We start from the raw sequence: 44484 nt of genomic DNA on the forward strand, positions 1-44484 counted from the left end.
TTACGAACTCGGCGAACCGGGTGCGGAGCCGCGGCTCGCGTCGGTCGGCCGGTCCGACGCGGCGCTGCTGCCCGGCGCCGCCCCGCTGCCGTTCGACACGTTCGCGCGCCGCGCGCTCACCGAGAAGTTCGATCTGTGCCAGTTCGAATTCGAGTCGCAGCCGTGGCGCTTCGACCGCGCGACGGTGAAGCGGCTGCGCGTGCCGCTCGCGCTCCTCGCGGCGACGCTCGGCGTCGCGGTGATCGGCATGAACCTGCACTGGTGGAAGCTGTCGCGCGAGCGCGATGCGCTGTCCGCGCAGATCACCGAAACGCTGCTGTCCGCGTTCCCGAAGACGACGACGGTGCTCGATCCGCCCGCGCAGATGCAGCGCCAGCTCGACCAGCTTCGCCTGGCGGCCGGCGAGCTGTCGCCGAACGATTTCCTCGCGCTGGCGAGCGGGCTGTCGCGTTCGATGGGCGCGCTGCCGCTGAACGGCATCGCGTCGCTCGACTATCACGACCGGCGGCTCGACGTCGGCTTCAAGCCTGAGGTCAAGGTCGATCCCGATTTCACGCAGCGCCTCGCGCGCAACGGACTGTCCGGCGAAGTCGACAGCAACACGGGCAAATGGACGATCCGGAGCCGCTCATGAAAACCGAACAACTGAACCAGACGCTGGCCCAGTTCTGGGGTGAGCGCTCGCCGCGCGAGAAGATGCTGCTCGGCTGGGGCGGCGCCGTGCTGGCCGTTGCGATCGCGTATTCGGTGCTGTGGTCGCCCGCGCAGGAAGGCCGCGCACGAATCCAGCGGGAGCTGCCGGCGATGCGTCACGAACTCGCGCAGATGACCGCGCAGGCGAACGAGGCGAAGTCGCTGGCGGCCGCCGCGCAGGGCGTCGCGCCGACCGGCCTCGCGCTGAAGGACGCGCTGACCGCGTCGTTGTCCGATCACGGGCTGCAGGGGGCGCAGGTGCAGATCGTCGGTAACGGCGTGCAGGTGCAGATGAAGAACGTGTCGTTCCCGGCGTGGACGCAGTGGCTCGACGATGCGCGCCGGCAGTTCAAGGTGCAGGTCGGCGAGGCGCACGCGACCGCGCTGAAGGACGACGGCCAGGTCGACCTGACGGCCGTGATGCAACCTTCCGTACAGAAATAAATGACGCAGTGGATGACGCAAGCGGCGGTCGGCCGATGAGGCCGGGGATCAGACGGCTCGCCGCCGTATTGCCGTGGGCACTGGCGGGCGGGTTGGCGACGGCGGTGACGCTCGTCGCGCTCGCGCCGGCGGCATGGATCGCGCCGCAGTTCGCGCGCGCGACCGGCGGACACGTGAATCTCGTCGACCCGGACGGGTCGCTGTGGCACGGCTCGGGCACGCTGATGCTCGCGCCGGGCGCCGACCAGAGCGCGGCGACGCTGCTGCCGGGCCGGGTCGAATGGACCACGCGCTTCTGGCCGCTGCTGACGGGGCGCGTGCAGATGCGCATGCGGCAGACCGAGGCGATGCCCGATGCCGTGACGCTCGATGCGACATGGCGCGGCGCGGTGCTGTCGGCGGGCACGATGGCCGTGCCCGCATCGCTGCTCGCGGGGCTCGGCACGCCGTTCAACACGCTCGACCTGCAGGGCGACGTGCGGATCGGCTGGAGCGACTGGCGCCTGTTCGGCAGCAACGCGTTCGGCCAGCTGACGGTGACGATCGACTCGATGAGTTCGCGCGTGTCGCGCGTGAAGCCGCTCGGTTCGTACCGCGCGGTGCTGCAGGCGAAGGGCGCGGGCGCCGATCTCGACCTGTCGACGACGCAGGGCCCGCTGTTTCTCGACGGCCACGGCAGCTTCGGCCCCGGCCAGGGATCGTTCCGCGGCACCGCGCATGCGGCGCCCGAGCAGCAGGCGAACCTCGCCGGGCTGCTGAACCTGCTCGGCCACCCGATCGGCAACAACGCGGTGTCGCTGATCTTCGGCGACGCGCAGCGCTGACGCGCGCGTCGCCCGCTGCCCTTACTTCTGCGCGAGCGGCGTCGCGGCCGCGCCGGATGCCGGCAGGGGGGCCGGCGCCGCCATGCCGCCGTTCTCGCGCGCGAGGTCCGACACGTCCCAACCGCCGCCGAGCGCCTTCACGAGCCCGACCGACGACACCATCCGCTGGCCGGCGATCGTCGCGAGCTTCTGCTGCGCGGTGAACGCGGTGGTCTGCGCGGTCAGCACGTTCAGGTACGCGACCGTGCCGGCCTTGTACTGGTTCGTGACGATCGCGAGCGAGTGTTCGGCGCTGTCGACGGCCTGCCGCTGCACGTCGATTTCCTGCGCGAGGATGCGCTGCGACGCGAGGTTGTCCTCGACGTCCTGGAAGGCGGTGAGCACCGCGAGGCGATACGCGGCGACATCCTGGTCGTAGGTCGCGCGCGCGGCATCGGTCTGCGCGGCGCGCAGCCCGGCATCGAACAGCGTGGCCGCGAGCTGCGGGCCGACCGTCCAGAAACGCGCCGGCAGCGTGAACAGCTGCGACCACACCGAGCTCTGGAAGCCGCCGGTGGCCGACAGCGTGAGCGTGGGGAAGAACGCCGCGATCGCGACGCCGATCTGCTCGTTCGCGGCCGCCGCGCGGCGTTCGGCCGCCGCGATGTCCGGCCGGCGTTCGAGGATCGTGGACGGCACGTCGACCGGCGTGATCGGCGGTTCGGCCGCGAGCGGGTTCGGCGGCAGCGAGAAGGTCGACGCCGGTTCGCCGATCAGCGTCGCGATCGCGTGCTCGTACTGCGCGCGCGCGACGCCATTGTCGATCTGCGCGGCCTGCGCGCTCTGCAGCTGCGTCTGCGCCTGGATCACGTCGGCGCGCGCGGCGACGCCCTGCGCGTACTGGTTCTGCGTGAGCTTCAGCGACTGTTCGTACGACTTCACGGTGTCGTCGAGCAGCTTTTGCAGCGCGTCGGACGTGCGCAGCTGGAAATAGGTCTGCGCGAGCAGCGCCTGCTGCGACAGCCGCGCGTTCGCGAGATCGGCCGCCGCCGCCGCTTCGCCGGCGCGCTGCGCGCTGACGGTGCGGCTCACCTTGCCCCACAGGTCGGGCTCCCAGCTCGCATCGAGGCCGACGCTGTAGCTGTTGTTGATCGACCCGGACGACCCGCTGCCGAAACTCGACGAGCCCGAGGACACCGACGTGCGCGGCGTGCGGGCGCGCGAGCCCGACGCGGTCAGCCCGACCGTCGGGAAATACGCGGCGCGGGCTTCGGTGACGAGCGCGCGTGCCTGCCGGTAGGCGGCCGCCGATTGCGCGATGGTCTGGTTCGAGGCGTTGAGCTTGCCGATCAGCGCGTCGAGCTGCGGATCGTTGTAGACCGTCCACCACGGGCCGCGGTCGGTGCGGTCGGCCGGTTGCGCGACCTTCCAGCCGGCCGGCGCTTCCTTGAAGGCTGCGGGAATCGACGTGTCGGGCCGGTGGTAGTCGGGCCCGACGGCGCAGCCGGCGAGCAGCACGGCCGTCGCGACGGCGACGGCGGCGCTCAGCGGGCGAAGGGCGCGCGGGAGGGAGGCGTACGGCATGGTGGTTTTCCTGTCTGGGCGTGACGGCCGGCGAGCGGCGTCGCGCGATGCGGTCGTCATGCCGCTGGCGGACAAATGGTAACTGACGGCGGGGAAGCCGCGCAGCCCTAAGGGTACGGTGCGCGCGGGCCGGATTGTGTTACCGGCGCGGCCGGCCGGTTTACCGGCCATTACGGATCGCTTGCGGGAAGACGGGCGTGCGGCGCCGGCCACGCGTGGCGCGGCGGGCGCCCGGCCGGATCAGACGGGAAAACGGGGGCGGGGCGACGTCAGTGGCAGCGCGCCGGCACCGGGATGGGCTCAGCGGCGGCGCGCCATGTCGACGGCTCCGTGGCGGCCGGCTGGCTCGTGCGGCGGGCGCCGCCCTTCGCGTTGCGCTGCCGGCGATGATCGAACCAGGCGAACCCGAGCGCCGCGAGCGAGCCGCCCGGCACGACCAGCATCGTCACGTACAGCGCGATCTTCCAGCCGCGGTGCGGCCCGGAAAACACATGATGAGCGGTATCGGTCAGGTTGCGGCGCAGCGCGCCGGCGGCATTTTTCAGGAACAGCATCGCGAACATCCTCGGGTGCCCGGCAGCGCGGGCGCATCGGTCAGAACATAGTCTCCGGCAGTGCAACATGCACGTCGTAACTGGTTGCCTCAAATAATATTGACTAAGCAATCATTTTTCAAGATACTGGGCGCGTTTTAACCTGAAACGCACTATTGCTGCGCGCGCAATCGTATGACCGGCGGCCTCTACGATCCCGAGAACATCGCGCTGGAAACGAGCCTCGGCTATTACCTGTCGAAGGCGAAGCAGGCGCTCGTCGAGCGGATGGATCGCGCGCTCGAGCCGCTCGACCTCACCGCGCAGCAGATCGGCGTGATCCTGCTGCTGTCGCGCGGTTATGCGCGCACGCCGTTCGAGCTGTCGCGCAAGATGTCGTACGACAGCGGCTCGATGACGCGCATGCTCGACCGGCTCGAACGCAAGGGGCTGATCGCCCGCTCGCGCAGCGAGCAGGATCGCCGGATGATCGAGCTGACGCTGACCGAGCGCGGCGCCGACGCGGCCCGCGCGCTGCCGTCGCTGGTCGCGACCGTGCTCAACGCACAGCTCGACGGCTTCTCGGCCGACGAACTCGCGACGCTCACCGGCCTGCTGCAGCGCTTCATCGCCAACGGGCCCGGCTCGACCGGCTGCCCGAAACCCGACGAAGACGCCTGACGCGCGCGGAGGCCCCATGTCTAGGTTAAGCATTCGCTTATTTCTCTGTCTGGGCAGAAGATGACAGGACACGCGCTGCGCTTTTCCCCTTTTTCGTTCCACCCGGCCGGGTTGCGCTGCGTCGCACGCCCGTGCGTTGTGCCGGCGCGTCGTGCGCGCCACCTCTAGGAGATTCCGATGTCCGCCACCACGGCATCCGCCGCCTCCCCCGCCGCCGAACCCGCGCCGCTGTCCGGCGGGACGCTCGCGCTGCTCACCATCGGGCTCGCGCTCGGCACCTTCATGGAAGTGCTCGACACGTCGATCGCGAACGTCGCGGTGCCGACCATCTCGGGCAGCCTCGGTGTCGCGACCAGCGAAGGCACGTGGGTGATCTCGTCGTATTCGGTCGCGTCCGCGATCGCGGTGCCGCTCACCGGCTGGCTCGCGCGGCGGGTCGGCGAGGTGCGGCTGTTCACGCTGTCGGTGCTCGCGTTCACGATCGCGTCGGCGCTGTGCGGCTTCGCGACCAACTTCGAGACGCTGATCGCGTTCCGGCTGCTGCAAGGCCTCGTGTCGGGGCCGATGGTGCCGCTGTCGCAGACGATCCTGATGCGCAGCTACCCGCCCGCGAAGCGCGGGCTCGCGCTCGGGCTATGGGCGATGACGGTGATCGTCGCGCCGATCTTCGGCCCGTTGCTGGGCGGCTGGATCAGCGACAACTACACGTGGCCGTGGATCTTCTACATCAACCTGCCGATCGGCGTCTTCTCCGCGGCCTGCGCGTATTTCCTGCTGCGCGGCCGCGAGACGAAGACGTCAAAGCAGCGGATCGACGCGATCGGCCTCGCGCTGCTCGTGATCGGCGTGTCGTGCCTGCAGATGATGCTCGACCTCGGCAAGGACCGCGACTGGTTCAACTCGTCGTTCATCGTCGCGCTCGCGCTGATCGCGGTCGTGTCGCTCGCGTTCATGCTCGTGTGGGAGGCGACCGAGAAGGAGCCGGTGGTCGACCTGTCGCTCTTCAAGGACCGCAACTTCGCGCTCGGTGCGCTGATCATCTCGTTCGGCTTCATGGCGTTCTTCGGCTCGGTCGTGATCTTCCCGCTGTGGCTGCAGACCGTGATGGGCTACACGGCCGGCAAGGCCGGCCTCGCGACCGCGCCCGTCGGGCTGCTCGCGCTCGTGCTGTCGCCGCTGATCGGCCGCAACATGCACCGGCTCGACCTGCGGATGGTCGCGAGCTTCGCGTTCATCGTGTTCGCGGGCGTGTCGCTGTGGAACGCGACGTTCACGCTCGACGTGCCGTTCAACCACGTGATCCTGCCGCGGCTCGTGCAGGGGATCGGCGTCGCGTGCTTCTTCGTGCCGATGACGACGATCACGCTGTCGAGCATCTCCGACGAGCGGCTCGCGAGCGCGTCGGGGCTGTCGAACTTCCTGCGCACGCTGTCCGGCGCAATCGGCACCGCGGCCAGCTCGACGTTCTGGGAGAACGACGCGATCTACCATCATGCGCGGCTGTCGGAATCGGTGAGCATCTACGCGCAGAACACGACCGACTACCAGGGCGCGCTCGCGCAGCTCGGCATCGTCGGGCAGACGGCCAACGCGCAGCTCAACCAGCTCGTCACGCAGCAGGGCTTCATGATGGCCACCAACGACTTCTTCCACCTGTCGGCGGTGATGTTCATCGCGCTGGCGGCGCTCGTGTGGATCACGAAACCGAGGAAGGGCGCGGGGCCGGCGATGGGGCACTGAGGGCGGCATCGCGACCCGTTCGACCGGCTGCTGGTTGCCCAGGCGGCTTCGGAAGGCATCACGCGACTCACGCACGACCCCACGGTGGCCCGGTATCCGGGCCCGATTCGACACGTCCGATCGCGCCGCACGCAGGGCCGGCCGTCACTCCCGCGCCCGCAGCCCGCCGAACGCCAGATCGTCGCCGGGCGCGATCGGCAGCGTCGCCCGAGCGACGTCGAGCCACGCACGCGCCGCGTGCGACAGGTAGCCCTTCTTCAGCCAGCCGAGCGCGATCGCCCACGTGATTTCCGGCTCGACGATCGGCCGGCACGTGAACTGGCCCACGTCGAGCCGCCGGCAATACGGCTCGGGCAGCAGCGCGATGCCGACGCCCGCATGCACGAGCGCGGCCATGAAATCCCAGTGGCCGCTGCGGCTCACGATCGACGGCGTGAAGCCCGCCTGCCGGCACGCATCGAGCACCGCGTCGTGCAGCGCGAGGCTCTCCGCATAGAACACGAACGACTCGCGCGCCAGGTCGGCGAGCGGCACGGCCGCGTGGTCCTCCCAGCGCGACTCGCGCGGCGCGACGAGCCACAGCGGCGCGCGCACCATCGGCAGCCGCTCGAACGTGCCGGGATCGACCGGTTCCAGCAACCCACCGAGCTCCAGCTCGCCCGACGTGAGCGCGGCCTCGATCATCCGTGCGCCCTGTTCGAACAGCTTCAGCTCGATGTTCGGATAGCGCTGCTTGTATGCGGCGATGATCGGCGTGAACAGCGAGCCGCCGAGCGGCGGGATGCCGATCGTCAGCTCGCCGCGGCCGAGCGTGCCGAGATCGTTCAGCTCCGACTGCAGCTGCGCCTGCGCGGCGAGCACGTCCTGGCCGCGCTGGAACACGATCCGCCCCGCATCGGTCAGCACCATCTGGCGGCCGTCGCGCAGCAGCAGCGGCGAACCGATCTCGTCCTCGAGCGCCTTCACCATCTTGCTGATGGTCGGCTGCGTGACGAACAGCTTGTCGGCCGCCGCCGTGAAGCTCTGCTGGCGAACCACCTCGACGAAGTACCGCAGCGCGCGCAATTCCATCGACATCTCCCCAAATTGGTGCGGAAAGCCCAAACCGAATTCCGAATTGGAATGATAAGGATAGAGACAAGTCATTTTATTTATGGTTAGGGGAAACCCTATACTCACACCATCGACGCACTATTCCGTATGGAGCCCGCCATGACCAAGCCGACCGCCGCTGCCGCTTCCGGCAGCCTTGCGCATACGGGCCGGATCGCGCTGCAGGCCGCCGCGCTCGGCGCGCTGTGGATGGCCGTCGACTGGGCCGTGCGCAAGGTCGGCCTGCCGATTCCGTCCGGCGTGATCGGCCTCGCGGTGCTCCTCGTGCTGCTGTTCTCGGGCCGCGTCGCGCCCGCGTGGGTGAAGGACGGCGCGAACTGGCTGCTGTCCGACATGCTGCTGTTCTTCGTGCCGGCCGCCGTCGCGGCCGTGCAGTACGGCGGGCTGTTCCGCGAGGACGGCTGGCGCATCGCGCTGGTGATGCTCGCCGGCACCGCGTTCGTGATGGTGGCGGTGGCCGTCGCGGTCGATCTCGCCGCAAAGCTCGAACGCCGGTTCGCCGCGCAGCGCGTGTTCGCCGAACGCCGCCGCGCGCGCCTGAGCGCCGTGTCCGCGCACTGAGCCGGAGCCGACCATGCTCGCCGCGCTATCGAACCTGCCCGCCGACCGCGTGAACACCGCGATCTCCCTCGGCTGCTTCGTGCTGACGGTCGTGCTGTACTTCGTGTCGAAGCGGCTCTATGCGTACAAGAAGACGCTGCTGTTCTCGCCGCTCGTGTTCGTGCCGGGCGTGCTGGTGCTGCTGGTGCTGCTGACCGGCATCCCTTATTCGGTCTACTTCCGCGATACGCGCTGGCTGATGTGGCTGCTCGGGCCGGCGACGATCGCGTTCGCGGTGCCGATCTATGAATATCGCGACCTGATCCGCCGCCACTGGCTGTCGCTGTCGGTCGGCGTCGCGGTCGGGATCACCGCGGGCGTATGCGGGTCGCTGCTGCTCGCGAAGCTGCTGCACCTGTCGCCCGAGCTGCAGCGCTCGCTGATGACGCGCTCGGTGTCGACGCCGTTCGCGCTCGCCGTGTCGGACAAGATCCACGCGCCGAAGGACCTCACGGCCCTCTTCGTGATCGCGACCGGCCTCTGCGGGATGCTGCTCGGCGAGCTCGTGCTCGCACTCGTGCCGATGCGCACCCGGCTCGCGCGCGGCGCGCTGTTCGGCGCGGCCGCCCACGGCGTGGGCACCGCGAAGGCGCGCGAGATCGGCAGCGAGGAAGGCGTCGTGTCGAGCCTGACGATGATGATCGCGGGCGTCGCGATGGTGCTGATCGCGCCGCTGCTCACGCTGCTGCCGATCTGACACCCCCGCGCCGGCCGGCCGGCCGACGCCCGCCCGGCGCGCCGTCCCGCCGCGCTCCGCCGGCCCCGCTGCCCAGCATCCGGCCGACACCCGGCCGACAATCGGCTGAGATAGCCGCAAATCCCCCCTCTTTTCCGCCCATCGGGCTCGGCCCGGATGCCGAACAATGCATGCTACGAGACATCACGCACGCATTCACATGGCCTCCACGACTGCAAACCCGACCGCCGACAAGCCGGCTTCGTCCGGCAAGTTCAAGCGCATCGCGCTCATCGCCGTCATCGCGCTGGGCGCGGCCGCCGCCGCCGCCGGCGGCATGTACGTGTTCCTGAGCAAGGCGGGCGTCGGCCATGCGAGCGCGCCGGCCGAGCCGCCGCCGCTGGCCGCGCCGGTGTTCTTCCCGCTCGACCCGCTGACCGTGAACCTGCAGTCCGACGACGGCATGCAGCACTACCTGCGCGTCGGCCTGTCGCTGAAGCTCACCGATCCGAAGGCGCAGGAGCAACTGACCGCGCGGATGCCGGAGATCCGCAGCCGGATCCTGCTCGCGCTGTCGAACAAGCATCCCGAGGAACTCGCGACGCCGGACGGCAAACGCTCGCTCGCGAAGGAACTGCGGGACCTGATCGAGCAGCCGACGCAGCCGGGCAACCAGCGCGCGAAGGTCGACGACGTGCTGTTCACCGAATTCGTCGTCCAGTAACGCGGCCGCCAAAGGAGCGCGTATGGGTCACCAGGAGTTCATGTCCCAGGAGGAGGTCGATGCCCTCCTCAAGGGCGTCACGGGCGAAGCCGATTCGGTCGACGAGCAGCGCGACACATCGGGCGTCCGCCCCTACAACATCGCGACGCAGGAGCGGATCGTCCGCGGCCGGATGCCCGGCCTCGAGATCATCAACGACCGCTTCGCGCGCCTGCTGCGGATCGGCATCTTCAACTTCATGCGGCGCACGGCGGAAATCTCCGTCAGCCAGGTGAAGGTGCAGAAGTACAGCGAGTTCACCCGCAACCTGCCGATCCCGACGAACCTGAACCTGGTGCACGTGAAGCCGCTGCGCGGCACGTCGCTGTTCGTGTTCGACCCGAACCTCGTGTTCTTCGTCGTCGACAACCTGTTCGGCGGCGACGGGCGCTTCCACACGCGCGTCGAGGGCCGCGACTTCACGGCCACCGAGCAGCGGATCATCGGCAAGCTGCTGAACCTCGTGTTCGAGCACTACACGACCGCATGGAAGAGCGTGCGGCCGCTGCAGTTCGAATTCGTGCGCTCGGAAATGCACACGCAGTTCGCGAACGTCGCGACGCCGAACGAGATCGTGATCGTCACGCAGTTCTCGATCGAGTTCGGGCCGACGGGCGGCACGCTGCACATCTGCATGCCGTATTCGATGGTCGAGCCGATCCGCGACGTGCTCGCGTCGCCGATCCAGGGCGAGGCGCTCGAAGTCGACCGCCGCTGGGTGCGCGTGCTGTCGCAGCAGGTGCAGGCCGCCGAGGTCGAGCTGACCGCGAATCTCGCCGAGATCTCGTCGACCTTCGAGAAGATCCTGAACCTGCGCGCGGGCGACGTGCTGCCGCTGGAGATCGAGGACACGATCACCGCGAAGGTCGACGGCGTGCCGGTGATGGAATGCGGCTACGGAATTTTCAATGGTCAATACGCATTGCGCGTGCAGAAGATGATCAGCGCGGGCGATACGATGAAGGAAGGTGGATATGAGTGAGCTGAACCAGACGCCCGACGACGACATCCAGGCGATGGCCGACGCGGCCCTCGCGGCTTCGGCCGGCGACGCGCAGGCGGCCCCGGCCGCGGCGGAGGAAGATCCCGGCCTGGACGACTGGGCGGCCGCACTCGCCGAGCAGAACCAGCAGCCGGTGCAGGCGGGCGCGACGGGCGCCGGCGTGTTCCAGCCGCTGTCGAAGGCCGCCGCGAGCTCGACGCACAACGACATCGAGATGATCCTCGACATCCCGGTCAAGATGACCGTGGAGCTCGGCCGCACGAAGATCGCGATCCGCAACCTGTTGCAGCTCGCGCAGGGTTCCGTCGTCGAGCTCGACGGCCTCGCCGGCGAGCCGATGGACGTGCTCGTGAACGGCTGCCTGATCGCGCAGGGCGAGGTCGTGGTCGTCAACGACAAGTTCGGCATCCGCCTGACCGACATCATCACGCCGGCCGAACGCATCCGGAAGCTGAATCGATGACCGTCGTGAAGCCCGGCCGCCGCGTGCGCAACGCGATTGCAGCGGCGGCGCCTGCCGTCGCCGCATCGCTCGCGTGCACGCCGGCCGGGGCCGCCGACATGAACGCGGTGAACCATGCCGGCTCGATCGCATCGAGCGTGATGGTCGGCTCGGCCGCGCCGTCGCTCGGCATCGGCGCGGTGCTGCAGACGCTCGTCGGGCTCGCGGTCGTGATCGGCCTCGTGTTCGCATGCGCATGGCTCGCGCGCCGCTTCGGCTTCCAGCCCGCGCGGCGCGGCGGCCCACTGAAAGTCGTGTCGAGCGTCGCGGTCGGCGCGAAGGAAAACGCGACGATCGTCGAGATCGGCGACACCTGGCTCGTGCTCGGCGTCGCGCCGGGCAACGTGCGCCTGCTGCATTCGCTGCCGGCCGGCTCGGCTTCGGCCACTGCAACGGCGCCGGCTTCGGCCGACGCGCCCGCCGGCGGCAACCCGTCCGACGGCGGCCTGCCCGGCACGTTCGGCTCGCGGTTCCGCGACGCGCTCGCGGGCGAAGCCGTGAAGCGCCTCGGTCGCGGCAAGGACCGCTGACATGGCGCCGCGCCCTCTTTCCGTCTCCGCATTCCGATGAAACACGCATTCCTGCGTCGCGCGGCGCGCGTCGCGCCCGTGCTGATCCTCTGCCTCGCCCCGGCGCTCGCCTGCGCGCAGGCGAACGGCCTGCCCGCGTTCAACGCGAGCCCGGGCCCGCACGGCGGCACCACCTATTCGCTGAGCGTGCAGACGATGCTGCTGCTCACGATGCTGTCGTTCCTGCCGGCGATGCTGCTGATGATGACGAGCTTCACGCGCATCATCATCGTGCTGTCGCTGCTGCGCCAGGCGCTCGGCACCGCGACGACGCCGCCGAACCAGGTGCTCGTCGGCCTCGCGATGTTCCTCACCTTCTTCGTGATGTCGCCGGTGCTCGACCGTGCGTACAACGACGGCTACAAGCCGTTCTCCGACGGCTCGATGCCGATGGAGCAGGCCGTGCAGCGCGGCGTCGCGCCGTTCAAGACCTTCATGCTGAAGCAGACCCGCGAGACCGACCTCGCGCTGTTCGCGAAGATCTCGAAGGCCGCGCCGATGCAGGGCCCCGAGGACGTGCCGCTGTCGCTGCTGGTGCCCGCGTTCGTCACGAGCGAACTGAAGACCGGCTTCCAGATCGGCTTCACGGTCTTCATCCCGTTCCTGATCATCGACATGGTCGTCGCGAGCGTGCTGATGTCGATGGGGATGATGATGGTGTCGCCGTCCACCGTGTCGCTGCCGTTCAAGCTGATGCTGTTCGTGCTGGTCGACGGCTGGCAGTTGCTGATCGGCTCGCTCGCGCAGAGCTTCACCTAAGCGGCGGAGGATTCGCGCGATGACGCCCGAACAAGTGATGACCCTCGCGCACCAGGCGATGATGATCGGCCTGCTGCTCGCGGCCCCGCTGCTGCTGGTCGCGCTCGTGGTCGGCCTCGTCGTGAGCCTGTTCCAGGCCGCGACGCAGATCAACGAATCGACGCTGTCGTTCATCCCGAAGCTGCTCGCGGTCGCCGCGACGCTCGTGATCGCCGGCCCGTGGATGCTGACGACGATGCTCGACTACCTGCGCCAGACGCTGCTGCACGTCGCGACGCTCGGCGCCGGCTGAGCCGCGCGCACCGCCCGGCGGCCATGTTCTCGGTTACCTACGCGCAGCTCAACGGCTGGCTCACCGCCTTCCTGTGGCCGTTCGTGCGGATGCTCGCGCTCGTCGCGACGGCGCCCGTCGTCGGCCACGCGTCGGTGCCCGTGCGCGTGAAGATCGGCATTGCCGCGTTCATGGCGCTGGTCGTCGCGCCGACGCTCGGCGCGATGCCGGACGTCACCGTGTTCTCCGCGCAGGGCATCTGGATCGTCGTCACGCAGTTCCTGATCGGCATCGCGATGGGCTTCACGATGCAGCTCGTGTTCGCGGCCGTCGAGGCGGCCGGCGACTTCATCGGGCTGTCGATGGGGCTCGGTTTCGCGACTTTCTTCGATCCGCATTCGAACGGGGCGACACCGGTGCTGGGCCGCTTCCTGAACGCGATCGCGATGCTCGCGTTCCTCGCGGTGGACGGCCACCTGCAGGTGTTCGCGGCGCTCGCCGCATCGTTCCAGTCGCTGCCGGTGTCGGCCGACCTGCTGCACGCGCCCGGCTGGCGCACGCTCGCCGCGTTCGGCGCGACCGTGTTCGAGATGGGGCTGCTGCTCGCGCTGCCGGTCGTCACCGCGCTGCTGATCGCGAACCTCGCGCTCGGCATCCTGAACCGCGCGGCGCCGCAGATCGGCGTATTCCAGGTCGGCTTCCCCGTCACGATGCTCGTCGGGCTGTTGCTCGTGCAACTGATGATCCCGAACCTCGTGCCGTTCGTGTCGCACCTGTTCGACATGGGGCTCGATGCGATGGGGCGGACGCTGACCGGCTGGCGCTAGCCGCATCCGGCTCCCGTTGCTGGAAAACCCCTAAAGGAATCGCCGGCCCGCGAAAGGTAGCGGAAGGTTTCGCGTCCCTATACTCGTCGTGACGATGCAGCACGCATCGCGCCAGACGAATACAACGAACGGAGACGACCCGATGCGACCCATCCTGCGCACCCTCGCCGTGGCAGCCAGCCTGAGCTGCGCGCTTGCCGCTCACCCCGCTTTCGCCGACGACGGCGGCAAGATCACGATCATGGTCGGCGGGATCGCGAAGCTGATCTACCTGCCCGCGCGGCTCACGCAGGAGCTCGGCTACTTCAAGGCCGAAGGGCTCGATGTCGAGCTGCTGTCGCAGCCGGCCGGCGTCGACGCCGAGAACGAGCTGCTGGCGGGCGCCGTACAGGGCGTCGTCGGCTTCTACGACCACACGATCGACCTGCAGAGCAAGGGCAAGGACGTGAAGGCGATCGCCGTGTTCGGCCAGGTGCCGGGCGAAGTCGAGATGGTGTCGACCAAGGCCGCGCCGACGTTCAAGTCGATGGCCGACGCGAAGGGCAAGACGCTCGGCGTGACGGGCCTCGGCTCGTCGACGAGCTTCCTCACGCAATACCTTGCACTGCAGCACGGCGTGCCGTCGACGCAGTACACGATGCTGCCGGTCGGCGCCGACGCGAGCTTCATCGCCGCGATCAAGCAGGGCCGCATCGATGCCGGCATGACGACCGAGCCGACGGTGTCCGCGCTCGAGAAGATGGGCGACGCGAAGGTGCTGGTCGACCTGCGCACGCTGGAAGGCACGCGCGCCGCGCTCGGCGGCACCTACCCGGCCGCGAGCCTGTACGTGCAGTCCGCGTGGGCCGATGCGCACAAGGCGGAAGCGACCAAGCTCGCGCACGCGTTCGCGAAGACGATGCAGTTCATCCACACGCACAGCGCCGAGGACATCGCCGCGAAGATGCCGGCCGACTACCAGAAGGACAAGGCGCTGTACGTGTCCGCGCTGAAGGCGTCGCTGCCGATGTATACGGCCGACGGCAGGATGCCGGCCGACGGCCCCGCGACCGTGCTGAAGGTGCTGTCCGCGTTCAACCCGTCGGTGAAGGGCAAGCACATCGACCTCGCGCGCACCTTCACGAACGATTTCGTGAACGCGAAGTAACGCGCGGCGCCGGCGGCGGCGATCCCGCCGCCGTGCGCTCCCCCGTTCCGGTCCGGCTGGCCGGCCCGGCGTCGCCACGCTGCGACGCCCTCTTCACCCGCAGGACGAATGCGATGAACCAGGCAGTCTCCCCGAGCACACCGGCGATCGAGTTTCGCAACGTGTCGTGCCGCTTCATTTCGCCGGAAGGCAAGGCCACCGTCGCGCTGCGCGACTTCAGCATGAGCGTCGCGCGCGGCGAGTTCATCGCGATCGTCGGGCCGACCGGCTGCGGCAAGTCCACGACGCTGAACCTGATCACCGGGCTGCTCAAGCCCGTGTCGGGCGAAGTGCGCGTGATGGGCCGTCCGGTCGACGGGATCGACCCGCGCATCGGCTTCGTGTTCCAGGCCGACGCGGTGTTCCCGTGGCGCAACGTGATCGACAACGTCGCGGCGGGCCCGCTGTTTCGCGGCCGCTCGAAGGACGTCGCGTATGCGCAGGCCGAGGAATGGATCCGCAAGGTCGGCCTCGACAAGTTCACGAAGCACTACCCGCACCAGTTGTCCGGCGGGATGAGGAAGCGCGTCGCGCTCGCGCAGACCTTCATCAACCAGCCGGAAATCCTGCTGATGGACGAGCCGTTCTCCGCGCTCGACATGCAGACGCGCACGCTGATGCAGGACGAGCTGCTGCAGCTCTGGTCCGCGAACAAGGGCTCGGTCGTGTTCGTCACGCACGATCTCGAAGAGGCGATCGCGCTCGCCGACCGCGTGTTCGTGCTGACCGCGCGCCCCGCGACGCTCAAGCGCGTATACGAGATCGACCTGCCGCGCCCGCGCGTCACGTCGGAGATCCGCTACGACACGCGCTTCATCGAAATTTCCAAGGACATCTGGCACGACCTGCGCGAAGAAGTGCAGATCGGCTGACGCATACGCCGCACGGCAAGGACAGCAAGGACAGCAAGGACAGGAGCATGACCGACATGACGCTTCCCCCCACCGCCATTCCGGCGACGACGCTCGAGGACGACGAGCGCGCCGCGCAACGCCGGCTGCGACGCCGGCGCAACCTGATCGTCACGCTGCGGATCGCCGTGCTGGTCGTCGTGCTGGGCGGGTGGGAACTCGCCGCGCGGCTCAAGTGGATCGATCCGTTCTTCTTCTCGATGCCGTCGCTGATCTTCGAGCAGATCCGCGACTGGTTCGTGAACGGCACGTCGCAGGGCCCGCTGCTCACGCAGGTATGGGTCACCCTCGAGGAAACCGGGATCGGCTTCGTGATCGGCTCGGTCGCCGGCGTGATCTGCGGGATCGTGCTCGGCCGCAACAAGCTGATGGCCGACGTGTTCGGCCTGTACATCCAGATCGCGAACTCGATCCCGCGCGTCGTGCTCGGCTCGATCTTCGTGATCGCGCTCGGCCTCGGGATGGCGTCGAAGATCGCGCTGGCCGTCGTGATGGTGTTCTTCGTCGTGTTCGGCAACGCGTTCCAGGGCGTGCGCGAAGCCGACCGCTACCTGATCGCGAATGCGCAGATCCTCGGTGCGTCGCGCCGGCAGATCACCACGGCCGTCGTGATCCCGTCCGCGCTGAGCTGGATTCTCGCGAGCCTGCACGTGAGTTTCGGCTTCGCGCTGGTCGGCGCGGTGGTCGGCGAATTCCTGGGTTCCAAGCAGGGCATCGGGCTGCTAATCTCCACCGCCCAGGGCGCGTTCAACGCGAGCGGCGTGTTCGCGGCGATGATCGTGCTGGCCGTGGTCGCGCTGGCCGCCGACTACCTGCTGACCTGGCTCGAGAAGCGGCTGTTGAAGTGGCGGCCCGCGGCGTTCTGAACGCCGTCGGTGCACGCCTGACATGACACTTCCGACCGCGCCGGCGACCCCGGCGCGGTTCGGCATTGCGGAGAAGGAGCACAACGGGATGGCGCACAGCCTGCGCGGGCGGCTGCTGTGGTGGCTGCTGCTGCCGCTCGCGGTGTTCGTGCTGATCGCGGGCGCGATGTCGTACGACACCGCGCGGACCACGGCCGGGCTCGTGCAGGACAGCGCGCTCGTCGCATCGGCGCGCACGATCGGCGAGGACGTCGAATGGCGCAACGGACGGCCGATGGCCGACGTGCCGCCGGCCGCGCTGGAGATCTTCGAGTCGCCGTCGGGCGATTCGGTGTTCTACAAGGTGATCGACGGCCACGAGCGCCTGCTCGCCGGCAACCCGGCGCTCGAGCTGCCCGCGCGGCACGGCGTCGAGCCGACGCTGTACGACACGTCGCTCGACGGCGTGCCGCTGCGCGCGGTGGCCTACGATCGCCAGCTGTACGACGAGGGACAGGTCGAGACGGTCACGGTGGTCGTCGCGAAGACGACGCGCTCGCACGGCGCGATGGTCGCGACGATCTGGCGGCCGCAGCTCGTGCGGCTGTCGCTGATGCTGGTGCTCGCGGTGGTGCTCGTGACTCTCGGCCTCACGTTCGAGCTGCGTCCGCTGATGAAGCTGAAGGACGACGTGGCCGACCGCGGGCCGATGGAGCTGGAGCCGATCCGCCCCGAGCGGCTGCAGCACGAACTGCGGCCGATCGTCGACGCGATCAACCAGTGCATCGCGCGGCTCAACATGCACACCGCCACGCAGCGCCGCTTCATCGCGGATGCGGCGCACCAGCTGCGCACGCCGATCGCGGTGCTCGATACGCAGATCCAGTATGCGCAGCAGCGCGGGCACGACGATCCTGAGCTGGCGGCGGTGCTCGACAGCATGCAGCGCAGCAGCCGCAAGATGGCCGACGTGACCGACAAGCTGCTGCTGCTCGCGCATGCGGAAGCGACGCCGTCGACGCTCCTGACCCATCGCATCGATCTCGCGGCCGTGGTGTCGAGCGTGCTGGAGGAGACGATCGTGCTTGCGCAGCGGCGCGACATCGACCTCGGCGCCGATCTCGGCGAGCGGCTCGACGTCGCCGGCAGCGACAGCCTGCTGACCGCGCTGGTGATGAACCTCGTCGACAACGCGGTGCGCTACACGCAGCCGGGCGGCTGCGTGACCGTCTGCGCGCGGCGCGACGGCGACGCGGTCGTGCTCGACGTGGTCGACAACGGCCCCGGCATCCCGGCCGAAGCGCGGCCGCACGTGTTCAAGCGGTTCTACCGCGTGTCGGCCGACACCGAGGGCTCGGGCCTCGGGCTCGCGATCGTGCGCGAGATCGCGCAAGCGCACGGCGGCAGCGCGTCGCTTGCGCCGGGGCCCGGCAATCGCGGTATCGTCGTGACCGTACGGCTGCCCGCCTACGATTGAAGAGAAAGCCGTCATGAAACTCCTGCTGGTCGAAGACAACGCCGAACTCGCGCACTGGATCGTGAACCTGCTGCGCGGCGAGGATTTCGCGGTCGACTGCGTCGGCGACGGCGAACGCGCGGACACCGTGCTGAAGACCGAACGCTACGACGCCGTGCTGCTCGACATGCGGCTGCCCGGCATCAGCGGCAAGGAGGTGCTCGCGCGGCTGCGGCGCCGCAACGACAACGTGCCGGTGCTGATGCTGACCGCGCACGGTTCGGTCGACGACAAGGTCGACTGCTTCGGCGCGGGCGCCGACGATTACGTCGTGAAGCCGTTCGAGTCGCGCGAACTCGTCGCGAGAATCCGCGCGCTGATCCGCCGGCAGGCCGGCGTCGGCACGACGCAGCTCGTGTGCGGCGACCTCGTCTACGCATTCGGCACGCGCGAATTCCGCTGCGGCGAAACGGTGCTGGCGCTGCGCCGCCGCGAGCATGCGATCCTCGAAACGCTGATGCTGCAGCAGAACAAGACGGTGTCGAAGGCGCGGCTGATGGACAGCGTGTTCGCGCTCGACGACGAGCCGAGCGCCGACGCGATCGACATCTACATCCACCGGCTGCGCAAGCATCTCGCGGGCAGCACGGCCGAAATCATCACGTTGCGCGGGCTCGGTTACATCCTGCGCATGAAGAGCACGCAGGACTGACGGGCGCGCTCCCGTCGCACGAAACGTCGATTCGTAGCACGAAAGGTTGACCAGGCCAGCCGGATGCCCGGCAGGCCCGCTTGCGCGCGCCCGCCCGATCCGTGATGGTCGCGCGTTCGGTGTTTTCACCGATCCGATTGTTGCATCCGGGAAAGCGTCGTGAAGGATTGCACGCTCTACGATGCTACGCGTCGGCCCTCTCGCTGTGGCCGGCAAGAGTCGGCATAGGCATACATTACGTACTGCCAACGACCAGATTTCAATGCGGCAGCTCGGAGGAGACGATCTTGAAACGAAAAACCCTTGCCCTTTCCCTCGCGGCGGCCGGCCTGTGCGCCGGCACCCAGGCGCATGCGCAGTCGAGCGTGCAGCTCTACGGGCTGATGGACCTGAGCTTTCCGACCTACCGGACCCACGCCGACGCGAACGGCAATCACGTGATCGGGATGGGCAACGAAGGCGAGCCTTGGTTCAGCGGCAGCCGCTGGGGCCTGCGCGGCGCCGAAGACATCGGCGGCGGCACCAAGGTCATCTTCCGCCTCGAAAGCGAATTCGTGGTCGCGAACGGCCAGATGGAAGACGAAGGCCAGATTTTCGACCGCGACGCATGGGTGGGTGTCGAGGACGAGCGCTTCGGCAAGCTGACGGCCGGCTTCCAGAACACGATCGCGCGCGATTCGGCCGCGATCTACGGCGACCCGTACGGTTCCGCGAAGCTGTCGACCGAGGAAGGCGGCTGGACCAACTCGAACAACTTCAAGCAGATGATCTTCTACGCGGCCGGCCCGACCGGCACGCGCTACAACAACGGCATCGCGTGGAAGAAGCTGTTCAGCAACGGCATCTTCGCGAGCGCCGGCTACCAGTTCAGCAACTCGACCTCGTTCGCGACCGGCTCCGCGTACCAGGCCGCGCTCGGCTACAACGGCGGGCCGTTCAACGTGTCGGGCTTCTACAACCACGTGAACCACAACGGCTTCCGGAACCAGACGTTCTCGGTCGGCGGCAACTACACGTTCAGCATCGTGCGCCTGAATGCCGGCTACTTCCGCTACAACGGCGACCAGGGCTCGCTCGGCCAGCGCCACGACGATTCGTGGACGGTGTCGGTGAAGGTGGCGCCGCCGGGCGCGCTCGACTACGAGCTCGGCTACCAGCAGATGCGCGTCAAGAATGCCGCGAACAACGCGGACGGCTTCACGCCGAACGCGAACCTCGGCGCGTTCAGCCTGACCAACGGCGTCGCCAACGGCTTCAAGGAGACGATCTACGGGTCGGTGTTCTATCACCTGAGCAAGCGCACCGAGGTGTACCTGGCCGGCGACTACATGAAGCTGCACGGCGGCTACACGGTGTCGTCGACGTTCGGCGCGAAGAACCAGCTCGAACTGACGTCGGGCATCCGCACGCGCTTCTGATCTGAGCGCCGGCCATCCGGGCGGGGCCTGCCGGGCCCCGCCGCACCCTCCATCCGGGATTCTCCATGCGGGCACGCCGGCGCCAGACGCCAACCGTGCCCTTTTTTTCGTGCTTTCCAGCGCGCCGCTGAACGCCCGCGGCACGGCCGCCGGCCGCTGCGTGCGACAACCGGCCCGAATCCGCTGGCGGCCCGTCCGGCGGGCGATCGCGGCCGATGCCCGCACGCTCGGCCCACATCGGCGCTTGACCTGCGCCGACCGACTCGCTAGCGTTTCGGGTTTGCCCGGGTGGCCATTGCCGCCGGTGCCGTGAGCGCGCCCGACGTCCTGGCGCGCGCGGCCGGGCTCCGATGGAAAAGACGATGCAGAAACTCGATGCGGCCAGCCCGCAGGCGATGTCGACGGATTTCACCGCCGACAACGTCGCGCGCCTGAAGGCGCTGTTCCCCGAACTCGTGACCGAAGGGCCGGACGGCGCGTCGGTCGACGTCGACGTGCTCAAGGCGCTGGTCGGCGAACGCACGGTCGGCGACGCCGACGAGCGCTACGGCTTCCACTGGCACGGCAAGCGCAGCGCGCGCCAGGCCGCGCTCACGCCGTCGACTGGCACGCTGCGGCCCTGCCCCGACGACAGCGTCGCGTGGGACGACACGCGCCACCTCGTGATCGAGGGCGACAACCTCGACGTGATGAAGCTGCTGCACAAGAGTTATGCCGGCAAGGTGAAGCTCGTCTACATCGACCCGCCGTACAACACCGGCAGCGATTTCGTCTATCCGGACGACTTCAGCGACAGCATCCGCCACTACCTGGCGATGACCGGGCAGACCCAGGGCGGCGTGAAGCGCAGCACCAACACCGAGGCGAACGGCCGGTTCCACACCGACTGGCTGAACATGATGTATCCGCGCCTGAAGCTCGCGCACGCGCTGCTGTCCGACGAAGGGCTGATCGCCGTGCACATCGACGAGCATGAAGTGCATGCGCTCGTGCTGATGCTGCGCGAGATCTTCGGCGAGGAGAACGAGCTCGGCGTGGCCGTGTGGGACAAGCGCAATCCGAAGGGCGACGCGCGCGGCGTCGCATACCAGCACGAATCGCTGGTGCTGTTCGCGCGCAACGCCGAGACGCTGCTCGAACGCGCGCCGCTCAAGCGCCCGAAGCGCAACGCCCAGCGCATGCTCGATGCCGCGCACGACGCCATGTACCGCAGCGGCAACGCGAAGGACGCGCAGAAGGCGTATCGCGCGTGGATGAAGGCGCAGACCAACCTGTCCGGCGGCGAAGTGATGTACGACCGGCTGTCGGAGGAAGGCCGCGTGTACCGCCTCGTGTCGATGGCCTGGCCGAACAAGAAGAAGGCGCCGGAAGAGTATTTCACGCCGCTGATCCATCCGGTCACCGGCAAGCCGTGCGCGATGCCCGCGCGCGGCTGGCGCAACCCGCCCGCGACGATGCAGGCGCTGATCGAGCGCGGCCAGATCGAATTCGGCGCGGACGAGACCACGCAGCCGCAGCGGATCTACTACCTCGACGAGAACATGTACGAGAACGTGCCGTCGGTGCTGCCGTTCGCCGGCTCCGACGACGCGCTCCTGAAGACGCTCGGCATCCCGTTCGACCTGCCGAAGCCGGTCGATTTCGCGGCGGCCGTGATCGGCTGGTGCACGCGCGGCGACGACATCGTGCTCGACTGCTTCGCGGGCTCCGGCTCGACCGGCCACGCGGTGATGCAGGTGAACGCCACCGACGGCGGCGCGCGCCGCTACATCCTCGTGCAGCTGCCCGAGGCGCTCGACCGCCGCGACAAGACGCAGCAGGCGGCCGCCGATTTCTGCGCGAAGCTGAAAAAGCCGCTGACGCTCGCCGAAGTGACCAAGGAGCGCCTGCGCCGCGCCGCGCAGCAGGTCGCGCGCGACTATCCGGAAAGTTATGGCGACCTGGGCTTTCGCGTGTACCGGCTCGACACCACCAACGTGATCGAGTGGGATCCGCGCCGCGACGATTTCGACCACGCCCTTTTCGCATCCGTCGAGCACGTGAAGACCGGCCGCACCGAGGACGACCTGCTCGCGGAGCTGACGCTGAAGCTCGGCCTCGACCTGTGCACGCCGGTCGAGCATCACCAGGTGGCGGGCAAGACTGTGCACCTGATCGGCCGCGCGATCGTCGCGTGCTTCGATGCGCGCATCGCGCGCGACGACGCGGGCCCGCTCGCCGACGGCATCGTCGACCTGCTCGACGCAACCGGCGCGACGCGCGACGTCACGTGCCTGTTCCGCGACAGCGGCTTCGTCGACGACGTCGCGAAGCTCAATCTCGCCGCGCTGCTCGAACAGCACGGCGTGAAGCGCGTGCGGAGCCTGTGATGCGGCTGCATTTCGAAGCGGATCTCGACTACCAGCGCGAGGCGATCGACGCCGTCTGCGACCTGTTTCGCGGCCAGGAATCGTATCGCGGCGACTTCAGCGTGCTCGCGAACGCCGCGCCCGGCACGACGGCCGCGGCGCAAGGCTCGCTCGGCTTCGCGGTGTCGGAGCAAGGGGTCGGCAACCGGCTGTCGCTGACCGACGACGCGCTCGCGCGCAATCTCGCCGACGTGCAGCTGCGCGGCGGCCTGCCGCCGTCCGGCCTGCCCGGCTCGCGCGACTTCACCGTCGAGATGGAAACCGGCACCGGCAAGACCTACGTGTACCTGCGCACGATCTTCGAGCTGAACCGCCGCTACGGCTTCACGAAGTTCGTGATCGTCGTGCCGTCGATCGCGATCAAGGAAGGCGTGCACAAGACGCTGTCCATCACCGAGGATCACTTCCGCGCGCTGTACGCGGGCGTGCCGTACGACTACTTCCTGTACGACTCCGCGAAGCTAGGCCAGGTGCGCCACTTCGCGGCGAGCGCGGCGATCCAGATCATGGTGATGACGGTTGCCGCGATCAACAAGAAGGAAATCAACAACCTCTACAAGGACAGCGAGAAGACCGGCGGCGAGAAACCGATCGACCTGATCCGCGCGACGCGGCCGATCGTGATCGTCGACGAGCCGCAGAGCGTCGACGGCGGGCTCGAAGGGCGCGGCCGCGAAGCGCTCGCCGCGATGGCGCCGCTCTGCACGCTGCGCTACTCGGCCACGCACGTCGACCGTCACCACATGGTGTACCGGCTCGACGCGGTCGACGCGTACGAGCGCAAGCTCGTCAAGCAGATCGAGATCGCGTCGGCGATCGTCGAGGATGCGCACAACAAGCCGTACGTGCGGCTCGTCGGCGTGTCGAACCGGCGCGGCGCGATCAGCGCGCGCGTCGAGCTCGACGTCGCGACGGCGGCCGGCGTGAAGCGCCAGATCGTGACGGTCACCGACGGCGACGATCTCGAACGCCTGACCCGGCGCGCGCTGTATGCGGGGCTGCGGATCGGCGAAGTGCACGCGGTGAAGGGTGCCGAGTACGTTGAGCTGCGCCATCCGGAAGGCGAGGCGTTCCTGTCGCTCGGCGAGGCGTTCGGCGACATCGACACGCTCGCCGTGCAGCGCGAGATGATCCGCCGCACGATCCGCGAGCATCTCGACAAGGAGCTGCGCCTCGCGGAGCGCGGCGTGAAGGTGCTGTCGCTGTTCTTCGTCGATTCGGTCGAGCGTTATCGCCGCTACGACGAGAACGGGATGCCCGTGAAGGGCGACTACGCGCTGATCTTCGAGGAGGAATATGCGCGCGCGGCACGCGTGCCGGCCTACCGTGCGCTGTTCGACGGCGTCGACGTCGCGCTCGAAGTCGGGCGCGCGCACAACGGCTACTTCTCGATCGACCGCAAGGGCGGCTGGACCGACACGAGCGAAAGCAGCGCGGCGGCGCGCGAGAACGCGGAGCGCGCGTACGGCCTGATCATGCGCGAGAAGGAAGCGCTGCTGTCGTTCGACACGCCGCTGAAGTTCATCTTCTCGCACTCGGCGCTGAAGGAAGGCTGGGACAACCCGAACGTGTTCCAGATCTGCACGCTGCGCGACATCCAGACCGAGCGCGAGCGCCGCCAGACGCTCGGCCGCGGGCTGCGCCTCGCGGTCGACCAGGACGGCGAACGCGTGCGCGACGCGGGCGTGAACACGCTCACCGTGATCGCGACCGAGCGCTACGAGTCGTTCGCGGAAAACCTGCAGAAGGAAATCGAGGCCGATACGGGCATCCGTTTCGGGATCGTCGAGGAACACCAGTTCGCGGCGCTGCCCGTGCAGGAAGCCGACGGGCCCGCGCACGCGCTCGGCATCGAGCTGTCGCGCGTGCTGTGGAACCACCTGCATGAGCAGGGCTACGTCGACGCGCAGGGCAAGGTGCTCGACCGGCTGAAGGATGCACTGCGCCAGAGCGCGCTGGTGCTGCCCGAGGCGTTCGAGAGGCTGCGTGCGCCGATCGTCGCGACGCTGCGCAAGCTGTCGGGCCGCTTCACGGTGCGCAACGCCGACGAGCGCCGCGCGATCGCGTTGCGGCGCGACGCGTCGGGCAAGGCCGTCGTGTTCGGCGAGGATTTCCGGTCGCTGTGGGACCGGATTCGCCATCGCACCGTGTACCGCGTCGAGTTCGACAACGCGAAACTCGTGCGCGACTGCGCGGCCGCCTTGCGCGATGCGCCGGACATCGCGCGTGCGCGGCTGCAGTGGCGCAAGGCCGAGATCGACATCGGCAAGGCCGGCATCGAGGCGATCGAGGTGGCCGGCGCCGGCACGGTGCTGATCGACGAAGGCGAGCTGCCGCTGCCCGACCTGCTCACCGAGCTGCAGGACCGCACGCAGCTCACGCGCCGTTCGCTCGCGACGATCCTGGCCGACAGCGGCCGGCTCGACGATTTCCGCGTGAATCCGCAGCAGTTCATCGCGGTCGCGGCCGAGGCGATCAACCGCTGCAAGCGCCACGCGCTCGTCGCGGGCATCGCGTACCGCAAGCTCGGCGAGCGCCACGTGCATGCGCTCGAATCGTTCGAGAGCGAGGCGCTGACCGGTTATCTGCGCAACCTGCGGCCCGACGCGCGGAAGTCGATTCACGAAGCGGTCGTGTGCGAGACGGACGCGGAACGCGCGTTCGCCGACGCGCTCGAGGCGCACGACGGCGTGAAGCTGTACGCGAAGCTGCCCGCGTGGTTCCGCGTGCAGACACCGCTCGGCAGCTATCACCCCGACTGGGCCGTGCTCGCGGAACAGGACGGCGGCGAGCGGCTGTACTTCGTCGTCGATACGCCGAATGCGGACGGCCAGGTGCCGAGCGAACACGAGCGCGCGAAGCTCGCGTGCGGCGAAGCGCATTTCCGCGCGCTGGTGGACGGCGACGGCGCGGCGCGCTTCGTGCGCGTGCGGCAGGCCGACGCGTTGTTCGAGCCTGCGGTGCCGCCGGCGGGCGCCGGGCGGTAAGACGAAGGGCGGCGGCGAGCCGCCCTTTTTTCTGCGTCGGTCGATCGTGCCGGGTGCCGTTGCGACGCGCGCGCCGCGTATCGATTCCGCTTTTGCCGACCGCTTGAAGGCGATCCGTATTCTCGCCTGCGCGCCATGCGGTTACGGCTGGTTGCAAATCGGGTCGGCTCAAGCTTCCGGCGCAACAGGGGCGTTGCGTTTCCGCCATGAAAAAAGGGCGCCGAAGCGCCCTTCTCCCTTTTCCCGCATGCGTGCGCCGTACTTACAGCGTGCGGCCGAATGCGTTGTGATGCGAACGATGCGCGGACGTCGACGCATGCGCGGTATGGCCTGGCGCATGCCCGTGCGTATGACCGCGGCCCGGCTGCACGCCGGCGCGGTCGGCGATCGTGTCGGAGCGGTCGGCTGCGCGCGACAGGCCCTTGTCGCGGTCGCCCGCGCGCATGCCGTTCGAGTTGCTCAGCGCCTGACCGCTCATGTGGCCGCCGGACATGCCGCCCGCGTTGCCGCCCGAGCCGCCTGCGCCATGACCGCCGCCGTTGCCACCGCCATTGCCGCCGGCCGCCGCGTACGCGGACACCGAGCCGAGTGCGAGCAGCGCGGCCGTCAATACGGACAGATATCGTTGCTGTTTCATCTGGTACTCCCTGGAGCGCGTTCGTGTGACTGCATTCTATGAACGCGCAAAATTCGCGCCGCACGACGTTGTAAATGATCGTAACGGCGCGCGTGGCGCGCATTCGTCGGATCAATCCGGGTCCTGCGTGAACGGGAAACGAAACAGGCGGTGGCGGCGCCTCGGCGCCGCCCCGGTGATGAAGTCTTATTGCGCCGGCTGCGTGCCCTGCGCGGCCGCCCGGTGCTGAGCGGCCTGCTCCTGCGCCTGCTTCTTCGCCATGTGGTGGCCGACGACACAGCCGCCGACCGCACCGACGACCGCGTGGTGGCCCGCGTAGTGGCCGGCGACCCCGCCGACCACCGCCCCCTTCATGCAGCCCGCCGCGTGCGCGTTGCCGATCGTTGCGAGCGCCACGGCAGCGGCCGCGGCATACACGCTGATGTGTCGAATGGGTTTCATGTTGTCACTCTCCTCTCGTGGCAATCAACCGGGCCGCTCAGTCCCAGCGGCCGCCGCGCCAGCCGCCGCGGTCACGCCACTCGTGCTCGCGCCATTCACGGCGGCGCCACTCGTGTTCGCGCCATTCGCGCTGGCGCCAGCCATCGCCACGCCAGCCGTCATCGCGGTAGCCGATCGGCGCGTACATGACGGGCGGCGGCGGCGCGACGTAGACCGGTGCCGGCGCCGCGTAGACGCCCGGCACGCCGATGCCGACCGACAGGTCGACGTGGGCCGACGCGACGCCCGAAGCTGCCAGCGCCGCTACACCGAGAACTGCACCGAGAATAAGTTTCTTGCTCATCTCGCGACTCCCTGCACGTGTCGTGCGTCATGTGAATACGGTTCGGAGTCTAGGCACCGGACACGGACACAGGTGAAACGGGTATGCGAGACAGGTAACGGACGTTTACGAAGAGCCGCAAACCCTTGCGGGACAAGGGAGAGGCCGCACTCGAAACACCGTTGCGACGGTGCATCGCACCGGTAAAAAGGGCGTTTCGGCACGAAACCGGGCGATTCGATCGGGCCGGCCGGCGTGCGCGGGATGCGAACCGCCCGCACCGCGCGGCGCGAGCGGTTCGCCAACGCGCGGGTCAAGCGCGGATGTCGTCGACGCTGCGCAGCCAGTGCACGCTGAACAGGTTGTCCGCGTCGGTCCACACGGTATCGGGCTCGAACCCGGCGCGGCGCGCGATCGCCTGGAAGCCGTCGATCGTGAACTTGTGCGAGTTCTCTGTATGGATGCGCTCGCCGGCTTCGAAGCGGAACGCATGGCCGCGCACGTGCACGGTTTGCGCGACGTCGCTGACGAGATGCATCTCGATGCGCTGCCGATCGCGGTCGTAGAACGCGCAATGCGAGAACGCAGCGATGTCGAAGTCCGCGCCGAGCTCCGCGTTCGCGCGCACCAGCAGGTTCAGGTTGAACTGCGCGGTCACGCCCTGCGCGTCGTTGTACGCGTCGTGCAGCGTGCGCTCGTCCTTCACGAGATCGACGCCGACCAGCAGGCCGCCACCGCGCAGCAGCTGCGCGGCATCGCGCAGGAACGCGTCGGCTTCTTCCCGCGAGAAATTGCCGATCGTCGAGCCGGGAAAGAAACCGATGCGCCGCGCCGGTGTCGCGGTCAGCGCGGCCAGTTGCTCGGCCTTCGTATAGTCGGCCGCGAGCGGCGCGACGTCGAGCCACGGATAGGCCGACCGCAGTCGCGCGGCCGCGCCGTGCAGGTAGTCCGCCGAGATGTCGACCGGCACATAGCGTGCCGGCGCGTTCGCATAGTTGCCCGCGAATGCGTCGAGCAGCACGCGGATCTTCTCGAGCGAGCCGGCGCCGAATTCGACGAGTTCCGCATGCGGGCCGACGCGCCGCACGATCTCGGCCGCGCGATCGCGCAGGATGCCGAGCTCGGTACGCGTTGGGTAATACTCCGGCAGTTCGCAGATGCGGTCGAACAGCGCGGAGCCGGCCGCATCGTAGAAGTATTTCGGCGAAATGCTGCGCGGCGTGCGCGACAGTCCGTCGATCAGGTCGCGCTCGAACGCGCTCGGCCGCGCATCGCGGGCGGGTTGCTGGCCACCGCTCGTGGCCGTCTGCTCAGACGTCTCGCGCAAGTCGCACTCCCGTGAATTGCCAGCGTGCCGCCGGCGGAAAGAAATTGCGGTACGTCGGCCGTTCGTGCCCGGGCGGCGTCGCGATGCTGCTGCCGCGCAGGACCTGCTGGCCGACCATGAACTTGCCGTTGTATTCGGCCGCGACACCCGCGAGCGGCCGAAAGCCCGGATACGGCTCGTAGGACGAGCGCGTCCACTGCCATACGTGCCCGAGCATCTGCCGGATACCTTCGGCGGCAAACGCGGTTTCCCATTCGAATTCGGTCGGCAGCCGCGCGCCGGCCCATTCCGCATACGCGGCCGCTTCGTAGAAGCTCACGTGGCACACCGGCGCGTCCGGCGCGAGCGGCTCGACGCCGTGCAGGCCGAACGTGCGCCGCACGCGCGTGGCGGCCGCATCGTCGTCGTCGGGCATCCAGTACGCGGGCCCTTGCCACCCTTCCCGCTGCACCGTCGCCCAGCCGTCGGACAGCCAGAACTCGGGGCGTGTGTAACCGCCATCGGCGACGAACGCCGCGAACTCCGCATTCGTCACGAGACGGTTCGCGATTTCGTACGGCCGCACGAGCGCCGTGTGGCGCGGCCGTTCGTTGTCGAACGAGAACGCGTCGCCGTCGTGGCCGATCTCGACGAGCCCGCCCGGCTGATGCAGCCAGCGCAGCGCGCCGGCGTCGCCGGTCGCCATCGCATCGCCGTCCATCCCGTTGCGCGGCCGGAACGCCGGCTTCAGCGGGTTGCACGAGAACGCATGCAGCATGTCGGTGACGATCAGTTCCTGGTGCTGCTGCTCGTGATGCAGGCCGAGCACGACCTCGGGCGCGATCGCGTCGAGCAGCGCCGCATCGGCGCCGGCCAGCGCGCGCAGCATCGCGTCGTCGACGTATTGCCGGTACGCGTGCACCTCGTCGAGCGACGGGCGCGTGAGCAACCCGCGCTGCGGCCGCGGATGGCGCGGACCAAGCGCTTCGTAATAGGAATTGAAGAGGAACTGGAACGCGTCGTCGAACGGCGCGTAGCCGGGCACGCGGCGCATCAGCACGACGGTTTCGAAGAACCAGGTCGTATGCGCGAGATGCCATTTCGTCGGACTCGCGTCGGGCATCGACTGCACGGCCTGGTCTTCGGCGGACAGCGTCGCGGTCAGCGCGACGCTATGGGAGCGCACGTCCTGGTAACGGCGCTGAAGCTGCGAGGCAAGAAGGCTCATCGGTTTACCGTCCACGGCGCGATGCGCTGCGTTGCGTTGCCGGAAAAAGGAAAGCCTTGCGCATGATGCGCGCGGCTGACGTGCGACCTGCTGCGTCGTCGGGCAGCCGGCGCGCGCGCCGGGCCGCGGATGCGGCGTCACTTCATCTGCCCGTGCAGAACAGTATGGTCCAGAAATGTGAATGCTGCGAATCGGGATGCCGATGAAACACGATAGAAAGACAAATGAAAGCATCGGGTGCGCGTACGCCGGATGCGTGACGACGCGGGGATGCCCACCCGGGCGGGCTTTGCTGGATGCCAGCCTGCGCGACGTGCTACTGACGGCCCATGACAGCCGCGTGGCGTGCGCGTTTGTCTGACGAACGCCGTCGTGTGCGGTCATCGGCACGGTGTCGAATCGCTCGGACTTTCGCTTGCGATCTCCATCCGTGCGTGATTCGAAAAATTTTCTGCGTCGATGTCACGCGCGCGGGGGGCTCGCTCGTCATGTCACCGGAACCCACACGAAAGGAGAAGGAACCATGACTGCGAAACTCAATCCGTTTGCCGCCGCCCCCGCGCTGATGAAGAACTGGATGGCCGTATCGGTCGCCGCTGCCGGGAGCCTCGAGCCGACGCTGATCGAGCTCGTCAAGATCCGCGCGTCGCAGATCAACGCGTGTGCGAACTGCATTAACATGCACACCGCCGAGGCGCGCGAGCACGGCGAGACCGAGCAACGCATCTACCTGCTTGCCGCGTGGCGCGAAGCACCCTGCTATACCGACCGCGAACGCGCGGCGCTCGGCTGGACCGAGGCGCTCACGCGGCTGTCGGAGGGCCACGCCGCGCATGAAGCGGCCTATGCTGCGCTGAACGATCATTTCAGCCAGGAGGAACAGGTGAAACTCACGCTGATGATCAACGTGATCAACGGCTGGAACCGGCTCGCCGTCGGCTTCGGGCTGTGGATCGAGCCGGCCGATGCGAAGGCCGCCGCCGCGAAGATGGTGGCCTGATGACGGGCCACGACCCGGCCAGGGGCTGCGCCGAAGCGCAGGCCGATGCGGCGGCGAGCTTCGACCCGCTGCGCCGCACGCTGATCCGCGTTGCGTACCGGATGCTCGGTTCCGTCGCGGATGCCGAGGACGTGGTGCAGGACGCGTTCATCCGCTGGATGGACGTCGACCGTACCGAGGTGCGCGTGCCCGAGGCGTTCCTGCGCCGCATGGTGATGCGCATGTGCCTCGACCAGCTGAAATCCGCGCGGCACCTGCGCGAGACCTACATCGGCCCGTGGCTGCCCGAGCCGGTCATCGAGGAAGACGAACAGGACGACGTCACGCTGCCGCTGCTGCTCGCGCTCGAACGGCTGTCGCCGCTCGAACGCGCGGCGTTCCTGCTGCACGACGTGTTCGGTCTCGAGTTCGACGAAGTAGCGACGACGATCCAGCGCGACGCGGCCGCGTGCCGGCAACTTGCCGCGCGGGCGCGAACGCACGTGCGCGAGGCGCGGCCGCGGTTTCATGTCGAGAAGCAGCGCGGGATCGAGCTGGCCGAGGCGTTCTTCGCGGCGTCGCGCAGCGGCGACATGCGTGCGCTCGGCGCGATGCTCGCCGAGGACGTGAGCCTGCATTCCGACGGCGGCGGCAAGCGCACGGCGGCCGGCAAGCCGGTGTTCGGCTTCGAGCTCGTGATGAAGGTGCACGCGTACCTGGCGGAGCTATTCGCGACGCATGCGTCGAAGCTCGTGCGGGCCGGGTTCATCAACGGGCTGCCGGGATTCGTCACGCTGGAAGCGGATGGCGAGCTGCAGACCACCGCGCTGGAGATCGACGACGGCAAGATCGTCGCGATCTATGTCGTGCGGAATCCTGACAAATTGAAGCATCTGCGCTGAAGGTGGCGCGAGCCGGCGCCGCATGCCATGCGGATGCATGGCGACGGCGCCGTCCGCCCTCTTCTTTCTGCTTCACCGATCGCCGGCTACAGCAATCAGTACATCGCGCCTACGGTGGTGAACATCAGTACGCCGAGCAGCGGCGTCGCGACGGCGAAACCGGCCGCCGCCAGCCAGTTCGTGCCACCTTGCGCTTCGAGCAGCGTGAGCAACGATTCGCGGGATGTCGCGCTGGGGCGCAGTTTTTCGATCCTGCGTTCGACGTGCCGCTTGTAGAGGCTGTTCCCGCACCAGCCGAGCGAGACCGCGATCGCAATCGTGACCGGGTCGAGCATGCTCGATTCGAAGTAGTTCGGAAAGTACAGCAGCTCGACCAGCGTGATGCCGAGCGTGGCGGCGAGCACGGCGGCCGCCTGCCAGTACATGCATCGATACGCCATCCAGACCGGGCCGAGGAAGCACGCGGCCCAGTTCCATGACTGCCGGCTCTTGCGCGCTTCGGCGATCGCCCATTTGCGCTCGAACCAGGCGGCATTCTTGCCGACGTAAGCGGCGATTTCGTCGTTGCTTGCGGACGATCCGGCGGTCGTGACCTCGGACATGGTCGTGTGCTCTCAGTCGCGCGGAGCGCGCGTGGTTGTTCTGATGCGGTGGAAATCGGGCGATGGGCGAAGCCGCCACGTCGATGCGCAGACGATTCTACGCGCCGTACAGCGACCGTTGCATGGCAGGTCGGGACGCAGGAGAGAATGCGATGCCGCGATTCGCGCAACGCATCGGGGCTTCATGCGTTGTTTCGGACCGGAAAAGAAAAACGCCACGCGATGCTGCCGCGTGGCGTTTGTATGTTTGGCGAGCCGCGTTGCCTGTAGGCAAGTTGTGCTGCCGGACCCCTTCATTTTGTTCGTTGGTAGGCTCGATTGGATTCGAACCAACGACCCCCACCATGTCAAGGTGGTGCTCTAACCAACTGAGCTACGAGCCTAAGAAGCCGCGAATTATAGAGAGGGTTTTTGAGGAGCACAAGCCCCTTCGTGAAAATTTTTTGAAACGGCGCGTGTGGACGCTGACGATCGATGGTGCCTGGCGATGCCGGGAACGTTGGCTTCACGTGCTCGCGTCACAGCAAAACGCGTCGATGCGCTGTGGTGTTATCCACATTGCCCTCTGGATAACCGTCCGGCAAGCCTCTGGATTCACAGTGGAACGATTGAGGATAGGTCGGCGAAGCGGCGAATCGACGAAAAGTTGTTCTGTGCTGCCGGGCGCTGTTCACGTCGCGCACCCAGGGTTATGCATTTCGCTTCATGTTGAAAATTCAGTGCGTTACGGAGGTTATCCACTGTGGGCCACAGGACTTGTTAACTATCACTACGTATATATACGAACCCTGTTAACACCTTTGGATAAGCACAGTCCGCCGACTGTGATCTGCTCGGGATATGCACTGCGTGCGGCGGGCAGAGGAACGAATCGGGAAGCTGTGAAGCGCTTGGGTGATACGTGAGCCGTCACATTTGTAGAATCGCTGACATCCAGGGGAAGCCGTTCGTTGATGACTGAACCGCACGAGGTACAGTGATGACGTACAAAGTACTGATGGTCTCGCGCGGAGCGATCGATTTATCCGATGGCGTGCACGTCGTCCGCATATTTGGCGAAGCGCTGCTGCCGATTGCGGACAACAGTCCTGCATTCGTCGTCTACGTCGACTCGATGAAGCACGTGGACCCAGGACATGATGAAAAGACGATCGATGCCGTCACACGCCAGGCCGTGATCTCAGCGATCACCGCGTATTTCTCGTCACGCCGGATGACAGTCGACTTCGAACCCTGATCGACGAAGGTGAAAACCGGCGCGATGAAATCGAAGAAAAAGCCGAGCAATGCGGGAGATGCTCACGCACCGGCTCGGTACGAGGATCCGGGCCGTGGCGCTCAGGCTCGATGACGATGCGGGTTTCCGGAAATAGTGGGAAGCGGGCGAGTTGATTGGCAGGTGCTGTCTACGAGAGACATTGAAGCACAGCGGCAGCGACGACATGCTGGCGTGAACCGAACGATGCGACAACGGCAGGTGCGATCCGCATCATGGATCGTGTGGCGCGTGTTCTGGTCATGTTTCTTTTCTTGGTCCGACGATTAACCATAACGTCCTGATTAAACGGTAAAATCCCGCCCGACAGAGTCACAGACACCATCCGAGGGTGCTGAAATAAAAAAAGGGCTGCATCATGAACATGCCGGACATCGGCGCCGCGCTTCGCGGCGGCTTGCTTCAGCAGGATCGTTTGCTCAAGTTGGACACCCCACTGGGGGGCAACGCACTTGCCGTACAGCGCGCAGTCGGCCGATCGCAGATCGGCAGGGATTATTCGTTTACGCTCGACGTCGTATCGAGCAATGACAGCCTTGAACTCAAGAAGCTGATTGCTCAGCCTGCGACGCTCTGGATTCGGCTCGGGAACAGCGCATATCGGCCGGTCAGCGGCTACATCTACACCGCGCGCCGGCTTGGCGCGAACGGTGGGTTGACGACCTATCAGCTCGAGTTGCGCGCCTGGATGCACGTGCTCCGGTTTCGCCGGGACGAGAAGATCTGGATCGACAAGAACGTCGAGGAAATCATTTCCGACGTACTTGGCATGCATCCGGAAGCGCGCGGGCGGTTCCGCTTTGCCTTGTCACAGCCTTTGGCGAACCGTTCGTACACGCGACAGAGCGAGACGGACTGGAACTTCGTACATCGGTTGATGGAAGAGGAGGGGCTTTACTGCGCGTGGCAGCAAGCCGACGACGGCAAGTCGCATACGCTCGTGATCACCGACAACCTGCAGGCGTTCGCGCCGCTGTCGCCGGAAATCGTGCGCTTCTACCGCGGCGGCACGGCGGGCGAAGCGGACGCGTTCACGCAATGGTCAGGCACACGCACGCTGCAGAGTGTGACGCTCACGACGCGCACATTCGATTACAAGAATCCTGCACAGCCGTCGAACCCGAAGGGCACGTCGTTGCCGACGATGGCCGGCCAGGGCGAGTTGCCGGATCAACTCGAAGTCTACGAGTACACCGGCGCTTATACGTATCTGGACCAGGCCCGTGGTGATCATCTTGCGAAGGTCAAGATGGAGGGATGGGAGTCGCAGGCAAAGCGCTTCCATGCCGCGGGCGGCGTGCGCGCGATCGATGCCGGTCGGCGCTTCACGCTGGCAGACCATCCCGAGCATGATCGTGATTCCGCCGATCAGCGCGAGTTTGCCGCAATCGAGGTCACGTGGTGGATCGAGAACAACCTGCCCGTATCCGGTAGCGATTCGGATTTCCCGCACAGCTTGAAACGCTCGCTCGACCAGACGCGAGCACGTTACGAAAACACGCCTGGGCTTCAGGTATCACATGCAGACGGATCGGTCGGTTTCTATCTGGTCGAGGTCGAGGCGCAGCGCGTGAGCGTGCCGTATCGCAGCCCGTTCGAGCACAAGAAGCCGGAGATGCATCTCGAGACGGCAATCGTCGTCGGGCCGCAGGGCGAGGAGGTCTATACCGACTCGCTGAACCGGATCCGCGTGCAGTTCGTGTGGGACCGCCTGAACCCGGGTAACGAGAATGCGTCTTGCTGGGTGCGCGTGGTGCAATCCGATACGGGCGGCGGCTACGGCGGCGTGCACGTGCCGCGTATCGGCGAGGAAGTGCTGATCGATTACGTGGGCGGCGACTGCGACCGGCCGCTGGTCGTAGGGCGCGTGTACAACGGCGCGAACCAGCCGCAGTGGCACAGCGACGGGATCCTGTCCGGCTACCGGTCGAAGGAGTATTCGGGCGGCGGCTACAACCAGCTCGTGATGGACGACGCGACGGGGCAGAACCGCGTGCAGTTGATGAGCAGCAGCGCGAACAGCCTGCTGCACCTCGGTTACCTCATCGACCAGAACGGCAATTCGCGCGGGTCGTATCTCGGCAGCGGGTTCGACTTGCGCTCGGATGCGTACGGCGCGGTGCGGGCGAGCCAGGGCCTTTACGTGACGACGCACCCGAAGGCGCCGAACAGCCAGCCGCTCGACGTGAAGGAAGCGCAGCAGCAGCTCGTGACGGGTGAAAGCCTCGTCGAAGCGATGTCGGGTGTGAGCGAGCAGCATCAGGCGGAAAGCCTGAAGGAAGCGCAGGACACGATGCGCGCGTTCACCGACGCGACGCAGGACAGCAAGTCGGGCAGCGCATCCGGCGGGCGCACGGCAGGCGGCGGCACGGGTAACGCGAACGCGTTCAAGGAACCGGTGATGCTGTTCGGCAGCCCGTCGGGAATCGGGATGTCGACGCAGCAGTCGGTGCATGTGGTCGCGAACGATCACGTGAACGTGGCGAGCGGGCAAAGCGTGCATGTCGCGGCGGGCAAGTCGCTGATCGGGAGCATCGGGCAGAAGCTGAGCCTGTTCGTACAGAACGCGGGGATGAAGCTGTTCGCGGGCAAGGGCAAGGTGGAGATCCAGGCGCAGTCGGACAACATCGAGGTGACCGCGCAGAAGGCGGTGAAGGTCGTGTCGGCGACGGATCGCATCGAGATCGCGGCCGATCAGGGGATTCTGCTGACGAGTGGCGGGGCGTACATCCGGATCCAGGGTGGAAACGTCGAGGTCCATGCGCCGGGCAAGGTCGATATCAAGGGTGCGTCGCATACGTTCGCGGGTCCGACGAGCTTGGCGTATCCGTTGCCCGCGCTGCCGACTTCCACGCATGCGGCTGCGCTGCAGTACCAGTATCACGACAACGAGCCGGTGCAGGGCGCGAAGTACATCGCGACGCTGTCCGATGGCGCCATGCGAGAAGGCGTGCTGGATTCGCAGGGCCGGATGCATCTGGAGAACGTGCCGGCCGGCGCGATCAAGGTCGAACTCGGGCCGGACGCGCGGCCTTATGCGCGCAAGGACAAGACCTCCAATCCCGACTACAAGGGAGAAAGCCTCACCGAAGCCGACATCGACGCAATCATCAACAAGCACGGGGGAGCGTGAGCGTGAGTTGGACGATCGAGGATTTCAAGGCAACGTCGCTGGAAGTCGGGCAATGGTGCTGGGGAACGCTGGAAGGCGCGTTCAATGAGAAACAGACCATCAGCCAGATCATTGTCGATGCCGCAATCGGGATGATTCCGCTCGTGGGTGACGCAACCGCCGTTCGCGACCTGCTGGCCGTCAGCATCGGCATGAGCCAGGATCCGGTCAAGCGCGACGACAAGGTGCAACGCGTGCTGCTGGTCGTGCTTATCTTCGCGCTGATCCCGATCGTGGGCGGTGTTATCAAGGGGCTCGGGCGATTGCTGTTGAAGGTCACCGGCGATGTCGCGAAGGATGCCGAACTGCTCAAAGCGGTCGTGCAATTCCTGAACCGGATGGGGCACGGTGACGCGCCGAAGTGGTTGAAGGCACTGGACCTGGGCAAGTATCAAGCGCAGGTCTTGGGGAAGTTGAAGGATTTTTGCGCGAGTATGCGCGTTACCATTAGCCGGGTGCTCGAGGCACGCGTAGGCCGGTTGCTGCCGGACAAGTATCGCGCCGCGCTCGAGCGTGTCAGCAGCGGCTTTCACGCGATTCAGGATATGGCCGACAAGATCGTGCCGGACGCGATCAAGGAGCTGAACGCGAAGCTCAAGGTGCTGCAGAACATGGTCTATCGCGGCGAGGTGCACGAAATCGCGACGGGTGGCGCACCGAAGCTCAAGCGCGAAGCCGAGGCGTATCTGCAGGAGCGCAAGTTTGCTCGCGAGATTCGTCGGGGGCGATTTCCGTCGGCTGAATGCATGGCTGACGAGGGTAAGGTCGAGGCCTGGCTCAAGGCGAAATACGGCCCGAAGATTGCTCAGGGGTGGCCGGACATCCTCGCCAAGAGAGGCCTGATGCGAATGTTCGGCGAACAGAAGGTATTTACCGATGTCGCGACGTTCAGTGGTGAAATCAAGGCGGTGACTGCAAAGGAGCTCGCGGGCAAGAAAGTGTATCGCGTGTTCGGCAACCCGTCCGAACTGGCGTCGTGGCCGGGTGGCAGTTCGGCTGGCGGTAGAAGTCCCGCGTTCTGGGGCGTCGGTGAGCCGCCGAAGACCGCCGAGGAGTGGCGCAGGTTCTCCGCGGTGCTGGATACGTGGAACGGCAACGGGTTCATGGTCGTGATGCAACTGCCGCACGATTTCGGCGATCGCGTACCGACCGCCAACGCGTGGGCCGGGAAAATTGCCGAGCAATTCGGAGAAAAGACGCCTGTACAGTATCTCGAAGGCGGCGCTGATCAATTGGTTGTCGACTTCGGCAAACTGTCGGAGTTTGTGACCGAAGAAGGAAACAAGATCAAGAAGCAATTCGAGAATTTCACCGGGCACGCGAATGTGCACGTAGAACGAGAGTTCAACGGCGTGAAGATCGAGTTCCACAAGACGAACTGGGAGAATGTCGAGAAGGTCTACGGCTACAGCAAGTACGAGGACGACATCCACTACGCGACGGAGACACGCCGGCTGGCGGGTGACGAAATTCAGACCAAAGCGACCAATAGCAAAGTGACCGCAGCGACTCGATCGGTAGCGAACCACGAAGGTCAGAGATGACGGATACGATCAAGCAGTACGACATGACGGATGACGCGACGCGGCGCAGGATTTTCTGGCTGCTGCAACGTCTGACCAGTTATTCGCTCTGGAAGCGTAAGCGCGATGCGTTTGCGATCTTCGCGAACGAATACGAGAACGCGGTGAAGACGTGGCCTGAAGATGATTCGGAGCGCGTGCCGGCAGACCATCTGCCAACCATCTTCGAAGTTCTCGCCGCTTACGATCGAGGATTGCCGGAATTGGCTCGCGGGTACCGGTTCGTCTGGCAGCGCGGCGAGCCGCTGCAATATGCAGTTGATCGGTCTAATTATTTGAACGCGTATTTCTTCCCCCATTACGACTACTGGGAGCGTGGTGCGCAGTTCGCCCCCTATCCGCCGAAGGTCGACGCGCTGGCCCAACTGCTGCACGCATCGGAATACCAGATGGAGAGTGCACCGTTCGAGCCGTCGAGTTTGAACAACGATCTGGCGCAACTGCGTTCGGTGGGGCTGCTGCTATCTCCGAATGCGTATAAGAACACCTTCTACACGCTTCCGTATCCGGTGTTTCCGGAGGTCTTGCCCGAGGTTCCGGAACCAGTTGGCACGGTGATCAGGTCCGGCGAGAAGGTGCCTTGTGACGGCATCTGGGAACCGGTTGCCGTCGAGCAATCGAAATTGCTGGGTATTGTGCCGGTCGGCGATCGCAGTCTGCACGGAAACGGCTGCTTCAATTACCTCATTCGTGATATCCGCGCGCCGAACCTCAGAGATGACGACGCGAGAGTGCCTGTTAAGACACACTGGCGATTGTTGTGGGAAGACAAGCGATATGCGGACGGTATCATTCCCGACGAATCGCAGTATTTCCTTGAGCCACCGGCACCGCAACCGGACCAAGAAACCGTCGCGGAAGTCCGGACCGGCGATCGCTGCCCGGTTTCCGGCGAATGGGAGACGGACGAATACGGCGGCAAGAAGCTGCACATCGAAGCCGGGGCTGCGATGCCGGACATGCTCGTCAGGGACAACCTCGGCGAGCTCAAGGTGCACTGGGTGACGTGGCGGCTGGTGAAGCGCTCGTAGTATGGGCGAGCGACGAAATCGAAACCGGGGGCGAGCAACAGCAAATGATTCCAGAGGGCTCGATCAGCGAGGAATGGTAAAGGTCAGCGATGACGGACGCGGTCAAGCAGTACGACGTGACGGACGAGACGACGCGGCGAAAGATCTCCTGGCTGCTTCAACGCCTGACCAGTTATTCGCTCTGGAAACGCAAACGCGTACGAGCATGCGGTGAATACTTGGCCCGATGATGATCCGGATGGAATTCATGACAAGCACCTCCCGCTCATTGCAGAGATTCTCGCTGCATACGATCGAGGGCTGACCGAGTTGGCCCGGGGGAACCGGCAAGCACGACTGCTGCTGTCCCCGAATGCCTATACGTGGGCTCGGCAATGCGAGTCCGCTCGGGACGTCGATCCAGTATGTCGTTTCTCCGGAAACCGGCGAAATTCTCGGGGTTTATCGGACCAAGTGACTTCGGATGCTGTGAAGTTGGTCGACCTTCGCGTGTGGATAACTGCCGCACAAAACGACACAAAACGCTGTGCGCGTAAATGGTGAGCATGTACCCGGATCGCAAGTCGGGAGCGGATCCCGGCGAATTCGGACCGTGACAAGCCGATCCGGATGCGCGAGCGCACGACTGAGCGGAGAACTGCCGGCTCCATGATGCGAACGCCGGGGGAAGGTGCATCACGTTCGTGCGCTTGCCGGCGAGCCGCATGTGGACAACTCGCACACCCAACAAGTCGAATCGCTGTGCATCGAACGGGTGAGCGCCTTGCATTCAACCACACGAATCGGCCCGAATGCCCTGTCTGGCAGGGCTTTCCGGAACAGGGCCGATGATGCGGTAGTTTCCGCGAGATCCACCGTGATTGAATGCCTTGTGGATATCGCGCTTCCATGCAACTCGAAACACTGTGTAGACCCAAGGTGAGCGAGCCGAACGATATCCGCATGCAGCGTCACCACGATTAAACCAATCGGCCTCCACGATTCCCGATGCGGTTCAGACACCGACTCGGCTAGCGTCGCGAGAGAAGGCGGCATATACCAGGACAAAGTCGCCTAGCGAGGATGATCGTTCGCTATGCTGCCGGTCAACGCACCTATCGATCCGATACACATGAGCGCAACTGCCCGGACCGTTCTCAAAGCCATTCTGAGCATCCCCATTGCCTTTGGGCTTGCCTATCCCCTTATCCATCCCTCGGAAGACGGAGGCGTTCTCGGCGAAATGGAGAGGCTCGGGACAATCGGCGGCATCGTCGCCATCACGGTTTTCCTGGCTCTGGTCTATGCCTACGCGAGCGACCTCCGGACTACCCTGAAATCGGTCAACCAGGGATCGCGCGCAGCCGAACCCAACAGCGTCTGGTTCATGTTCCTCTTGCCGTACAACTTCATCGAGGACTTCTTCATTATTTCCAACGTTGCGAAGTCGCTGGAAGCGGAGTCTCGTATCAATCCGGCTCTGTCGGGTTTGCGTTCATTCGGCCGAATCAGCGGCATCGGGTGGTGTCTTGCGCAGGTTGTTTCGTTGATACCGAATACCATGGGCGCCATCGCCGGCGGCGTTGCGGTTTTCCTCTGGGTTTGGCACTGGGTGTTTGTGCGCCGAGCAAACAAGATGCTTGCCGGCAGCCAGATATCGGCGGCTGTTCTACCAGGACGGACAGGATCGTAGTCCACCTCGGAAGCCAGATCGCTTACCCATGATCGATGTGGAAATCCTGTTCCGCGGCGACTCGAAACCCTGTGATTTCAAAGGTGAGGGCGCCGACGTTGCCTCAATGTGCATAACAACCGGGGAAAGACAGTCGAAACGCTGTGCAAGGGAGTGGTGAGCGTGCGCCCGTTCAAGCCCGCCGGGCCGACCGCAAAAGGCGCTGACGGCCACCGCTGACCGCCAACCGGCCACTTCAAGTCTGCTGATCAAGCGCCTGCACGACCGCCTTCTCCCCGAGGCTCCCGGCCGGCCCGACCACCGCATAGTTGAGCCCGTTCACCGACCCATACCGCGCCAGCAGCGCGCCATCCATGCGTTGCCCATTCGGCAGCAGCCGATGTTCCGATTCCGCCGGCCGGAGATAAAAGCTCAGCGTCTGCCCGGCGTCATCCTGATAGAGCACCATCGCGGCCGTGGCGCCGCTGTCCGTCGTGAACAACCGCCCGCCGACCGGCCTGAACCCCGCCGCGCTCAAATCCGGTAGCTTCGCCGATGCGCCCACGCCTTTGGTGAGCCATCCCTGCAAATCGCCCGCACCGGTCGGCCGGTAATCGACCTTGGCCGTCTGATCGACCACCATCATCCGGTAAGCCTTGACCGCATCGCTCATCGGCGCGATGGGCGGCGCCGCGTTCCACCCGCGCGCCTGCCATCCGCCGAACGTCCCGAGCCCGACGCAGAACACGAACGAAGCCGCCATCGCGAACCGCATCCGCGAGCGTTCCGCGCGCCGGCCGCGAATCGCCGCCGGATCCAGCGCGGGGTTGTCGGGCGGCATCCGCACGCTTTCCAGCGCGGCCCGCAACCGCTGCGCATCCTGCTGCCATTGCTTCACCTGTTCCGCGCGCTCCGGATGCAGCGCGAGATAGCGCTCGACCGCGGCGCGCGCGTCGTCGTCGAGCTGGCCGTCGACATAGGCGTGAAGGTCGTGTTCGTTCGGAGGCGTGTTCATTTCTTCATCAATCGCAAGGAAGGAGCGGGAAGCTCGCCGTCGCTGAGCTGGCGCAGCGCCTGGCGCGCGCGGGAGAGCCGCGACATCACGGTGCCGATCGGCACCTCCAGCAGGTCGGCGGCTTCCTGATAGGTGAAGCCCTCGACCGCGACGAGCAGCAACAGGCTGCGCTGCTCGTCCGGGAGCCGGCCGAACGCTTCGAGCGTCGCGCGCGCCGTGAATTCGCGTTCGGCGGAGGGCCAATGCGCTTCGTCGTCGTCCTGGATGCGGCCGAGCAGCCACGCGTAGCGCTTCGCGCTGCGTTTCCCGTCGAGGAATTGCCGGTACAGGATCGTGAAGAGCCAGCTGCGCAGCGACGCGTCGTCGCGACGGCTCGTCCAGCGCGACAGCGCGCGCTCGAGCGTCGACTGGACGAGATCGTCGGCCGCATGGACATCGCGCGCCAGCCAGAGCGCGAAGCGTCGCAGCCTGGGGATGAGTTCGCGTAATGCTTCGTCGTCGAGGGCGGTGGAGGGCATGGCCGGGCCGGTTGCCGAAAGGGTCGTGGATGCCGCGTAGGACGTCGGCCGGCATCGATTATTCCCTTCAGCATAGGAAAATTTTTTTCGCGGAATAAAGCGGGGTGAGCGGCGTCCTACGCGGGTTCGACAATGATCTGACGATCGGGAGCGCATTCATGAAGCAATCTTCCTCTTCTTCGCCGCAGCGCGAGCCCGGGCGCGGGTGGTGGCGCTGGGCCGTGATCGGCGGCGCGGTGGCCGGCGTGGCCGTCGCGTTCGGCTATGCGGGTGGCTGGCTCGCGCCGGCCCGTCTGACCCCGCAGCGGCTCGTCGACGCGCTGCAGACCAACAGCGGCGTCCATCCCGGCTTCCGGCGCAATCACGCGAAGGGCGTGTGCGTGACCGGCTACTTCGAGGGCAACGGCGCCGCGAGCGCGTATTCGGTCGCGCCGTTCTTCAACGCGGTGCGCACGCCGGTGGTCGGGCGCTTCGCGCTGCCGGGCGGGAATCCGTACGCGCCCGACAGCAGCGTGCCGATCCGCAGCCTCGCGCTGAAGCTCACCGCGCCGGACGGCGAGCAATGGCGGACCGGGATGAACGCGATGCCGGTGTTTCCGGTCGCGACGCCGCAGGCATTCTATGAGCAGACGCTCGCGACCCGCCCTGATCCGAAGACGGGCAAGCCCGATCCGGCGAAAGTGAAGGCGTTCTTTGGCGCGCATCCGGAGGCGGGCGCGTTCCTGCAATGGGTGAAGAGTGCGAAGCCGAGCGCGAGCTACGTCACCGAAAGCTATTACGGGTTGAACGCGTTCTACTTCGTCGACGCGGCCGGCAAGCGCCAGGCGGTGCGGTGGCGCGTCGTGCCGGAGCAGACGGCCGGCGCCGGCGACGTCGCGACGGCCGCGGATCCGAACGTGCTGCAGCAGGACGTGACGCAGCGCATCGCGGCTGGCCCGCAGAAGTGGAAGCTGCTGGTCACGCTGGCGGAGCCCGGCGATCCGGTGGACGACGCGACGAAGGTCTGGCCCGCGCAGCGCACGACGATCGACGCGGGCACGCTCGTGCTCGACCGCGTGGAGGCGCAGGACAGCGGCCCGTGCCGCGACGTGAATTACGACCCGACGGTGCTGCCGCAAGGGATCCAGGTGTCGGGCGATCCGTTGCTGGCGGCGCGCTCGGCGGCCTATGCGGATTCGTATCTGCGGCGCACGAGTGAAGAGGCCGGGGTGGCCGGCGTGGCCAGGTTGAGTTCGGAGGGACGGTGATGAAGGCTTCTACGACGTTTGGTTTGCCGGCGCGGGTGCTGCATTGGGTGATGGCCGCGATGATCCTCGCGATGCTGTTCATCGGCGTGGGGATGGTGGCGTCCGTTTCCGAACGGCACGAGATCCTGGTGGCGATTCACAAGCCGCTGGGTGTGGCCGTGCTGGTGCTCGTGTGTGTGCGGATCGTGGTGCGGGTGCTGTCGAAGCCGCCGGCGTTGCCCGAGGATCTGCCGTGGTGGCAGAAGGTGGCCGCGCACGGGTCGCATCTCGTGCTGTATGCGCTGATGGTCGCGATGCCGCTGATCGGCTGGGCGATGCTGTCGGCGGGCGGGTATCCGGTGACGCTGGGCGGCGGCGTGCAGCTGCCGGCGCTGGTGTCGGCTGATCCGGTGACGTTCGCGTGGCTCCGGGTCGCGCATCGCGTGCTCGCGTATCTGTTCTTCCTGACGTTCCTCGCGCACTTTGCGGCGGCGCTGTATCACGGGCTGATTCGGCGGGATGGCGTGGTGAGGGCGATGGTGGGGCGGTAATCGACGGAAGCTGCGTTCGATGCGGCGGGGCTGTTCAAGGGCGACCGAGGCGGCGCCTGCCGTGTCGCCTGTATACGAGCACCGGGAAGGCTGAGCGGTCTCCGCCCTGGCATGTCAAAAATATTTCACAAAAGGGGTTGCGGAGACCGGGGCAGATGCATAGAATCACGCCTCTTTCGCGCTAACCGAAACACGGCGCGGGGGAAGAAGAGGGAAGCGGTGCTGTTGAAGTCGGTTTTATCGATTCCAGTGCACGCGAAATTAAACCGCAGTCGTCGCAACGAAGTAGTTAAAAAAGTTGTTGACGAGTCTCAAAAAACGGTTGATAATCTCGCTTCTCTGCTGCTGAAAACGCAGCGCTGCCGGGAAACACGAAGTTCCTCGCAGATTGCTCTTTAAAAATTAACAGCCGATAAGTGTGGGCGCTTGATGACAGCGAGCTGATCCTCGGATCAGATAGCGAAAGTATCAAGAGTCTCACACTAAAGTAAGTCAGGTTTATGAAGTGATTCATATTCCTGTCAGCTTTGAGTGAGCGACCGGTTCTTAACCGAACCGAA

General features: G+C 66.5%; 43 protein-coding genes, 1 tRNA gene and 2 pseudogenes. 33 read left to right on the plus strand and 13 right to left on the minus strand.

The window, feature by feature from the left end:
- The 3 genes from gspL to G3N62_RS17525 all read left to right on the plus strand — a co-directional run.
- Window positions 1–634 (plus strand): type II secretion system protein GspL (gene gspL, locus G3N62_RS17515; RefSeq protein ID WP_206141266.1); only part of this gene is annotated, 634 nt, incomplete at its 5' end.
- Complete coding sequence (locus tag G3N62_RS17520; RefSeq protein WP_034188258.1) at window positions 631–1137, plus strand: type II secretion system protein M; 507 nt, start codon at window positions 631–633, stop codon at window positions 1135–1137. The genes gspL and G3N62_RS17520, both read left to right, overlap by 4 nt.
- A gap of 35 nt (window positions 1138–1172) precedes the next feature.
- Entirely contained in the window at window positions 1173–1961 is a 789-nt protein-coding gene (locus G3N62_RS17525; RefSeq protein WP_034188204.1) for a type II secretion system protein N, read from the plus strand.
- Window positions 1962–1982: 21 nt separating this feature from the next.
- On the opposite strand, the gene G3N62_RS17530 is transcribed toward G3N62_RS17525, so the two are convergent.
- Together G3N62_RS17530 and G3N62_RS17535 are read right to left on the minus strand one after the other, a co-directional pair.
- Window positions 1983–3524: an efflux transporter outer membrane subunit gene (locus G3N62_RS17530; RefSeq protein ID WP_049030953.1), complete on the minus strand. Its 1542-nt coding sequence runs from the start codon at window positions 3522–3524 to the stop codon at window positions 1983–1985.
- Between the two features lie 269 nt (window positions 3525–3793).
- Window positions 3794–4078 (minus strand): multidrug ABC transporter ATPase, encoded by a 285-nt coding sequence (locus tag G3N62_RS17535; RefSeq protein ID WP_080287836.1) that lies wholly within the window; start codon window positions 4076–4078, stop codon window positions 3794–3796.
- 174 nt (window positions 4079–4252) lie between these two features.
- Here G3N62_RS17535 and G3N62_RS17540 point away from each other — a divergent pair, with 174 nt between their 5' ends.
- From G3N62_RS17540 to G3N62_RS36000, 3 genes and pseudogenes are all read left to right on the plus strand, one after another.
- Complete coding sequence (locus G3N62_RS17540; protein WP_034188207.1) at window positions 4253–4738, plus strand: MarR family transcriptional regulator; 486 nt, start codon at window positions 4253–4255, stop codon at window positions 4736–4738.
- A 177-nt stretch (window positions 4739–4915) separates the two neighbouring features.
- Window positions 4916–6478 carry a DHA2 family efflux MFS transporter permease subunit gene (locus tag G3N62_RS17545; protein WP_034188208.1) on the plus strand — a complete coding sequence of 521 codons (1563 nt, stop codon included), beginning with the start codon at window positions 4916–4918 and terminating at the stop codon, window positions 6476–6478.
- Between the two features lie 6 nt (window positions 6479–6484).
- Window positions 6485–6595: pseudogene (locus tag G3N62_RS36000) on the plus strand (PIN domain nuclease); the annotation flags it as partial.
- Window positions 6596–6622: 27 nt separating this feature from the next.
- Here G3N62_RS36000 and G3N62_RS17550 read toward each other — a convergent pair.
- Window positions 6623–7549, minus strand: coding sequence for a LysR family transcriptional regulator (locus tag G3N62_RS17550; protein WP_034188209.1), 927 nt, complete (start codon window positions 7547–7549; stop codon window positions 6623–6625).
- Window positions 7550–7690: 141 nt separating this feature from the next.
- Here G3N62_RS17550 and G3N62_RS17555 point away from each other — a divergent pair, with 141 nt between their 5' ends.
- The 17 genes from G3N62_RS17555 to G3N62_RS17635 all read left to right on the plus strand — a co-directional run bounded on the left by G3N62_RS17555 (window position 7691) and on the right by G3N62_RS17635 (window position 25484).
- The gene (locus tag G3N62_RS17555) at window positions 7691–8152 is read left to right on the plus strand and encodes a CidA/LrgA family protein (RefSeq protein ID WP_206141267.1); all 462 of its coding nucleotides are present in this window, start codon (window positions 7691–7693) and stop codon (window positions 8150–8152) included.
- 13 nt (window positions 8153–8165) lie between these two features.
- Window positions 8166–8888 (plus strand): LrgB family protein, encoded by a 723-nt coding sequence (locus tag G3N62_RS17560; RefSeq protein WP_034188210.1) that lies wholly within the window; start codon window positions 8166–8168, stop codon window positions 8886–8888.
- Window positions 8889–9054: 166 nt separating this feature from the next.
- Window positions 9055–9591, plus strand: coding sequence for a flagellar basal body-associated protein FliL (fliL, locus tag G3N62_RS17565; RefSeq protein ID WP_049033962.1), 537 nt, complete (start codon window positions 9055–9057; stop codon window positions 9589–9591).
- Window positions 9592–9613: 22 nt separating this feature from the next.
- The gene (gene fliM / locus G3N62_RS17570; RefSeq protein WP_034188212.1) at window positions 9614–10612 is read left to right on the plus strand and encodes a flagellar motor switch protein FliM; all 999 of its coding nucleotides are present in this window, start codon (window positions 9614–9616) and stop codon (window positions 10610–10612) included.
- Window positions 10605–11096 carry a flagellar motor switch protein FliN gene (gene fliN / locus G3N62_RS17575; protein WP_034188213.1) on the plus strand — a complete coding sequence of 164 codons (492 nt, stop codon included), beginning with the start codon at window positions 10605–10607 and terminating at the stop codon, window positions 11094–11096. Before fliM ends, fliN begins: the two co-directional genes overlap by 8 nt.
- Window positions 11093–11665, plus strand: coding sequence for a flagellar biosynthetic protein FliO (gene fliO / locus G3N62_RS17580; RefSeq protein WP_034188214.1), 573 nt, complete (start codon window positions 11093–11095; stop codon window positions 11663–11665). Before fliN ends, fliO begins: the two co-directional genes overlap by 4 nt.
- Window positions 11666–11701: 36 nt before the next feature.
- Window positions 11702–12463, plus strand: coding sequence for a flagellar type III secretion system pore protein FliP (fliP, locus tag G3N62_RS17585; RefSeq protein WP_034188215.1), 762 nt, complete (start codon window positions 11702–11704; stop codon window positions 12461–12463).
- Between the two features lie 19 nt (window positions 12464–12482).
- Entirely contained in the window at window positions 12483–12755 is a 273-nt protein-coding gene (gene fliQ / locus G3N62_RS17590) for a flagellar biosynthesis protein FliQ (RefSeq protein ID WP_034188216.1), read from the plus strand.
- A gap of 23 nt (window positions 12756–12778) precedes the next feature.
- Complete coding sequence (gene fliR, locus G3N62_RS17595; protein ID WP_034188217.1) at window positions 12779–13561, plus strand: flagellar biosynthetic protein FliR; 783 nt, start codon at window positions 12779–12781, stop codon at window positions 13559–13561.
- A gap of 142 nt (window positions 13562–13703) precedes the next feature.
- Window positions 13704–14708, plus strand: a complete 1005-nt coding sequence (locus G3N62_RS17600; protein ID WP_034188260.1) for an ABC transporter substrate-binding protein — start codon at window positions 13704–13706, stop codon at window positions 14706–14708.
- A 113-nt stretch (window positions 14709–14821) separates the two neighbouring features.
- Window positions 14822–15619, plus strand: coding sequence for an ABC transporter ATP-binding protein (locus G3N62_RS17605; protein WP_011350460.1), 798 nt, complete (start codon window positions 14822–14824; stop codon window positions 15617–15619).
- 47 nt (window positions 15620–15666) lie between these two features.
- Window positions 15667–16524, plus strand: coding sequence for an ABC transporter permease (locus G3N62_RS17610; protein WP_124608637.1), 858 nt, complete (start codon window positions 15667–15669; stop codon window positions 16522–16524).
- Between the two features lie 88 nt (window positions 16525–16612).
- The gene (locus G3N62_RS17615; protein WP_124670669.1) at window positions 16613–17980 is read left to right on the plus strand and encodes a sensor histidine kinase; all 1368 of its coding nucleotides are present in this window, start codon (window positions 16613–16615) and stop codon (window positions 17978–17980) included.
- 13 nt (window positions 17981–17993) lie between these two features.
- Window positions 17994–18671, plus strand: coding sequence for a response regulator (locus tag G3N62_RS17620; protein WP_034188218.1), 678 nt, complete (start codon window positions 17994–17996; stop codon window positions 18669–18671).
- A gap of 287 nt (window positions 18672–18958) precedes the next feature.
- Complete coding sequence (locus G3N62_RS17625; protein ID WP_124670664.1) at window positions 18959–20089, plus strand: porin; 1131 nt, start codon at window positions 18959–18961, stop codon at window positions 20087–20089.
- 350 nt (window positions 20090–20439) lie between these two features.
- Window positions 20440–22458 (plus strand): site-specific DNA-methyltransferase, encoded by a 2019-nt coding sequence (locus G3N62_RS17630; RefSeq protein ID WP_034188220.1) that lies wholly within the window; start codon window positions 20440–20442, stop codon window positions 22456–22458.
- Window positions 22458–25484, plus strand: coding sequence for a DEAD/DEAH box helicase family protein (locus G3N62_RS17635; RefSeq protein ID WP_034188221.1), 3027 nt, complete (start codon window positions 22458–22460; stop codon window positions 25482–25484). The genes G3N62_RS17630 and G3N62_RS17635 overlap by 1 nt, the downstream gene beginning before the upstream one ends.
- Window positions 25485–25746: 262 nt before the next feature.
- Here G3N62_RS17635 and G3N62_RS17640 read toward each other — a convergent pair whose 3' ends face one another.
- From G3N62_RS17640 to egtB, 5 genes are all read right to left on the minus strand, one after another.
- Window positions 25747–26121 carry a hypothetical protein gene (locus G3N62_RS17640; protein ID WP_069705833.1) on the minus strand — a complete coding sequence of 125 codons (375 nt, stop codon included), beginning with the start codon at window positions 26119–26121 and terminating at the stop codon, window positions 25747–25749.
- Window positions 26122–26307: 186 nt separating this feature from the next.
- Entirely contained in the window at window positions 26308–26562 is a 255-nt protein-coding gene (locus G3N62_RS17645; RefSeq protein WP_034188223.1) for a glycine zipper 2TM domain protein, read from the minus strand.
- Window positions 26563–26599: 37 nt separating this feature from the next.
- Window positions 26600–26905 (minus strand): hypothetical protein, encoded by a 306-nt coding sequence (locus tag G3N62_RS17650; protein ID WP_034188224.1) that lies wholly within the window; start codon window positions 26903–26905, stop codon window positions 26600–26602.
- 292 nt (window positions 26906–27197) lie between these two features.
- Window positions 27198–28211: an L-histidine N(alpha)-methyltransferase gene (egtD, locus tag G3N62_RS17655; RefSeq protein ID WP_124670665.1), complete on the minus strand. Its 1014-nt coding sequence runs from the start codon at window positions 28209–28211 to the stop codon at window positions 27198–27200.
- Window positions 28195–29418, minus strand: coding sequence for an ergothioneine biosynthesis protein EgtB (gene egtB, locus G3N62_RS17660; RefSeq protein WP_034188226.1), 1224 nt, complete (start codon window positions 29416–29418; stop codon window positions 28195–28197). Before egtB ends, egtD begins: the two co-directional genes overlap by 17 nt.
- A 523-nt stretch (window positions 29419–29941) precedes the next feature.
- On the opposite strand from egtB, the gene G3N62_RS17665 reads away from it, so the two are divergent.
- Window positions 29942–30418 (plus strand): carboxymuconolactone decarboxylase family protein, encoded by a 477-nt coding sequence (locus tag G3N62_RS17665; RefSeq protein ID WP_034188227.1) that lies wholly within the window; start codon window positions 29942–29944, stop codon window positions 30416–30418.
- Entirely contained in the window at window positions 30418–31299 is an 882-nt protein-coding gene (locus G3N62_RS17670) for a sigma-70 family RNA polymerase sigma factor (protein ID WP_124670666.1), read from the plus strand. Before G3N62_RS17665 ends, G3N62_RS17670 begins: the two co-directional genes overlap by 1 nt.
- A gap of 95 nt (window positions 31300–31394) precedes the next feature.
- On the opposite strand, the gene G3N62_RS17675 is transcribed toward G3N62_RS17670, so the two are convergent.
- Entirely contained in the window at window positions 31395–31901 is a 507-nt protein-coding gene (locus G3N62_RS17675; protein ID WP_034188228.1) for a DUF2628 domain-containing protein, read from the minus strand.
- A gap of 306 nt (window positions 31902–32207) precedes the next feature.
- Window positions 32208–32284, minus strand: a tRNA-Val gene (locus G3N62_RS17680).
- Between the two features lie 596 nt (window positions 32285–32880).
- Between G3N62_RS17680 and G3N62_RS17685 the strand changes: the two genes are divergently transcribed.
- The 6 genes and pseudogenes from G3N62_RS17685 to G3N62_RS17705 all read left to right on the plus strand — a co-directional run bounded on the left by G3N62_RS17685 (window position 32881) and on the right by G3N62_RS17705 (window position 40635).
- Window positions 32881–33138 carry an Imm74 family immunity protein gene (locus G3N62_RS17685; protein WP_124670667.1) on the plus strand — a complete coding sequence of 86 codons (258 nt, stop codon included), beginning with the start codon at window positions 32881–32883 and terminating at the stop codon, window positions 33136–33138.
- Window positions 33139–33535: 397 nt separating this feature from the next.
- Window positions 33536–36310, plus strand: a complete 2775-nt coding sequence (locus G3N62_RS17690) for a type VI secretion system Vgr family protein (RefSeq protein ID WP_206141268.1) — start codon at window positions 33536–33538, stop codon at window positions 36308–36310.
- A gap of 2 nt (window positions 36311–36312) precedes the next feature.
- Entirely contained in the window at window positions 36313–37893 is a 1581-nt protein-coding gene (locus tag G3N62_RS17695) for a hypothetical protein (RefSeq protein WP_034188263.1), read from the plus strand.
- Window positions 37890–38963 carry an Imm72 family immunity protein gene (locus G3N62_RS17700; RefSeq protein WP_124671343.1) on the plus strand — a complete coding sequence of 358 codons (1074 nt, stop codon included), beginning with the start codon at window positions 37890–37892 and terminating at the stop codon, window positions 38961–38963. Before G3N62_RS17695 ends, G3N62_RS17700 begins: the two co-directional genes overlap by 4 nt.
- A gap of 89 nt (window positions 38964–39052) precedes the next feature.
- Window positions 39053–39290, plus strand: a pseudogene (locus G3N62_RS36005) (hypothetical protein); the annotation flags it as partial.
- Window positions 39291–40074: 784 nt separating this feature from the next.
- Window positions 40075–40635: a hypothetical protein gene (locus G3N62_RS17705; RefSeq protein ID WP_124671345.1), complete on the plus strand. Its 561-nt coding sequence runs from the start codon at window positions 40075–40077 to the stop codon at window positions 40633–40635.
- Between the two features lie 235 nt (window positions 40636–40870).
- On the opposite strand, the gene G3N62_RS17710 is transcribed toward G3N62_RS17705, so the two are convergent.
- Together G3N62_RS17710 and G3N62_RS17715 are read right to left on the minus strand one after the other, a co-directional pair.
- On the minus strand, window positions 40871–41629 hold the full coding sequence (locus G3N62_RS17710; RefSeq protein WP_049030393.1) for an anti-sigma factor: 759 nt from the start codon (window positions 41627–41629) through the stop codon (window positions 40871–40873).
- The gene (locus G3N62_RS17715) at window positions 41626–42147 is read right to left on the minus strand and encodes a sigma-70 family RNA polymerase sigma factor (RefSeq protein WP_034188234.1); all 522 of its coding nucleotides are present in this window, start codon (window positions 42145–42147) and stop codon (window positions 41626–41628) included. The genes G3N62_RS17710 and G3N62_RS17715 overlap by 4 nt, the downstream gene beginning before the upstream one ends.
- A 158-nt stretch (window positions 42148–42305) precedes the next feature.
- Here G3N62_RS17715 and G3N62_RS17720 point away from each other — a divergent pair, with 158 nt between their 5' ends.
- Together G3N62_RS17720 and G3N62_RS17725 are read left to right on the plus strand one after the other, a co-directional pair.
- The gene (locus G3N62_RS17720; protein WP_059560206.1) at window positions 42306–43394 is read left to right on the plus strand and encodes a catalase family peroxidase; all 1089 of its coding nucleotides are present in this window, start codon (window positions 42306–42308) and stop codon (window positions 43392–43394) included.
- A complete protein-coding gene (locus tag G3N62_RS17725) occupies window positions 43394–43924 on the plus strand; it encodes a cytochrome b (protein ID WP_175904955.1) in 531 nt (176 codons plus the stop codon). Before G3N62_RS17720 ends, G3N62_RS17725 begins: the two co-directional genes overlap by 1 nt.
- Window positions 43925–44213: 289 nt before the next feature.
- Here the strand turns inward: G3N62_RS17725 and G3N62_RS17730 are convergent.
- Window positions 44214–44484, minus strand: a 271-nt coding sequence (locus tag G3N62_RS17730) for a hypothetical protein (RefSeq protein WP_206141269.1), incomplete at its 5' end; no start/stop codon positions are given.

Source organism: Burkholderia sp. Tr-20355 (assembly GCF_017104685.1).
Classification (GTDB): Bacteria; Pseudomonadota; Gammaproteobacteria; order Burkholderiales; family Burkholderiaceae; genus Burkholderia; species Burkholderia seminalis.

What these genes read in the sequence shown, in the direction of transcription:
- G3N62_RS17520 (WP_034188258.1), top strand. Translation starts at nt 631, where the DNA reads ATGAAAACCGAACAACTGAACCAGACGCTGGCCCAGTTCTGGGGTGAG.
- G3N62_RS17525 (WP_034188204.1), top strand. Translation starts at nt 1,173, where the DNA reads ATGAGGCCGGGGATCAGACGGCTCGCCGCCGTATTGCCGTGGGCACTG.
- G3N62_RS17530 (WP_049030953.1), bottom strand. Translation starts at nt 3,524, where the DNA reads ATGCCGTACGCCTCCCTCCCGCGCGCCCTTCGCCCGCTGAGCGCCGCC.
- G3N62_RS17535 (WP_080287836.1), bottom strand. Translation starts at nt 4,078, where the DNA reads ATGCTGTTCCTGAAAAATGCCGCCGGCGCGCTGCGCCGCAACCTGACC.
- G3N62_RS17540 (WP_034188207.1), top strand. Translation starts at nt 4,253, where the DNA reads ATGACCGGCGGCCTCTACGATCCCGAGAACATCGCGCTGGAAACGAGC.
- G3N62_RS17545 (WP_034188208.1), top strand. Translation starts at nt 4,916, where the DNA reads ATGTCCGCCACCACGGCATCCGCCGCCTCCCCCGCCGCCGAACCCGCG.
- G3N62_RS17550 (WP_034188209.1), bottom strand. Translation starts at nt 7,549, where the DNA reads ATGGAATTGCGCGCGCTGCGGTACTTCGTCGAGGTGGTTCGCCAGCAG.
- G3N62_RS17555 (WP_206141267.1), top strand. Translation starts at nt 7,691, where the DNA reads ATGACCAAGCCGACCGCCGCTGCCGCTTCCGGCAGCCTTGCGCATACG.
- G3N62_RS17560 (WP_034188210.1), top strand. Translation starts at nt 8,166, where the DNA reads ATGCTCGCCGCGCTATCGAACCTGCCCGCCGACCGCGTGAACACCGCG.
- fliL (WP_049033962.1), top strand. Translation starts at nt 9,055, where the DNA reads ATGCATGCTACGAGACATCACGCACGCATTCACATGGCCTCCACGACT.
- fliM (WP_034188212.1), top strand. Translation starts at nt 9,614, where the DNA reads ATGGGTCACCAGGAGTTCATGTCCCAGGAGGAGGTCGATGCCCTCCTC.
- fliN (WP_034188213.1), top strand. Translation starts at nt 10,605, where the DNA reads ATGAGTGAGCTGAACCAGACGCCCGACGACGACATCCAGGCGATGGCC.
- fliO (WP_034188214.1), top strand. Translation starts at nt 11,093, where the DNA reads ATGACCGTCGTGAAGCCCGGCCGCCGCGTGCGCAACGCGATTGCAGCG.
- fliP (WP_034188215.1), top strand. Translation starts at nt 11,702, where the DNA reads ATGAAACACGCATTCCTGCGTCGCGCGGCGCGCGTCGCGCCCGTGCTG.
- fliQ (WP_034188216.1), top strand. Translation starts at nt 12,483, where the DNA reads ATGACGCCCGAACAAGTGATGACCCTCGCGCACCAGGCGATGATGATC.
- fliR (WP_034188217.1), top strand. Translation starts at nt 12,779, where the DNA reads ATGTTCTCGGTTACCTACGCGCAGCTCAACGGCTGGCTCACCGCCTTC.
- G3N62_RS17600 (WP_034188260.1), top strand. Translation starts at nt 13,704, where the DNA reads ATGCGACCCATCCTGCGCACCCTCGCCGTGGCAGCCAGCCTGAGCTGC.
- G3N62_RS17605 (WP_011350460.1), top strand. Translation starts at nt 14,822, where the DNA reads ATGAACCAGGCAGTCTCCCCGAGCACACCGGCGATCGAGTTTCGCAAC.
- G3N62_RS17610 (WP_124608637.1), top strand. Translation starts at nt 15,667, where the DNA reads ATGACCGACATGACGCTTCCCCCCACCGCCATTCCGGCGACGACGCTC.
- G3N62_RS17615 (WP_124670669.1), top strand. Translation starts at nt 16,613, where the DNA reads ATGGCGCACAGCCTGCGCGGGCGGCTGCTGTGGTGGCTGCTGCTGCCG.
- G3N62_RS17620 (WP_034188218.1), top strand. Translation starts at nt 17,994, where the DNA reads ATGAAACTCCTGCTGGTCGAAGACAACGCCGAACTCGCGCACTGGATC.
- G3N62_RS17630 (WP_034188220.1), top strand. Translation starts at nt 20,440, where the DNA reads ATGGAAAAGACGATGCAGAAACTCGATGCGGCCAGCCCGCAGGCGATG.
- G3N62_RS17635 (WP_034188221.1), top strand. Translation starts at nt 22,458, where the DNA reads ATGCGGCTGCATTTCGAAGCGGATCTCGACTACCAGCGCGAGGCGATC.
- G3N62_RS17640 (WP_069705833.1), bottom strand. Translation starts at nt 26,121, where the DNA reads ATGAAACAGCAACGATATCTGTCCGTATTGACGGCCGCGCTGCTCGCA.
- G3N62_RS17645 (WP_034188223.1), bottom strand. Translation starts at nt 26,562, where the DNA reads ATGAAACCCATTCGACACATCAGCGTGTATGCCGCGGCCGCTGCCGTG.
- G3N62_RS17650 (WP_034188224.1), bottom strand. Translation starts at nt 26,905, where the DNA reads ATGAGCAAGAAACTTATTCTCGGTGCAGTTCTCGGTGTAGCGGCGCTG.
- egtB (WP_034188226.1), bottom strand. Translation starts at nt 29,418, where the DNA reads ATGAGCCTTCTTGCCTCGCAGCTTCAGCGCCGTTACCAGGACGTGCGC.
- G3N62_RS17665 (WP_034188227.1), top strand. Translation starts at nt 29,942, where the DNA reads ATGACTGCGAAACTCAATCCGTTTGCCGCCGCCCCCGCGCTGATGAAG.
- G3N62_RS17670 (WP_124670666.1), top strand. Translation starts at nt 30,418, where the DNA reads ATGACGGGCCACGACCCGGCCAGGGGCTGCGCCGAAGCGCAGGCCGAT.
- G3N62_RS17675 (WP_034188228.1), bottom strand. Translation starts at nt 31,901, where the DNA reads ATGTCCGAGGTCACGACCGCCGGATCGTCCGCAAGCAACGACGAAATC.
- G3N62_RS17685 (WP_124670667.1), top strand. Translation starts at nt 32,881, where the DNA reads ATGACGTACAAAGTACTGATGGTCTCGCGCGGAGCGATCGATTTATCC.
- G3N62_RS17690 (WP_206141268.1), top strand. Translation starts at nt 33,536, where the DNA reads ATGAACATGCCGGACATCGGCGCCGCGCTTCGCGGCGGCTTGCTTCAG.
- G3N62_RS17700 (WP_124671343.1), top strand. Translation starts at nt 37,890, where the DNA reads ATGACGGATACGATCAAGCAGTACGACATGACGGATGACGCGACGCGG.
- G3N62_RS17705 (WP_124671345.1), top strand. Translation starts at nt 40,075, where the DNA reads ATGAGCGCAACTGCCCGGACCGTTCTCAAAGCCATTCTGAGCATCCCC.
- G3N62_RS17710 (WP_049030393.1), bottom strand. Translation starts at nt 41,629, where the DNA reads ATGAACACGCCTCCGAACGAACACGACCTTCACGCCTATGTCGACGGC.
- G3N62_RS17715 (WP_034188234.1), bottom strand. Translation starts at nt 42,147, where the DNA reads ATGCCCTCCACCGCCCTCGACGACGAAGCATTACGCGAACTCATCCCC.
- G3N62_RS17720 (WP_059560206.1), top strand. Translation starts at nt 42,306, where the DNA reads ATGAAGCAATCTTCCTCTTCTTCGCCGCAGCGCGAGCCCGGGCGCGGG.
- G3N62_RS17725 (WP_175904955.1), top strand. Translation starts at nt 43,394, where the DNA reads ATGAAGGCTTCTACGACGTTTGGTTTGCCGGCGCGGGTGCTGCATTGG.